Raw genomic sequence first — 57542 nt, forward strand, 5'->3', positions numbered from 1 at the left:
GGCGGGCGCGGGGCGCGGGGGGGGGGGGGGGGGGGCCCCCCCCCCCCCCCCCCGGCCGGCCGGGGGGCCCCCCCCCCCCCCCCCCCCCCCCCCCCCCCCCCCCCCGCCGCGGCTGCCTGTTCTCTCAGGTCGGCACGCGGCACGCGCACGCGGCGAGCCACCCCACTACAACTCCAACAATCGATGCACGCACAACCACCGCGCAAGGACGGCGCCGTACCCGCTGAAGCGGCCGACACACTCGCCCCCGACAGCTCGTTCTCCGACAACACCGAACAAGGCTTGCCGATTCCGCAGCGCTATTGGGCGATGCTGGTCATCGCACTCGCCCTCACGCTCGCGGTGCTCGACAGCGCGATTGCCAACGTGGCGCTGCCGACTATCGCGCGCAACCTGCACGCCAGCGCGGCCGGCTCGATCTGGGTCGTCAACGCCTATCAGTTGGCAATCACGATCTCACTGCTGCCGCTCGCCTCGCTCGGCGACCGCATCGGCTACCGGCGTATCTATCTCTCCGGGCTGATCCTGTTCACGGTGGCGTCGTTCGGTTGCGCCTTGTCGACTTCGCTGCCGACTCTCGCGCTCGCTCGCGTGATTCAAGGCTTCGGCGCGGCGGGCATCATGAGCGTGAACACGGCGCTGGTGCGCATGATCTATCCGCCCGCGCAGCTCGGGCGTGGCATCTCGATCAACGCAATGGTGGTCGCGGTGTCATCGGCGGTCGGGCCGACCGTCGCTTCCGGCGTGCTCGCCGTCGCCTCGTGGCCGTGGCTGTTCGCCATCAACGTGCCGATCGGCATCGCGGCTATCGTCGGCGGCTTCAAGGCGCTGCCGATGAACCCCGGCCACGAATCGCCCTACGACTACCTCAGCGCGGTGATGAACGCGTTCGTCTTCGGCCTGCTGATTTTTGCGGTCGATGGACTCGGCCACGGCGAGGGATTCGGCTACGTCGCGCTCGAAGCGATCGGCGCGGCGGTGATCGGCTATTTCTTCGTGCGCCGTCAGTTGACGCAGCCCGCGCCCTTGCTGCCGATCGATTTGCTCAGGATTCCCATCTTCGCGCTCTCGATCGGTACCTCGGTCTGTTCGTTCTGCGCGCAGATGCTCGCCTTCGTGTCGCTGCCCTTTATGTTGCAGGAAACGCTGGGGTTGTCGCAGGTCGAAACCGGGCTGCTCATGACACCTTGGCCCGCCGTGATCATCATCGCGGCGCCGATTGCGGGCCTGCTGTCGGACAAGGTGTCGTCGGGATGGCTGGGTGGCGTCGGACTTGTCGCGATGACGGCCGGGCTGTTGCTGCTCGCCACGCTCGGCGCGCATCCGGACGCCATGCAGATCGCGTGGCGCATGGCCTTGTGCGGCGCCGGCTTCGGCATCTTCCAGTCGCCGAACAATCGCACCATACTGTCCGCGGCGCCGCGCGAGCGCAGCGGCGGCGCGAGCGGCATGCTGGGCACCGCGCGCCTGACCGGCCAGACGCTCGGCGCGGCGCTGGTCGCGCTGATCTTCGGCATTGCGCCACAACACGGGCCGATTATCGCGCTCTATGTGGCCGCGTGCTTCTCGGCGGTCGCCGCGGTGATCAGCACGACGCGCGTCATGCAACGGGTCAACGCGCAACCGGCCTGAACGCTCGATTGAAGTGGACGGTCACGCCAACGCAAAAAGGGCGCGCCTCGCATGTCGCGATTCGCGCCCTTCTCTTCCAAACCCGCAAACGCTACTCGGAAGACGTGACCAGCACACGCGGCCGCACTGCAAGCCGCGCGACCGTTGATCCGGCTACGACGACGCGGTCACGTCAGCGAGCTTTACCGCTTTGGCCGTCACCGAAGATGCCGTCGCCACGTTGCGCAGATCGGCAAGGAAGGTATCGCGCCAGACCGACAGATTGTTCTCGCGCATCGGCGCCATCATGTCGGCGTGTCGCGCCTGGCGCTCGGCGAGCGGCATCGAGAGCGCGCGTTCCAGCGCTTCGGCCATCTGCGACAGATCGAACGGGTTGACGACCAGCGCGCCCGGCAATTGTTCGGCGGCGCCGGCGAATTGCGATAGCACCAGCACGCCCGGATCGGCCGGATCCTGCGACGCCACGTATTCCTTCGCGACGAGATTCATGCCGTCGCGCAGCGGCGTCACGTAGCCGACCTGCGATTGACGGAACAGCGCCATCAGCAGATTGCGCTCGTACTTGCGGTTCAGGTATTGGATCGGCGTCCAGTCGAGCTGCGCGAACCGGCCGTTGATGCGGCCCGCCTCGCCCTCGAGCGTCTGACGAATCCGCTGGTAGGTCGTCACGTCCGCGCGTGTCGGCGGCGCGATCTGCACCAGCGATACGCGACCGTGCCACCCCGGTGCGTTGAGCAGCAGCCGCTCGAACGCCTGGAAGCGCTCCACCAGACCCTTCGAATAATCGAGGCGGTCGACGCTCATGATCAGCTTGCGTCCGCGCATGCCGTCGCGCAGGCTGCGCACCGGCTTGCGGTCGGTAAACTGCTCGGCGGCTTTGGCGATCGCGTCCGGATAGATCCCGATCGGATACGCGCCCACTTTCAGGAAGCGGTTGTACGCGTGCACCATGCCGTCCTCGCTCGAGGTGCCGTGCTGGCCGCGCTCGATAAAGTCGACGAACGACTGGCGATCCGCGTCGGTCTGAAAGCCGATCACGTCATAGCTGCACATGGCCTTGACCAGTTCCTCGTGCGGCGGAATCGTGCGCAGCACTTCCGGCACCGGAAACGGAATGTGCAGAAAGAAGCCGATCGGATTCTTCACGCCGAGTTCGCGCAGGCAGCGCGCGAACGGCAGCAGGTGGTAGTCGTGGACCCAGATAATGTCGTCGGGCTTGAGCAACTCCTTGAGCTGCTTCGCGAGCGTCGCGTTGACGCGCTGATAGCCCGCGTATTCCTGCCGGTCGTAGCGCGACAGGTCATTGCGATAGTGGAACGTCGGCCACAGCGTCGCATTGGAAAAACCGCGGTAGTACTGGTCATAGTCGCGCTTGGTGAGGCCCACCGTCGCGTACGTCACATTGCCTTGTTTCTCGATCACCGGAGCGCTCGGCTCGCTCACCGTTTCGCCGCTCCAGCCGAACCAGACCCCGCCGCTTTCCTTCAGCGCGTCCAGCACGCCGATAGCGAGGCCACCCGCTGCGGGACGGCCTTCCTGAGTCGGCGCGACACGATTCGATACCACGATCAGTCTGCTCATTGGTGCTCCACCTAGTTCAGTTGTTTCGTTGCATACGGACATGTGCCGAAAAGGTGCACGCAAGTCGCGTGCCGTTTTTTGAGACGCTGGAAATAAAAATGTATGCAAATGTGACAGACGAGCAGAAACGCGCGGCCCTGTCACGCCGCGAAGAATTTTTTTCTGCTTTGTATGACAAAACCGGAAGGCCTCTTACCGGCCGTCAAATCGGCTCAGGCGTCCTGCTCCGAGCCGAGGTCGCGCTGGTATTCCAGCCCTTCCGAACGCACGCCGCCCTGGTTGTGCTCGCCGTCAGGCGGCGCATCGGGCGCTACACGGTTCTGCCCTGCCGGATCGGGCGACGCCGGCGGGCTGTCTTTGCTGCCGCCCGGCCGGGAATCGCGCTTCGAGTGGCGCGCTGAACGTCGCAGTGCTGGATGTCTCATGATCCACGCCTCCAAGGGAAGCCCGCCGCCAAGTTTGCGGCATTCATACAGTCTAGGGGTCACGACGGTAATTTGCCGGTAAAAGATGCGCCGGCTTTGTAACAAGTACATAAATTCCGTGCGCCGGACTGTGGTGTAACGCACAGAACGAGTCAGAGTTGCATGCGTAGCGGCTGTAACGTCTGACGTTGACTGGCTTGTGGCGTTTGCGTGGGCTGCGGCGGCGGATCGCCGATCGGCGGAGCGACCGGTTCGATGGGTTCGATCGGTTGCGGACTCGGATCGGGGCTTGGAACGGGAACGGTGTCGGGCTCGCCGGGGCTCGGCGGCGCAACCGGAGGCGGTGATGGCGGCTCGATCGGCTCGGGACGGTGAGCGTGCATCGGCAGGGGAAGCGCGGGAGCGGCAGCGTAGTCCGGCATGTTATTTATCCTCGTTTGCGTTCCACCAGATCGCAGCAAGGCCTGTGCCGTTACGGATGCGCCCCCGGCTGGCTGGCGCCTGTCGTGTCAGCGGCGCGGGTGGCGTTAAGCGTCCGCGCCGCCCAGCGCGCGTGATTCGTCGGCGGCGTCGCCGTCGTCACGCGCGTCATTGCCGTACTCGACCAGACGGTTGTACAGCGTCTTCAGGCTGATGCCGAGAATCTCGGCGGCCCGCGTCTTCACGCCGCCGCACTGCTCGAGCGTAGCCACGATCAACTGACGGTCCGCTTCGGCGAGCGATGTGCCGAACGGAATCGTGATCGCCGTGCCGGCCGCGGGCTTCGACAGCGTGATCTGTAGCGGCACCGTCGCCGTGCTGTCCGAATCCGAACCCGACATGATGTGCGCGCGCTGCACATAGTTCTTCAGTTCGCGCACATTGCCCGGCCACGGATAGGACATGAGCATGTCCTTCACGGCCGCGGGGAAATGCTTCTTCGTGCTGTGACGTTCGTTGAGTTCGTCGAGGAACGCCTGAGCCAGCAGCTCCACATCCTTGCCCCGGTCGCGCAACGGCGGCAGGCTGATAGGAAACACGTTCAACCGATGGTACAAGTCGAGCCGCAGCTTGCCTTCCAGCACGGCCTGCTCGGGATCGCGGTTGGTCGCCGCAATCAGGCGCACATCGGTTTCGATTTCCTTGGTCGTGCCGACCCGCATGAACATGCCGGTTTCCAGCACGCGCAACAGTTTCACCTGCAACTCGATCGGCATCTCGGTGATTTCGTCGAGGAACAGCGTGCCGCCGTTCGCTCGCTCGAAATAGCCCTTGTGCTGACGATCGGCGCCGGTAAACGAGCCGCGCTCGTGGCCAAACATTTCCGATTCGATCAGGTTCGGCGAGATCGCGCCGCAGTTCACCGCAAGAAACGCGTGCTTGCGACGCAAGCTCAGTTGATGCAGTGTCTGCGCGGCGACTTCCTTGCCGGTGCCCGACTCGCCCACCAGCATGACCGAGGCCGCCGTCGGCGCGACACGGCCGATCTGGTCGTAGACCTCCTGCATGGCCGGCGAATTGCCGAGCATCAGGCCGAAGCGGCCCATGCGGCGCAATTCGCCGCGCAACGTGCCGATTTCCGCCTTCAGGTCGCCGGCGCGCGGCAGGCGCGAGAGGATCGCCTTCACGCGCTGCATGTTGATCGGCTTCACCAGATAGTCGGTGGCGCCCATCTTCAGCGCGTTGACGGCCGACTCCACCGTGGCATGGCCGGTAATCACGATCACTTCCACGCCTGAGCGTGGATCCAGATCTTCGAACAGATCGACCCCGCTACCGTCGGGCAGCTTCAGGTCCGTAAAGACGACGTCCGGCATCTGCCGGACCAGTTGAATGCGCGCTTCGCGCAAATCGCCCGCGGTGGCGGTGGTCAGGCCGTCTTCCCCGATGATGGCGGAAAGCGCCTCGCGGGTACCAGCATCGTCATCGACAATCAGTACATGTGGCATCGCGTCTCGAAAGCCTGCAAGCGTGGGGATGGGAAAACATGCAAACGCGCATGCTGAAAAGCGTGCCGTCGACCTGGCGCTGCGCCGTTGGCGCGGGCTCTAATGTGAGCACCCACCAACTTTAAGGCAACGCACCAGCCGACGACTTGATTCAATCTTGCAACAATACAAGGGCAAACCCACCCGCCCAAAGCGTCATTGTTGTTTATTTGCCTATTATAAGGCTTTATCGAGACAAATTAGCAAGCTGTACGGGGCGCCGCCCCGTCAGCGCGGTGCGTCGGCGATGCCGTGCAGGCGAGCCCGCTCAACTGCGCGGGAACGGCCATGCGCCGCCATTGCCATTCGGATAAACGGAGCCGTTGGCGCCATGCTCGCTCGGGTTCGCGTCGCCCGCCGTGGTCGCCTGATTGGCGGTCGGCGCAGCCGGCGCCGCGACCGTGCCGCCCTCGTTTTCCCAACGGCTCAATTCGCGCGCCACAGGAACTTGTGCCGCGCGGTCGCGCTGCTGTACGTAGCGCACAGCCAGAAAACCGCCGAGCGCCATCAGTGCGCCGAAGATGCCGATTTTGGGTCGTGCCATCGTGAACTCCTTGTCGTCATGAAGCGGATTGGTGCTCGAAAGCGTCTCAGCGCGCAGTCAGCACGCCGAGCAGAAAGCCGACGCCCACGGCAATCCCGATCGAACGCCACGGGTTGTGCCGCACGTAGCGTTCGGTATTGACGGTGGCCGCGCGGTAACGCCGCTGCGCGTTCTGCTGCGCATCGCCGAGTGCCGATTGCAGGGTTTCGACATGCGTGCCGAGTTTGTCGCGCAGCGCGCCGACGCCCTCCCCCGGCACGTTGGCGGCGAGCCGCAGCATTTCTTCCGAGTCCTTCAGCAGCACTCGCAGATCCTCGACAATCTTCTGGCCGCCGAGTGCAATCTGTTGCGTGGTGTCAGTCATCATTCACTCCTGGTCTGAGTTCGGCGTTCGCGTGTGCGTTCCGGCGCGTGCGCATATCGCTGCAAATTGGCGAGTGGCGATCGCCACCGTCGCGCAACATGCCGATATGCAAGGCCATCGCGCCAAAAAAAGCACACGCGTGTCGGGTGAAAGTCGCAAACGCCGTGCCCGGTAAGTTTGCCCGGCGCGGCCCAAGCAAACACCAAGCCAGGCAGTTTCGACCGACCGTGCATAAATGTATTTTTTAGGCCCTCACATCGTTTGCCGAAAACGGTGTCAAAGTGGTTAAATCAATCTTTGAGAGATAGCGGCATCGCTGGTTTATCTCATTCCCAGGCCTGCGCGCCGTAACAACGAACTCATTTGCACAGGACCCCCGTTTATGGCGTCAATCGACCTGGCCTCGCCCACCGTCTCCGCTGGCGGCAATGCTTCGGCACTGGCGAAGCAGCGCGTCGCGGACGGCATCGTGGGACTGAAATCGTACGGGCTGCTGTATGGCTCGTCGCCGGTGATGCTGGATCTGTACCAGCAGATCGAACGCGTCGCCGGCACCGACGCGACCGCGCTGATCATCGGCGAATCCGGCACCGGCAAGGAACTGATTGCCCGCACGATTCACGATCAAAGCAGCCGCAAAAACGCACCGTTCGTCGCCGTGAATTGCGGCGCGATTCCCGACGAACTCATCGAAGCCGAACTGTTCGGCCATGAGAAGGGCAGTTTCACCGGCGCGGTCCAGGGCCGTATCGGCTACTTCGAACATGCGAACGGCGGCACCCTGTTCCTCGACGAAATCACCGAAATGGCGCCAGTGCGCCAGGTGAAGCTGCTGCGCGCGCTGGAAACCGGCACCTTCTACCGGGTCGGCGGCAATGACCTGATCAGCGGCAACGTGCGCGTGATCGCCGCGACCAATCGCGACCCCGCCATCGCAGTCAAAGAAAACGGACTGCGTGAAGACCTCATGTACCGGCTCGCGGTTTTCCCGCTGCGCGCGCCGCCGCTGCGCGAGCGCGAGAGCGATCGCGAACTGCTTGCGCAGCACTTCCTCGCGCTGCTGAATCAGCAGGAAGGTACGGGCAAAAGCTTCAGCAAACGGTCGATCGAAACACTGCGCACCTGGTCGTGGCCAGGCAACGTGCGCGAGTTGAAGAACGCGGTGTATCGCGCGTTCATTCTCGCGGAGAAGATCGTGGAGTTGCCGCATCCGCATCTCGCGTCGCGCGTGAAAAAACCCATGACGCAGGGCGACGCGATGAGCGTATGGATCGGCACGCCGCTCGCCGACGCGCAAAAGCAGATCATTCTCGGCACGCTCAAATATTGCGGCGGCGACAAACGACGCGCGGCCAAAGCTCTCGGCGTGAGTCTCAAGACCTTGTACAACCGCTTGAGCGCATACGGCGACGAAGGGGCGGAAGACGAGCCCGAGCAATAACGTCACGACGCGGCACTCAGGTGGCGACGCCGCGTGAGTGCTTGCGACGGCGCCTGAATGTCCGGGCACATGCGTGCTTCGGCGTCTGACCACCAGTTGCAAAAAGCCTGTGCTGCGCGACTTGAACGACCAACCAAATCCCTTCGCACCACCAATCAAAATCGGCCACTGCCCAACAGAAACCGATTTGTCTCGCACCATCTTTTGCAATTGCTTGCATTTTCCCTCTGCCAATTACAAATAGCATCCTGCAAAATGCGGCACACGCATTGCTAGGTGGGAAACGCGTGTTACTCGTTCGCACAGTTGATATCGAGCGCGAACGAAAGGCACTTGCAGGAGCAGAGACAGGGAAATGCAAAAAAGTATGGTGTGGGCTGAATGGGCAAAACGAACAACCGGGCGTGGACGTCCCAATGCAACGGCGCTCGTTGCTCTCGCTGTGGCGATCTCGTCGGCGTTGAGCGGCTGTAGCTCGCTCTATTCGGAAGGCGCCACTGCCGGCGCCGGTATCGCAGGCGCCGCGCTCGCGGCGAAGGTCACCAACAACGCGGCTGTCGCGACCGGTATCGGTCTCGGCGCGGTGGCCGCGGCGCGTGCCGGGGTGCAATACTCGGAGCGCGTGGTCCACAAGAATACGCAGGACGGTATCGCTAAAATTGCCGGTCCGCTGGACGTCGGCGCAATCGCGCCGTGGAGCGTGACCCATTCGATGCCGATCGAAGACGACGAGCACGGCCGCGTCACCGTCAGCCGCACCATCAGCGCGGGCGCGCTCGACTGCAAGGAAATCGTCTTCTCCGTCGATCAGACGGCGACCAAGAACGTGCCGGCGAGCAGCGCGTTTTACGTGGCGTCGATCTGCCGTGACGGCGACAACTGGAAGTGGGCGTCGGCCGAACCCGCCACCGAACGTTGGGGCGCGTTGCAATGACGGCGCGTCCGTATACGGCTGGCCTCACGGTGCGCCGGCCTCGCCTCGCTGCCTGGTCCGGCAACCGGTTGCGGCTCGTGCTGGCCGGCGCGCTTTGCGTCGGCGCAAGTGTACTGACAAGCGGCTGCTCGTCGGTGGGCGCGGCGAGCGGCGCGGCGGCGGCCGTCGCGTCCGGGCTGGTCACGTCCAATCCGGCAGTCGGCATCGGCATCGGAATTGCCGTGCAGGCGGCCACCGACGAAGCCGTCGGCCGCTACATGCGCACCATGCACACCGATCAGCAGAACATGATCGCCGCGTTGGCGGGCGCCATGCCGGTCGGCGAGACTCGCCCCTGGTCGGTCAAGCACACGCTGCCGATCGAGAACGGCCACGGCCAGGTGCGCGTGACGCGCGCGTTCGGTTCGGCCCTCGCGCTCTGCAAGGAATTCGTGTTCTCGGTGCAGGACGGCGATGGCCCGAACGCGCATGAGGACTGGTACACGGCGAGTGCGTGTCAGCAGGACAAAGGCTGGAAGTGGGCGTCCGCGGAACCGGCCGTCGCACGCTGGGGCAGTCTGCAATAAAGGCGCGGAAATGAAAAAACGGCAGGGTCTCCCCTGCCGTTTTCGCTTTGAGCCGGCTTCGCGCGTCTTGAACGACTTAAACGCGCAACTCGAAGGCGCTTAAGACTCCACGTCTTCCAAACTGAAGATTTCGGTCTGGTCGTTGTACGAGAAGATCTCGCCATAACGGCCCCAGTTGATGACCGCGTCGAGCGTTTCTTCCGCGGCGCTGTCCGACAGAAAATCCTCCAGCTCCTGCTCGAAGCGCACGCGCGGCGCGCGATGCCCCGGCCGTTCGTTGAGCACCTTCTTGATTCGCGCGGCGAGCGGCACGTGCCGCAACAGATGCTCGGCGAACATCATCTTGCGTTCCTGGGTGCCGAACTCGGAGAACACGCGCGCCGGCGGCGTCAGGAAAATGTCGCCTTCGCGTATGTCGGCGAAACCGAGGTGCTGCAGCACTTCGGCGACCGGGAACAGATCGTCCACCTCCAGATGCAGCGAACGGGCGATTTCCGGCATGTCGGCGCGGCCGTGGTACGGCGCCGCGGCCAGCGTTTCGATCAGACCGGCCATCAGGTTGGTCGACACGTGCGGCAGCCAGCTATGCAGCTCGAGACCCTTCTTGGTCTTTTCGTCGGTCTGACGCGCGGTCATCTTCGCGTAGATATCGTCCACCAGCCGGCGGAAAGCCGGATCGAGACGATTACGCGGATGCTTGAACGGCACCTTGATCTCGGCGATCACACGGCCCGGATTCGACGACAACACCAGAATGCGGTCGCACATGAACACCGCTTCCTCGATGTTGTGCGTGACGATCAGCACGGCCTTGATCGGCATGCGGCCTTGCGTCCACAGATCGAGCAGGTCGGTACGCAGCGTTTCGGCGGTCAGCACGTCGAGCGCGGAGAACGGCTCGTCCATGAGCAGCAGCGTGGGATCGACCACCAGCGCGCGTGCAAAGCCGACGCGCTGGCGCATGCCGCCCGACAACTCGCGCGGATAGGCGTTTTCGAAACCGTCCAGACCGATCAGGTCGATCGCCGCCAGCGCGCGCGTGCGCCGCTCGCTCGCGCCGACGCCTTGCGCTTCGAGACCCGCTTCCACGTTTTGCAGCACGGTCAGCCACGGAAACAGCGCGAAGGTCTGGAACACCATCGCGACGCCCTTGGCGGGACCGTCGAGCGGCTTGCCCATGTAGGTGACTTCACCGTCGGTCGGCTCGATCAGACCGGCGATGATGCGCAACAGCGTCGACTTGCCCGAGCCCGAACGTCCAAGCAGTCCGACGATCTCGCCTTCGCGCAGCGACAGATTCGCGTCGTCGAGGACGAGCAGTTCGCCCTGCGACTTGTTGAACCCGCGGCACACGTCCTTGACGAGCAGGATCTCTTCGCCGAGGCGTGGCGGCTTCGGCGGGGTCTGGATCGGCGCGGCGGTCATAGCAGCTTTAGGATTTTGCATCGCGTTTTGCCTTTATTACTCAATCGAGCCGGAGCTTGGCTTCGGCGTAGGCGTACATCGGACGCCACAGCAGGCGGTTGAACAGGGTCACGAACAGGGACATCACGGCAATGCCCACGATGATCTTCGGATAGTCGCCCGCGGCGGTGGACTGCGCAATGTAAGCGCCCAAACCGTGCGCGGCCACTTTGGTGTCGCCCCACTGCACGAATTCCGCGACGATGCTCGCATTCCACGCGCCGCCCGACGCGGTGATCGCGCCCGTGACGTAGTACGGGAAAATGCCCGGCAGAATCGCCTGACGCCACCATTGCCAGCCGCGGATGTGGAAGTTCTTGGCCGCCTCGCGATAGTCATTCGGATACGACGTCGCGCCGGCGATCACGTTGAACAGGATATACCACTGGGTGCCGAGCACGATCAGCGGCGACAGCCAGATGTCCGGGTTCAGATGGAAGCGCACGATCGCGATCACGAACACCGGGAACAGCAGATTGGCCGGGAACGCGGCGAGAAACTGCGCGAGCGGCTGGATCTTTTCGGCGAGCGCCGGGCGCAAGCCGATCAGCACACCCACCGGCACCCAGATCACCGAGGCGATCGCGATCAGCACCACCACCCGCAGCAGCGTGATCAGCCCGAGCACGAACACGTGCCAGACTTCATCCAGCGACACACCGGTGCGCACATAGATCACGACGCGATACACCACATAGACGGTCGTCAGCAGCACCAGCGTCGCCCACACGATATCGCCGACGCGCGAACTCTTCTGCTTCTGCGGAATCTGGAAGCGCGGCCCCTGGAACGCCGGCAGCCGCAACGGCACGCGCGCGGCCTTGGCGAACATCCAGCCGAGCGGCACCAGCAGCCGGTGGATCAGGCGGGTGCGGCGGATCAGATCGAGCAGCCACGATTCCGGCGCGTCGCCCGAACTGGTGGTTTCCATGCGGAACTTGTCGGCCCACGCGACAAGCGGACGGAACAGGAACTGGTCGTAGGCGAGAATCACGACCGTCATCGCGAGGATCACCCAGCCGATCGCGTGCAGGTTCTTGTCCGAGATCGCCTGCGCGAGATAGGCGCCGATTCCCGGCAGCGTGATCGTTCTGTTGCCGACCGTGATTGCCTCGGAGGCGACCACGAAGAACCAGCCGCCCGACATCGACATCATCATGTTCCAGATGAGGCCCGGCATCGAGAACGGCACTTCCAGCTTCCAGAAGCGCTGCCATGAAGTCAGGTGAAAACCGCGCGAGACTTCGTCCAGATCGCGCGGCACGGTTCGCAGCGACTGATAGAAGCTGAACGTCATGTTCCACGCCTGGCTCGTGAAGATCGCGAAGATCGCCGCGAGCTCGGCACCGAGTACGCGCCCCGGGAACAGGGCTAAAAAGAAGGTGACCGTAAACGAAATGTAGCCCAGCACCGGCACCGACTGCAGGATGTCGAGAATCGGCACCAGCACGAGCCCGGCGCGGCGGCTCTTGGCCGCCAGCGTGCCGTACACGAGTGTGAAGGTCAGCGAGGCGACCATGGCCGCGAGCATGCGCAGCGTGGTGCGCATTGCATATTCAGGCAGGTTCGCCGGGTCGAGCGAGATGACTTGAGTCTTGAGCGTCGACATGGGCGCCAAGGTCTCGTGAAAGCCGATCGCCGCCATGGCGATCACACAGATGATCAGCGGGAAGGCGACGAAGTCCCAGCGGTTGGGCAGCACCCGCCATGCCGAAGCATTGGCGGTGCGCTTCAGGTTGAAGCTGAAGTCCATCAGATGCCCTCCCCGTCGAACCATGCGCTCAAGAACAGCAAGGAGGCCGCGGCTTCGGCGCGGCGGTCTGAAGATCGGTCCGGAAAGCGGAAATCAGGCATGGCAAAACGCGTGTGCGCGGTAAATCGTTAGCGTTGGAGACACGTGAACCGGTGACGAATGTGTCCGTGGACGAACCCGCCCAGGACCACAACCGTCAAGCCAGACTCCTGTCGCCGCAGGCGCCGCCCGTAAGGGCTGGCGAGCTTTCCTTGTTTTGGACGGCACGACACTACACCATCCTATGTTTCAGGCACAACCTTTCGCGGCAAATAGCAATAAATAGCGGAAAACCTCAGATTGCCGCCCTCGCGCCAGCGAGCACTGTTCGCGACTCAGACTATTTATCGTGGCGCGCCGACCACATCTTCGGCCCTCGTGGCGGCTGCCGCGATAGCCCAGAAGCCCACCCGAAAAATCCGAACAACCATCAAGAATCCGGCCGGGCTGCCGTTAATAACCTAATGGACGCGGCAGTCGCACTTCGCATTCCCGCAATAACGGTGGCGTCTGGCCCCATGACGGTTAAAATCAGGAGACGACGCCTGTTATCGGTTTATCCCGGGCCACAGCGACGGCGTATTGCCGACCGCTTCCACAGGGGCGAAACAGCGCAAGCGCGCTGCCACGAAAGAGCCAGTTGCATGTCACAAGACGGATCAGAGAGTCGATGAACAGGACAACCTTGCGCCAGGCAACCGGGCCGGTCAGCTTCATGCTGATCGTCCTGGTTTGCTGGTTCGTGGCCGGCATGGTTGCGGACCGGATGGTACAGCAAGAGCTGGACGCAGCCCTGCGTGCGCAGCGGCAAATGTCCGCGTCGATCGTGGACAACATGGCGGAAGTGATCGCCAGCGACCTTGCGATGTCTCGCGCCATCCCCGCAACCATGGCCGAGATGGACGTGGTCCAGCGCGCTCTGGTGCAATCCCAGAATTATGCCGTGAACGGCGAAGCGACGGAACCCGTCCTGCGCGCCGCGTTGCTGAAAGACAAGCAGATGAGCGCCGTGAGCAACTTCCTGCACGACGCGCAAGGCTTCTCCGGGCTCGACCAGATCTGGCTCGTCAACGCCAACGGCGTCTGCGTCGCCTCGAGCAACTCCATCAACAATCCGCTCGCGGCCGAGCGCTCCTTCGTCGGCACCGACATGCGCGTGCGCGGCTACCTGACGAACGCGCTGCTCGGCGCGTTCTCCGAAGCCTATGGCGTCGGCCGCGCGAGCGGCGAGCCCGGCATCTTCATCGCCGCGCCGGCATACGCGGACGGTCTGCTGGTCGGCGTGGTCGTCGCCAAGGTCGGGATCGCCCGGCTGCGCCACTGGGTCGCGCACGCCGGGACCTTCGTCGCCGACGACAACGGCGTCATCATCATGGCGCACAACAGCGAGCTCGAAGGCCGCGCGCTGCCGAACTCACGCGTCACGCAAATGACGCCCGCTGAGCGCAAGGTCATCTACCTGCGCGACGCGATTCCCGACATCCATATCAGCGTGGATTCGCAAGTGCGCGAACAGGCGCCGTGGGTGCCGTCAGCCGTGGCCGGGCAACTGTTCGGCATGTCCGACCGGCCTATGCCGTCGCTCTATCAGACGCGCGGCGGCCTGAACTCGGGGCTGTCGGCGCATCTGGTCGATCCGCTCGTGGCCTGGCCGGAACTGCTGCGCAATCACAAGCGCGATCATTTGCTGGTGTTTCTGACGCTGGCCGGTACAGTCGCGCTGGCGTGGGTGATCACGGTGTCGTATGTGCGCGAGCGTCGCCACCATCGCGCCACGCGCGATCTCGCTGAACAACTGCAATCCGCCAACACGCTGCTGTCGGCCGAGGCGCGCCACGACGCGCTGACCGGCGCGCTGTCGCGGCGCTACTTTCTCGACCTGCTGCGCCATGAGATCGAACGCGCGCATGCCGGCCACGAACCGCTGTGCATGGCGATCGCCGACCTCGACCACTTCAAGCAGATCAACGACCGCTTCGGCCACGCCGCCGGCGATCGCGCGCTCGAACATTTCGTCGACACCTGCCGCGCCGAGCTGCGCGGCGCCGACGCGATCGGCCGGCTCGGCGGCGAAGAGTTCGGCCTGCTGCTGCCGGCCACGGATCTGGCCGGCGGCCACGAAGTCGTCGAACGCTTGCGGCTGCGTCTGAAAGCGGTCCCTTCGCCGAAGCTGCCCGCTTCGGTGGGCTTGAGCGTGAGCATCGGCATCACCGAACTCTCGCCCGACGATCTGCCCGAGCGAATCATGAGCCGCGCCGACATGGCGCTCTACGCGGCGAAATCGGGCGGCCGCGACCGCACCGAAGCCTTGCCGCCCGACGACACCGCACCGCCCACCCGCACGGTGGCCAACGTGTGGTGATGCGCTCGGCAGACGCCAGACACCGGCGTCTCAATCAGCACGCAAGCTGATGCAAGGCAAGACCCGCCCTCGGGCATCCCCTAACGAAGCAGGTATGATCGACCCTGATATCGAGGTTGCCGCTACCGCTTTAACGGGAGATTCGCATGAAGGGAAATTTGGTGATCGTGTGTCGCGATCAGGATGCTGACGCGTTCGACCATCTGCTGGCTGAATACGGCGCGTTCCAGACGCGCCTGTCGTCCACCGCGTGGTATCTGAAACTGGAGGTGGCGCCGGAACTGATTCAGGAAGAGATCCTGGCGCGTCTCGGCAAATACACCACGCACTATATTTTCGAAGCCGAAACGGTGACGTGGAATACGGTGGATAGCGACGCGGCGAATGCGCTGAATACGTTGTTCTCGGACTAGCGCGCCGGTTTCCGGCCGCACCTCCGAACCTTGCGTTCGGATCCCGAGGGCACGGCGCGGGCCGGGAAGCCAACACCGCGCACTGCACGACTTACCAGGCGCTTTCCGACGCCGCTGCGACCCGCGGCAGCACTTCAAACGGAAAACTCATCAAGACTCGCAAACCACGGCCACCGTGGTTGCCGATCTCCCACTCCCCGCCCGCACGCCTTACCAGCCGCTCGACAATGGCGAGCCCGAGACCGCTATGGCCGTTGCCGCCGCGCGCCGGATCGAGCCGCACGAAAGGCCGGCTGGCGTTGATCAGGTCCTGGGCCGCGATACCGCTGCCGCTGTCGCTCACCGACAAGGTGAAGCCCTGCGAGGTACGCGCCGTGGCGACGACGATCGGCGGCGCACCGTAGGCATGCGCGTTGTCGAGCAGGTTCGACAGAATCCGGTCGAGCGTGGCGGCGGGCAACAGGAACGCCGGCCCCGCATTGAGTTCCGTCTGCACGGTGGCCACACCGGAGGCTACCGCGCGATAGCTGCGCACCACCCGCTCGCACTGCGCGTCCACTTCCACCGCTTCGCTGCGATCGGCGCCGTCGTGCGCGAACACCAGAAACTGTTCGACGATATGCGTCATGGAATCGACGTCGCGCACCACGCCGTCGCGCATCTTCACTTCGTCCATCATTTCGGCGCGCAGCCGCAAACGCGCGAGCGGCGTTTTCAGATCGTGCGCGACGCCCGCCAGCATCACGGCGCGGTCGTTTTCCGTGCGCGCCACTTCCTGGACCATCTGATTAAAACCGTGCGTGAGTTGCCGCAATTCGCGCGGCCCGCGCTCCGGCACCGGCGGCACCGGCAAGCCGCGGCCGAAGCGCGCCACCGCCTGGGCGAGCGAGCGCAACGGCTGCTGCAGCGCCCACGCGGCGAACAGCGCCGCCATCACCGCGAACGAGAAAATGATGGCAAGCCACAGCACCGTGCGGTCGAGCGAGCGCGGCGTGCGCAACGGCTGCACCGGTACGACGATCCAGCTTCGGTCGGAGGTGGCGCGCACCCATAGCGTGGGCGGACGACCCGGCAGGCCGACGCGCACCTGCGTGCCGGACGGCATGCGGTCGCGCACGTCTTCGACGAAGCGTTCGAGCGGCGGCGGCATGTCCACGGCCTCCGGCGGCACTTCAGGGCTCGCCGGGTCGACCAGTTTGACGCGCGACGGCAATGGCTGATCCGGCGTTCGGGCGACGTGCTGACGCACCGCGTCGACGAGGAAGGTCGCTTCCTCGACCGCGTAGCGCGTTTGCAGTTGACTGCGCTCTAGGCGCATGAGCGCGTACCACGCGAAATGCGACAGCAGCAGCACCGCGACGACTAGCAGCGCTAGCCGCCCGAACAGCGAATCAATGGGCCGGCGCATGCTGTTCGCCGTCGGGCACGAACACGTAGCCGCGGCCGCGCACAGTCTGAATGAAGCGCGGTGTGGACGGATCGGTTTCGAGAATGCGGCGCAGACGCCAGACCTGCACGTCGATGCCGCGGTCGGTGCCGTCGTATTCCGGACCGTGCAGCAGTTCGAGCAAGCGCTCGCGCGTGAGCGTGCGCATGGGGTGATTGACGAAAATCTTCAGCAACGCGAATTCGCTGCCCGATAACGTGAGCGGCTTGTCTTCCAGATGCAGCGTGCGCGACTGGAAGTCCAGCGTGAAGCGGCCGAAATTGAACGGCTCGCGCTGCTCCGGCGCCGCCGCCGACGGCAGCGTGCGGCGGCGGCGCAGCACCGCCTGTACGCGCGCGAGCAACTCGCGCGGATTGAACGGCTTGCCGAGGTAGTCGTCCGCGCCGAGTTCCAGCCCGACGATGCGGTCGACGTCGTCCGCCCGCGCCGTGAGCATGATCACGGGGATGTCGTCGCCCGACGCGCGCAGCTTGCGCAGCGCCGTGAGCCCGTCGACCCCCGGCATCATCAGGTCGAGCACGATCAGATCCGGGCGCTCGCGTTCGAGCCTGCGCTCGAGCGAGCCCGCGTCGTGCAGCACCGAAACCTCGATGCCCTGGCGGGCCAGATAGTCGCGGAGCAGATCGCGCAATTCGACGTCGTCGTCGACAACAAGTATTTGAGTAGCCATGGGATGAAGTTTAACGCGCAGCAGGATGGGTTTTCGATTTCAAACCGGCCCCAAGGGTTACCGGGTGTTACGGTGAAAGGTGTGCGTAATCCCCCGTAACAGCCGCATCCTGCCACGTAACACAGCGAACTGCGCAGTTCTCTACGCTGTGTCTTACCGAATGCAGGCCGTCCACTTTAACCGGTTGCATCGTCGGCTATTCCATTACAGGGAGTCTCACATGTCTACCAAAAAGATGTCGCGCGTTCTCGCCGTTGCCGCCACTGCTCTCGCCATCGGCGCGGGCGCTGCCTATGCCGCACAACCCGCCGAACACGGCGGCCCCGGCGGCTGGCACGGCCACTTCATGAAGCAATTGACCCAGCTCCACGATCAGTTGAAGCTGAACGCGGATCAGGAAAAGCAGTGGCAAGCCGCGCTCGACACCATGAAGCAGAACCACGAGGCCATGCGCGCCAATCATGAACAGATCAAGAACCAGTTCAAGGCTGCGCAGCAACAGCCGATCCTGGATTTGAACGCCATGGCGGCCGCGCACCAGCAAGTCGAGCAGAAAGACGCGCAACTGCGTCAGCAAACCTCGGATGCCTGGCTCAAGTTCTACAACGGCCTGAACGACCAGCAGAAGACCACCGTCAGCACGGAGCTCAAACAGCGCTTTGCGAAGATGGAGTCGCGTCATGAAAAGATGCACGAGCGCTGGGAGCATCGCAAGGGCGCGGCATCGGCGCCGGCGGCCAATCAGTAAGCGGCCCGGTATCGATGCACAGGCGGCCCGCGCGGCCGTCTGCGTTGCTGGATGCAAAAACGCCACGGAGGTTGGCCTTCCGTGGCGTTTTTTTTGACTACGCGATGCGGCGCGGTGCGTGCGTGCGGACCGTCGCGATGCATGCGTGAGGCTTGCTCGTTGCGCCTTCAACTATTCCTTCAGTGAAAACGCAGCCGAACGAGCACGGCTTAGCCGTTGAGCTGCCCCAGATCGAACAGCAGCACTTCAGCGTTCTCGCCCTTCTCCAGCGTCACCGTATCCGTGTCGCTGAGCTTGGCGGCGTCGCCCGCATGGAGCGTCTCGCCGTTCACCGTCAGCGCGCCGCGCGCCACGTGCACATAGGCGAGCCGTCCTTTGGGCAGCGCGAACGTGGCCGATTCCGCGCCGTCGATCAACGCCGCGTAAATCGACGCATCCGCGTGGATCGTCACCGAACCGTCGCGGCCGTCGGGCGACGCGACCACGCGCAGGCGGCCGCGCTTGTCGGCGGCGTCGAAGCGCTTTTCCTCGTAGCTGGGCTGATCGCCCGCGCGTTGCGGAATTACCCAGATCTGCAGCAGGTGCGCAGATTCGTCCTGCGACGCGTTGAACTCGCTGTGCTGCACGCCCGTGCCGGCGCTCATGCGCTGCACGTCGCCGGGACGGATCGTCGAGCCGTTGCCCATGCTGTCGCGGTGAGCCAGCGCGCCTTCGAGCACATACGTGACGATTTCCATGTCGCGATGGCCGTGCGTGCCGAAGCCCTCACCGCCGGCGATACGGTCTTCGTTGATGACCCGCAGCGGGCCGAAATGCACGTGCTGGGGGTCGCGATAGTCGGCAAACGAGAAGCTGTGATACGAGTCGAGCCAGCCGTGGTTGGCGTGACCGCGTTCTTCGGAGCGGCGAATCTCGAACATGGAAGTACTCCTGGTGAGTAAATAGCGATGCCGAGAATGTATGGGCATGGCCTGCACTAAACAATCGGCGCGGGTGCACCGGATCGTTCCATAAATCCGTGCAATCGGGCGTTGGCGCGGTCCGGCGCTGGTCCGGGCGATGTTCCGGCCGCGCGTGCAAGACCGCGGCTGCGATTCCGGCCTCGGCATAGGTACGACAAACGCCCCGCACATGAGTCGCGCATCCGCCGCAAGCGCGACCGGCCTCGCACGGCCTGGAAAGAACGCACCAGCGTCGCGCCCGCACAACGTCCGCGCGCGCCAGTTTGCCGCCGCCGGCGTCCCGGACTGGCGCCTCGTCCCTGTTCGGGTAAAATACCGCGCTTTTCGAGATTGCGTGCGTGCCGAAGGCGCACCGGCGAGCCCGGCATGGCGGGCCGCGGTGGGTCGGCTGCAGTTTTCAGACCCGCGCCGGACTGCCTCGATGCATCGGATGCACGCGCCGCGCTCCGCAGCAGAAACCCGAGCGGCGCGACAATTTTGACCGCCTAGAATAGCGACGGCCGGCCACGAGCCGGCGGTCGTCGAGATCGAAGCACCACGACGATCAGTTTGACCCAGGAGAAACATGAAGAAGTTCGCACTCTGCGTGGCGCTTGCGGTCATGGCCACCGGCGCGCTGGCGAAAGAGTGGAAAACCGTGCGAATCGGGGTGGACGCCAGCTATCCGCCGTTCGAATCCAAGGCGCCCAACGGTCAGGTGGTCGGCTTCGACGCCGATCTGACCCGCGCACTGTGCGCGAAGATGAACGTGAAATGCGTGTGGGTCGAGCAGGATCTCGACGGCATCATTCCGGCGTTGAAGGGCAAGAAGTACGACGCGATCGTGTCGTCGCTGACCATCACGGACAAGCGCCGCGAGCAGATCGACTTCTCCGACAAGCTGTTCGACGCCCCCGCCCGCATGATTGCCAAGGCAGGCTCGCCGCTGCTGCCCACGGCTGATTCGCTGAAGGGCAAACGCGTCGGCGTCGAACAGGGTTCGACTCAGGAAGCCTACGCCAAAGTCTGGTGGGAGCCCAAAGGCGTGACCGTGGTGCCTTATCAGAATCAGGATCAGGTGTACGCCGACCTCGCTTCGGGGCGTCTGGACGCCGCCTTGCAGGACGAAGTGCAGGCCGATGCCGGTTTCCTGAAGACGCCGCGCGGCAAAGGCTTCGGCTGGGCGGGCCCGGAAGTGAAGGACCCGAAGACGATCGGCGAAGGCACGGCCATCGGCCTGCGCAAGGACGACGCCGAGCTGAAGGCGATGTTCAACCAGGCGCTGGCGCAGGTTCACCAGGACGGCACGTTCAGGAAGCTCGAGAAGCAGTACTTCGACTTCGACATCTATCCCGGGCATTGAGCCGGGCATCGAGTCTGGACACTGAACCCGGGCACAGAATGCAGCACCCACGAAACTCGGGGCTCGCCCGCATGGGCTTTCACGAGGCTTCGTAATACAGTCGGCAGTAGATTCACAAGCAGTTTCACAACGAGAGTCGAAAAGCGCGCTGCAAGACCGGCAACGGCCATGCAGTCATGATTTGCACAGCGGTGCGCTGTGCGCCGCAGGTCACAGCGAGCCTCAGGCTCGCGGCAAACGCGGCGCAGAGTTGGCCGCGTCTTTCGCGGTGTGTCGCAAACACATCGTCAAGGACCCCATATGTTCCTTCAAGGCTACGGCCCGCTGCTCCTCAACGGCACCTGGCAGACCGTCAAACTGGCGGTGTTGTCGCTGGCGTTCGCTTTCGTGCTGGGCCTGCTCGGCGCGGCGGCGAAACTGTCGAAAAACCGTTTCTCCTACGGCGTCGGCACGGTCTACACCACGCTCGTGCGCGGCGTGCCCGACCTGGTGCTGATGCTTCTGCTCTTCTATAGCATCCAGATCTGGCTGAACAACCTGACCGATCTGCTCGGCTGGGACCAGATCGACATCGATCCCTTCGTGGCCGGCGTCGCGGTGCTCGGCTTCATTTACGGCGCGTACTTCACCGAGACCTTCCGCGGCGCGTTTCTCGCGGTGCCGCGCGGCCAGCTCGAAGCCGGCGCGGCTTACGGCATGACGGGCTGGCAGGTGTTCACCCGCGTGATGTTCCCGCAGATGATGCGCTTCGCGCTGCCCGGCATCGGCAACAACTGGCAGGTGATGGTGAAGGCCACCGCGCTGGTGTCGATCATCGGTCTCGCCGACGTGGTCAAGGCTTCGCAGGACGCGGGCAAAGGCACGCTGCGGTTCTTCTTCTTCACCCTGTTCGCAGGGGCGATCTATCTCGTCATCACCACAGTGTCCAACTTCGTGCTGATGTACCTCGAAAAGCGTTACTCGACCGGCGTGCGAAAGGCGGATCTATGATCGAGATCATTCAGGAATACTGGCGCAACTATCTCTACACCGACGGCTATCGCATCACCGGCGTCGCGATCACGCTGTGGCTGCTGGTGGTGTCGATCGGGCTCGGCTTCTGCCTGTCGATTCCGTTCGCGGTTGCGCGCGTGTCGAAGAGGAAGTGGCTCTCCCGCCTCGTGTGGCTGTATACGTACATCTTCCGCGGCACGCCGCTGTACGTGCAACTGCTGCTCTGCTACACCGGCTTGTACAGCCTCGAAGTCATTCGCAATCACGAGCTCACCAATGCGTTCTTCCGCGACGGCATGCATTGCACGCTGCTCGCTTTCACGCTGAACACCTGCGCGTACACCACCGAGATTTTCGCCGGCGCGATCAAGGCGACGCCATACGGCGAGATCGAAGCGGCACGCGCGTACGGCATGTCGTCGTTCACGCTGTACCGGCGCGTGATTCTGCCGTCGGCATTGCGCCGCGCGCTGCCCTACTACAGCAATGAAGTGATCCTGATGCTGCATGCGACCACCGTCGCGTTTACCGCGACCGTGCCGGACATTCTCAAGATCGCGCGCGATGTGAACTCCGCGACGTATCAGTCGTTCAATGCATTCGGCATCGCAGCCCTGCTCTATCTGTGCATTTCTTTCGCGCTCGTGTGGCTGTTCCGCCGCGCCGAGCGCCGCTGGCTCGCTTACCTGCGGCCGCAAGGCAAGTAACCCGGGGCACCGCGCCCTCCGCAAGTAAGCATGCCCAAGGATCCTGATGACCACCAAGAAGCAAAAGCTCTTCGTCGATGAGCTTCACAAACAGTACGGCGACAACGAAGTTCTCAAGGGCGTGTCGCTCAAGGCCAACGCCGGCGATGTGATCAGCGTGATCGGCTCGTCCGGTTCGGGCAAGAGCACGATGCTCCGCTGTATCAACTTTCTCGAGCAGCCGAACGCCGGGCGCATCTTCGTCGACGGTGAGGAAGTGCGCACGCAGATTGGCAAGAACGGCGCGTTGCGCGTGTCGGACCCGAAGCAGTTGCAGCGCGTGCGGACCAGGCTGTCGATGGTGTTCCAGCACTTCAACCTGTGGTCGCACATGAACGTGCTCGAAAATATCATCGAGGCGCCCGTCAACGTGCTGGGTCTGAAGCGCAAGGAAGCCGAAGATCGCGCGCGTGAGTATCTGGAAAAGGTGGGGCTCGCGCCGCGCCTGGAGAAGCAATATCCGTCACATCTTTCAGGCGGGCAGCAGCAGCGTGTCGCGATCGCGCGTGCGCTGGCCATGCATCCGGATGTGATGCTGTTCGACGAACCGACTTCCGCGCTCGACCCCGAACTGGTCGGCGAAGTGCTCAAGGTCATGCAGACGCTCGCCGAAGAAGGCCGCACGATGATCGTCGTCACGCATGAAATGGCGTTTGCGCGCAACGTGTCGAATCACGTGATGTTTCTGCATCAAGGCCGGGTGGAAGAAGAAGGCCATCCCGACGAAGTATTCAGGAACACGAAGAGCGACCGGCTCAAGCAGTTCCTGTCCGGAAGCCTCAAATAATAAACTCAACAAAACCCCGGATTCAGCCCGCTATTTGGGTTGTAGTCAAAGTAGCATTACAAGGCGCTTACTAGCGCCTTTTTTGTTTCGCTCACCTGTGCATTCCGGCGATTTCCGCCGCGAAAACCGCGCCCCGCAAGCCTCGAACTCCCGCCTTTTCGCCCTACTCTGCCGCATTTAAAGCGTCAATAGTGGCAATCCTTAACGTTGCCCGCGCCGATCCGTGATTCCCTTGTCGCATAAGGGTTTTCGCGTTTTTCGAAGGCCTTGTAACGGGTCGTCGCGCACATTCGTATTGCAATTTGGAGACATCGATCGAGGCAGGTACTAATTTCTTCTCCCAGTTCAGGGTATTTTTGATAAATTAGTAACCAAAGTAGCAAAACAAAGTTCATTAAAAGTAGTTTCACTTCAAAGCACAGAGGAGAACCGGTCGGCGAGGGATCGGCATGGCGACCAGATAGCCCCAAGGCTACACGTCACGGCAGGAGACCCAATCCACCCGCTAGTCTCCCTGGTACCGATTTCTGTTCGGCGCAAATCGCGGCCGAGCACCATTCGCAGTACTGGGTTTCACTTTTTGACAGGGTATGGAGGAGAAGATGAAGAAAGCTTTGCTCGCCGCTGCGCTGATGACAGCCGGTGTTGTTGCGCACGCCCAAAGCAGCGTGACGCTGTACGGCCGCCTTGACGCCGGTATCGAATACATGACGGGCGTTCCGCAAGGCTCGAACGCAGCTGGCCAGGCAACTGGCAGCACGAACCGCTGGCGCGCAGAAAGCGGCGACTGGGGTACCAGTCTGTGGGGCTTGAAGGGCGTTGAGGACATCGGTGGCGGCAACAAGGTCCTGTTCCAGTTGGAAGGCTCCTTCAACACCATGACGGGTGCAGGTCCTGGCGGCGGCGGTCTCTTCAATCGTTGGGCAACTGTCGGCTTGTCGAACGACCAGTACGGTACGTTCACGATGGGCCGCATGCTGTACATCTCGAACGGCGTGTGGGACTTCGACCCGTTCGGTCAATCGAACTGGTCGTCGGCATCGCTGGTGCGTGGCCGCAACTGGCCGCAATCGAGCAACAACTTCGCATACCAGTCGCCGAAGATCGCCGGCTTTGACTTCTACGGTCAATACGCGCTGTCGAACGCAACGAGCTGGAACGGCAACGGCACGACCCCGCAAGGTCGCGAAGCTGGCGCGCAGGTTACCTACACGAGCTCGCTGTTCCAGATTCGCGGTATTTACGACGAAATCCGCAATCCGGCTAACGGCGTGCTGTACGGCCCGAACCCGAGCGCGGTCAATACGGCCAATATCGGCAACGGCGTATTCGCGGCATCGCGTGAATACTCGGCTCTCGTGAACGTCTTCCTCGGCCAGTTCAAGGTTCAGGCTGCTTACCAGGCTGTCCGTTCGGCAGGTGCGCAGAACGTTCTGCCGGGCCAGCCGACCACTCTGGATCACGAATGGGGCGGTGTGACGTGGCAAGCAACGCCGGCTGCAGCGCTGATCGCGGCGGTCTACCACGTGAACGGCAACAATGGCGCAGGCAACGCGACGATCTACACGATCGGCGGCTCGTACAACCTGTCCAAGCGCACGCTGCTGGACATCCAGATCGCAACGACGCAAAACAGCAAGACGGCTAACTACGGCCTGAATGCTAACAACGCCGGTACGGCAACCAGCACGGACAACCCGCTGCCGGGTCACAGCCAGTCGGGCGTGTACGCAGGTATTCAACACTCGTTCTAATCGAACGGTGTTCCCCGAAGGGACTTCCTTCGGGGTGTAATCAAGAGTTCTTCAAGAGAATCTTTTTCACGCTGCTGCGAGAGGCGCGTATCGGTGCGATGTCCGAAAGGGTATCGCACCGTTTTTTATTTGAGCGCACGGTTTTGCCACCACTCGAACGCACCGGCGCGGTGCACTCATGGTTGTGCGGCTGACTGCAGCTGGCAAATCCCGACGCTTGACACCTGCTTTGAGGCGACGAACTCTGGTGCTTCAAACCGCTGCTTCGTTTTCTTCGCCCGTACGAATGCGGATCACGCGCTCGACGTCCGCGACGAAAATCTTGCCGTCGCCGATCTTGCCGGTGCGCGCCGCGCCGATGATCGCGTCGATCACCTGGTCGCACTGATTGTCGGCCACCACCACTTCGATCTTCACTTTCGGCAGAAAGTCGACCACATACTCTGCACCACGATAGAGCTCGGTATGGCCTTTCTGACGGCCGAAGCCTTTGACCTCGGTCACGGTCAGCCCGGTGAGGCCGACTTCGGCGAGCGCCTCGCGCACTTCGTCAAGTTTGAACGGTTTGATGACTGCAGTGATGCGCTTCATGGCGAACCTCGTCTCGTGTCTGGAAGAGTGAAAGGGAAATGGATGTTTTTATTCTACGCCGCGCCGGATGCGTTGCGGCAATCCGGCACGCGCTTCGGGTTAGTCCGCAGTCATTCGCCGCGGCTCACTCCACCGGTTCGGTGTAGCGCGACGTGATCGGATAACGCCAGTCGCGCCCGAACGCGCGATGCGTGACGCGAATGCCGATCGGCGCCTGACGCCGCTTGTATTCGTTGATCTTGATGAGGCGCGTGACGCGTTTGACGTCTTCGACCGCATAGCCCGCCGCGATGATTTCGGCGAGCGAGCGGTCCTCTTCCATGTACATGCGCATGATCGCATCGAGGACTTCGTACTCCGGCAAGCTGTCCTGATCGGTCTGGTTCTCGCGCAGTTCCGCCGACGGCGCGCGCGTCAGAATCCGCTCGGGAATGACGTCCCGCTTGTCGAAAGTGGTAGCCTGGTTGCGGTAGTGGCACAGGCGGTAGACGAGCGTCTTCGCAATGTCCTTGATGACCGCGAAGCCGCCGGCCATGTCGCCGTACAGGGTGCAGTAGCCCACCGCCATTTCGCTCTTGTTGCCGGTGGTCAGCACGATCGAGCCGAACTTGTTCGAGAGCGCCATCAGCAGGGTGCCGCGAATGCGCGCCTGAATGTTTTCTTCGGTGGCGTCTTCGGCGCGGCCCGCGAACTCCTGCGCGAGCGAGCCGCGGAACGCGTCGAACATCGGCGCGATCGCGATTTCGTCGTAGCGCACGCCGACGCGGCGCGCCATCTCGGCGGCGTCGGTGGTGGAAATGTCCGCGGTGTAGCGCGACGGCATCATCACCGCGCGCACCCGGTCCGCGCCGAGCGCATCGCACGCGACGGCCAGCACCAGCGCCGAATCCACGCCACCGGACAGGCCGATCAGCGCGCCCGGGAAACCGTTCTTGTTGATATAGTCGCGCACGCCCATCACGAGCGCGGCATAGACCTGCGCCTCGATCGACAGCTCCGGCGCGATCGGCGCGGGCAGCGGCTTGCCGTCTTCGAATTCGACGATCGCGGTCGCTTCCTCGAACTGCGCCATCTTCGCGACCAGTTCGCCTTGCGCGTCGAGGACGAACGAGCCGCCGTCGAACACCAGCTCGTCCTGCGCGCCGACCATGTTCACATAGACCATCGGCAATCCGGTCTCGCGAATCCGTGCGCGCAGAATGTCGAAGCGCACCGCTTCCTTGTTCAGGTGATACGGCGAACCGTTCGGAATCAGCACCACTTGCGCGCCCGCCGCCTTCGCCATTTGCGCAGCCGACGCATGCCATGCGTCCTCGCAGATCACCACGCCGTACTTCACGCCGTCCAGCTCGAACACGAACGGCTGCGGGTCGGACGCGAAGTAGCGCTTCTCGTCGAACACCTCGGTGTTGGGCAAATCCTGCTTGCGATAGGTGCCGCGCACTTCTCCGTCGACGATCAGCGAGGCCGCGTTGAAGGTATCGACCGGCGGCACGCCGCGCTCGATCGGCGCGTTTGCATTACCATGGCCGTGCGCCGCGCTGTGCGCAACATCACGTAGGGGATGGCCGACGATCACATGCAGGCCGGCGAACGGCTTCAGTTGGAGAGCGAGGTCGGCCAACGCCGCCGCACTCGCGGCATAGAACGCGGGACGCAGCAGCAGATCTTCGGGCGGGTAGCCGGACAGCGCGAGTTCAGGCGCGATCAGCAGCTTCGCACCATCGTTGTGCGCGGTGCGCGCGGCAGCGACGATCTTCGCGACGTTGCCGGCGAAGTCGCCGACGGTGACATTGATTTGAGCAAGAGCGATTCGGGTCTTCATGGCAGGATCGACAGGCAAGCCGACGTGGCTTGCGAGTACCGCGGCTGGTTAGCTCGACGGAATGGACAAATCGGATAAACGAACGGCATCGCGCTCAGAGCGCCGCGCCGCTCATTGGGAACAGTCACACAGATTGAACCAGGAACGCTTTGATTATCGCACGGGCATTCTGGCGTCGCCCTCCGAGGTGGACGCCGCCGAATGGAATGCCCTTCTCGCGCAGCAGTCGCAGCCCACGCCGTTTCTGCGGCATGAGTTCTTGAGCGCCTTGCATGCGACCCGCTGCGCGGTCGCGGATAGCGGCTGGGCGCCGCAATTCGTCACGCTGACCGACCCGCGCACGGACAAGCTCGTGGCCGCCGCGCCCGTGTATCTGAAAGGGCACTCGTACGGCGAGTACGTGTTCGACTGGGCCTGGGCCGACGCCTACAAGCGCAACGGTTTGCCGTATTACCCGAAGCTGTTGTGCGCGGTGCCGTTCACGCCGGTGCAAGGCAACCGGTTGCTGTCGGCGGATACGCATGCGCTCAGGCATCTGGCGGCTACGCTGATGGCGTTCGCCGAACAGGCCGACGTGTCTTCGCTGCACGTGCTGTTTCCCACCGAAACGGAAGCGGACGCGCTCACCGAAATGGGCATGATGCAACGCGAAGGCGTGCAGTTTCATTGGCTGAACGACGGCTATCGCGACTTCGACGATTTCCTCTCCACGCTCGAACAGAAGAAGCGCAAGAACATTCGCGCCGAGCGCCGTAAAGTGCACGAGGCCGGCGTGACGATGCGCCGGATTCGCGGCGAGGACATCCAGGACGCGGACTGGCGTTTCTTCAGCAAGTGCTATCGGCAGACGTATCGCGAGCACTTTTCGAGTCCGTATCTGAACCTCGATTTCTTCCGCATGATCGGCGCGTCGATGCCGGAGAACCTGCTGCTCGTGATCGCCGAATACGAAGGCAAGCCGATCGCGAGTTCGCTCGTGGTGTATCAGCGCGACGCGAAAACCGGCGGCACACTGTATGGCCGCTATTGGGGCGCGCTGGAACACGTGCCGTGCCTGCACTTCGAAACGGCGTACTACCAGCCGCTCGAATTCTGCATCGAGGAAAAGCTCGGCGCGTTCGAAGGCGGCGCCCAAGGCGAGCACAAGATGGCCCGCGGCTTCCTGCCCACGGTAACGCGTTCGGCGCACTGGCTCGCGCATCCCGCTTTCGCCGATGCGGTCGGCCACTTTCTCGACAACGAAAAGAACAGCATCCACGCGTATGTGGACGAGCTGCGCGAACACAATCCGTTCAAAGGCTGAAGCGCATTCATGGCTTGGTTTCTCTATCTGCTCGAATGCTCGGACGGCAGCGTCTACACAGGCATCGCCGTCGATGTGCAGGCGCGCTTCGACAAACACGTGAGTGGCGAGGGCGCGCGTTATACGCGTTCGCGCAAGCCGGTGCAGGTGCTGGCGTCGTTCGAATTGACGGATCGGTCAAGCGCGTCACGCGCGGAGTATTGGGTCAAGCGGCTGTCGCCGTCCGAAAAGCGTGCGCTTGCGGCGGGCATGCGTACGCTCGAATCGGTGATGCCTTTGCCTGAGCCCGAAGCGATTGCCGACGACGAGCAAGCTCAAGAAGAGCAAACCAGCAAGTCCTGATGCTTGAGCTTCGTGCCGACTTGCACCGCCTTGGCTATCCCCTCGCCTCGCGCATCCGCTCGTTGAGCAGCCGATGCATCAGCGCAAGCTCGCCCACCGCATCGGCTTCCAGTGAGGTCAGCCCGTCTCGCGCGGGAAGCGCGAGACGCACCGGCCGCAAATTTCGACTCAACGCGGTGTCGATGTCCGCGCTCACGGTCGCGACCCACGCGCCGAGTTCATCGTGCATATCGCGCCGGTTCGTACTCAGGCGCAGTTGCGTCGCGGTGCCGGCCATTCTTCGCAACACGCTCAGCACCGTCAGCGTGACGGTATCGACCATCGAGTCCTCGAGTTTTTCAAGGCGCATCCGGCCAATGGCTTCCTCCGCGTTATTGCTGCCCAGACCGGCAGCGCGGCGCAAGCGCTCCATGTCCTTCTCGCTGCGGCGAGGCGATTCCAGCGCGGCCCTCAGATAGGCGAGATTGGCGCGCACCGCCTCGGCCAGATACGCGCGATAGTCGATCTTTTCGCGCGTCGGCCAGAGATAGAACGTGGCCAGCAGCGCCAACACGCAGCCGAGCACGTTGTTGCCGAGCCGCGTGAGCGCATAGGCGAATTCGCTCGCGCCCGGCGTCGCGAAGTCGGCCACCAGCACGAAGGTCGGCGTAAGGAACAGCACGAAGAGGCTGTAGCTGACGGGACGCAGCGCCATGGTCGCCATCACCAGCGGAAACACCGCGAGCGAAATGCCGAGCGGCGAATGGATCGCGTAACCGATACCCGCCGCCAGCACGCCGCCGACGATGCTGCCCGCCGCCCGCTCAATACTGCGCGGCCAGGTCGCGGCAATCGACGGTTGCAAGATCAGCAGCGTCGCCATGGTGGCCCAGTAGCCGAACGGCAGACCGAGCGCACGGATCACGAGAAAGCCCGTGGTGGTCGTCACGCCGACGCGCGCCGCATGCCGCAAGCCAACAGATTCGACCGACAGGTTGGCCTTGAGCGTCGACCAGGTTCGCGTGAAGCGCCGCGCGGCGCTGTCGCGCCAGCCTTCGGGCTGCGCATGCACCGGCGTGAAGTCGACCAGTTCGAAATCGGACTTCAGCTTCACGGGTTCCATCAAGGCGGTTTCGAGCCGCCGCGCAAAACGCCGCAAGCGAAGTTGCAGATCGGCGAGACGCGCCCACTGCGCGTCGTTGGCGGCCGCGCCGATGCCGCGCAGCACGTCGCCCATGACTGTCAGCAGGCGGGCCGCGCGTTTCGCGCGCCATGCGTCGTCGGGGACTCGTTCACATGCACCGGAGACGGCGATCAGGTACGCGAACAACGCTTCGCCGTCAGTCAGCAAGCCGAGCAGCGTGTCGTAGGTTTCACGGCCGCCCGTTCTCGACGCGGGCACGCGCGCCAGCACTTTGCGCGAGCGCTCCAGCGCGGCGCGGGCATCGGCGCGAAATTTCGCGGCATGCGTGGCCCACTCGCCGCGTGCCGCGCGCCGCTCGAGCAGGCGGGCGCTGTCCAGTGCGATATCGGCGAGACGCAGGTACACGGCGCGCAGCGTCGAGCGGCTCGTGCCGAACGGATGAATGCGCCAGACCGTCAGGCTCAGCGCCACGGCAAACAGACATCCGACCAGATAGATGCCGAGAAACGCCATGCCTTGCCGAACACTGTGCATCGGCCGGTCGACCATCACGACGCATGCGGTCGCCGCGAGAATCGTCACCTGCGAAGTGGCCGCGCCCCAGATCCTGCCGAACGCGCCGAGTGTCGTAAATACCAGCACCGCGAGCGCGGCGAACACGGCTCCAGCGCCGGAAGCGTAAGCCGTCAGGCCACCGCACAGCGTGGACAGCACCGCGAAGCCCATCATCGACGCAAAGCGGGCGCGGTTCGAGCCGGCCGCGTCGGCGAGGCAGGTCCAGAAGGCTCCGATCGCGGCCCACGCGAAGGCCGGTTCGTGCAGCACGTTGCCGAGCGCGAGCATGGCCGTCGACGCGCACGCCGCCCTCAAACCTTCGGACAGACTGGCTTCGCTCGTCGAAAACGACACCATCCATACCGGCCGCTTGCGGTAGATCGCGCTGACGACGGCATACAGCCAGTTCGACCAGCGTTGCGAAGACGACGGGTTGGACTTGCGATTCAGCATCCGAACGGTGTGCTCCAAGGAAACGCGGATTGGCGCTGCGTCAGCGCATCGTGCTAGCCAGCGGCAGGCAGGCGCATGCAGACGCATGCACGCGACCAATCATAAGGGTTTACGCCTAGATATAAAAATGGCTTCGGTTCATCCTCTCGATGCACTGTGGCTATGCATCCACACTCAAGACCAGGCGGCGCGCGACGGCCTCGTGTTTCGACAGTCCATGAAATAACCGCGCGGCCTTTGCTGGCTCGCGCGGTTTTTTGTCTGTCCGGAACGCCGCCAAAGTCTTTCCGGTGCAGCGGTACCCGACCCTCTCTTACGGCGAAGCCGATGCCATGGGGTCCGGTCTCAACCCTGCACTCAGCGGTTTCGTAGCATTGGCCTTCGCTTTGGCGGTCAAAATCGTTCCAATGTCAGTTTTAGCCTTCGCAGCCGTTAGTCTTCATAGCGCCGTACCGACAAACGGTACGTAATGGTCCGCGGCACTCCTGCTTTGAAGACCATTCCGGTGCGGCCGGCGAGCGGATGATTGGCAGGCGGAATCGCCACCCGGCTGAGGTCAAAGAAGCTGTTGGCCGGTTCCACCCCTACGGCGAAGTGTCGCCCGGACCAGGGTTCGTGTGTACGCCCACCGTTGCTAATCCAAAGCAACGCATCGGGAAGCTCTTCCGCATTCCAGTCGAGAGATACATCGGCGTGCTGCTCCGGGTACCGCAACACAAACGGTGGCTTACATTCTGCGATTTGCAACAACTCTTCGGTTGTTTCGGGCAACGGCAGGCGGGTCACGTCCATCAGCCCTTGCGTGGTCGGAATTTCCTTCAAGGTCGAGATGGTACTGTTCGGCAGAATTCGCGAGACGCCGGGCTCTAGTGGAACGGGGTAGCTGTAGATGGCCTGATACTCGCAAGCGAGGATTTCAACGCCTCCCACTGGAACAGCAAAAGTTGGATGAAGGGCGAACGGCAAATTCACGTCACGACGGGCATGGACGGTAAGTGAGACGACCAGCGCGGGTGCGTCAGGCTCCACTTCAATCTTGCGCTCAAGCCTCTCAATCTCGCTGTCAGAGGGGTAGGCGATTTGAAGCGTGAGCATGCGGTCGCTTTGCTCCACCAGTTGCCACATGTGATTCGCGCCATACCCGTGAACCCAGTCATCATCGGCATCACGAATCCGGAAATCGGGCGGCAAGCCCGTAGGTACGTCGACCATTCCGAACGGAAGGCAAGGCCATTCCCCGCGCAACGCGCGCATAAGGCCAGGTCGGTGTACATCATCCTCCCAGGGAGCAACGTGCACCGGAGAGACAGAACGTCCGCCTCCAAGGTCAAAGCGCACCGGCGCAAGCATTCCACCAAGTGCTTGAACCTCTGCCTCGCCGTGTGCCCATTTCAACGTCCAGCGCTTGATTGATTCCATCGCGAAGTTCTATCAATGTTCAGCCGGAAATCCAAAGATACTCGAGGAAGGCAACACATGGTGCATCGCCTCGTGGGGTGCTAGAACCCCTGAATGTGCCTTACGATGACCACTGGAATTGAACATCGGCTCGCTCTCTAGTTAAATCAATCAAGGTCGCGTTCACTTCGTCAGTTTTCTGAACCCATTGTTCTGCTGCAGCCTGGTCCCGGCCGAAACCAATATGCCGAGTAACAAGACGCTGCCGTCGCACGTCCGGGTCGACGTTGATATACCAGACTTCGTCGAGCAATGGTCGCGCAGCTTTCCAATGGCCGTGCTCGAGAAGAAGGTAATTCCCTTCCGTGATTACAAGCGGCATATCAGGCGCCACAGGGATTGCGCCGGCGATGGGTTCTTCAATTTCCCGGCGAAATGTGGGAGCGTAGATTGTTTCGTCGTGACGCTGCTCACGCAAGCGCCTCAGAAGTGCAATATACCCCGCACTGTCAAACGTATCTTCCGCACCTTTGCGGGATGCGCGACCGAGCCGGGAGAGTTCAACATTCGCAAGATGAAACCCGTCCATCGGCACAACCACTGCCTTTCCGGGAAAAGCATCAAGGATTGCTTGCGCCAGTGTTGATTTGCCTGCACCCGGCGCACCAACCAAACCGAGGATGTAGCGCCGCCCGTCAGAAACTAACTGGTGGAGGCGACCGAGGTAGCGGTCTTCAATCGTCGACATAATCCAGGGTACTCCAAAAAAGTGGCGGTCGGCGAGAACTCTTCTTATCCTCGCCGAAGCCCCGTTGCCGAGCCATTGTCGCGACACTTACTTCATCCGGTAGGCGCCTAGTGGTGCGTTTTTGCTTTTGCGGCGGCGTTGATGCCACCAGCGATGAACTCCCGCGCATGTTTGGCCAGGTCCATACCGTCGTCCCACAAGTTGCGCCAGATTGCCAACGCATTGGACAGCTGCTCGTTGACGACCGTCGACGAGAAGCTCTCAAAAGTTACGACGCCCTTGTAGTCAATCATGGCGAGTGCGTGGAAGAACTGAGAGAAATCGATCGTCCCCGACCCGAGGTACCCGCGATTGCTTTCCCCGATATGAACGTAGCCAAGACGCTTGCCACATTGCAGAACCGGCTGCATAAAATCGGATTCCTCAATGTTCATGTGATACGTATCGAGGTGAACGACAACATTGGGCGCATCGACCTCGTCAATCATGGCAAGCGCCTGCGAAGCGGTGTTCAGCAAATTGCTCTCGTAGCGATTTACCACTTCAAGCCCAAGCGTCACGTTCTTCTTCAACGCGAAATCAGCAATGCGCTTGAGCGAATCAATCGCATTACGACGGCCTTGCTTGGTAACCGGTGCATTGTATTTCCCCATCGCACCATAAAGAATCCCGCCGAAGTAGCCTCCACCCAGCTCTGCCGTGACGCTGATACCTTCCTCCAGCATCGAAACCCCGCGTGCGACCGTAGCAGAGTCCTCACTGGACACGTCCGCACCAAAGGTGAGACCGCGCGAGCAACCGATATCCAACTCATGCTCTTGCAGCAAATCCCGCGTGAGCGCCAGGTCCATGACCTTCGGACCATGCAAGGACAGTTCAGCCAGGTCGAAACCAGCAGCTTTGGTCTGGCTCAAGACTTTGCGAGTCGATTCGGGGGTGAGGTCGCCAGCCCATACCAGTGCGTGCACGCCAAGCTTATTCATTGTGTAACTCCTTCAGATGCGGTCACGCGCCTGCGGACCAAAGTTTTCGAAATGCCCTTCGCCCATGCCCAACGGAAGAGCATCACAGCAAGCAAGAACACGCCCCACAGCGCAGTCGCCAGGTGTTGGTTGGCACCGAGCAAATTGAGGCCAGAAGCGATAACCTGCAGAATCACAAGTGCAATCACGACCGGTACCACGCGACCAAAGCCGCCGAATGGGTCCACGCGACCAAGGAAACACGCAAGCACGGAAATGAGCAGAAAGGCCTCGCCATGGCCAACGCGAACCGAGTTGAACTGGGCGGCCATCACCACGCCAGCGACGCCGCACATCAATCCCGATAGCATGTAAATTCGAGTGACGGCGCGTGTCGTCGCGATGCCGGAATATCGCGTTGCTTCCAGATTTGAACCAATCATGCGTGTGGCGAAGCCTAGCCGCGACCGTGTCATGACAACGTGCCAAAGTAACGCGCAGCCGAGAAAAATCAGGAGGGGAATCGGTACGCCGAGGAAGACCCCGTTGCCCATTTCGCGCACAAACGGCGGGAACCCGGAGATGTCGCCGCCACGAGTGAGGAACTCCCCCAATCCGCGCAAGAAAATCATCATCGACAAGGACACGAGGATGGGGCTTGCTCCCGTACGCGCAATGACGGCGCCCATCACCCAACCGGCGGCGGCGCCTGTGGCCAACGCGGCAGCGATGCCGAGGATGATGGCTAAAGCGCCGGCGTCCGCTCCGCCGTACGTACGAAGCACCCACGCCATGGCCAACCCCGAAATGTTCGCGGTGAAAGTCACCGAGAGATTGAAGCCGCCGGAAATCAAAGGCATCAGCATGGCCAGCGTAAAGAACCCGAGCTCCGGCAACTGGAACGCTACCGACACGAATGTGCTCGCCGAGAAAAAGCGGTCAGATGCGAAGCTCAGGACAGCGACGACCAGGATGAGAAACCCAAGCAACCCGGCGACGTCTGCCGGTACGAGCGGCGCGCGTTGAGATGAGGACATTTTCATGACGAGGCCTTTACGCTTTGTGACGTGAATCGCGCTCCGACGAGCTTGGCGAAGCCGCCGCTCGACAAGGTAATGGCGATGAGGATGATGGCTCCGATGATCATCTTGAACGCGTACGGCGAGATGCCGAGCAAGTTCAGGCCGTTGGCGGTGATGGCGGTCAGGAGGATGCCGAGGATGGCGCCGAGAATCGTGCCGCGGCCGCCGCCTAACCTTGCACCACCGAGCACTACGGCAGCAAGCACATCCAATTCGCGGCCGTAAAATGCATTCGGAACGACTTCCTGCACGTAGTGGGCTTGCATGAGTCCGGCAATGCCGGCCATCATGCCGAGCCATCCAAAGGCGATGTAATGCATCGCACCTATGTTGACCCCCACGCGGCGCGCCGCCTCGGGGTTGTCGCCCATTGCGTAGAGCTGTCGACCGGTTGTCGTGCGCCGCAGCAGAAACCATGTTGCTATGACCATGACGACCATCACGGCCACAGGCAGTGCGAGATTCGCATTGCCACTCGCGGTGTTGAAATGGATGAGGGAAACTCTGTCCGTCCACCAGTCCGGCAGGTCGTAGATAGAGACCCCGCCCGTGAGAAACATCAACCCGCCGAAGAACACATTGAACGTGGCAATCGTCACCACAATTGAAACAATGCGAAATCTGTAGATAATCGTGGCGTTGATTGAGCCAAGCAGAAATCCGAAAAACGCGGACACGATGAAGCCGAGAGCCCAGTTACCACCACCGAGTCGCATCACGGTCAACGCAGTGAGGTACTGAACCACCGATGCACCGACGGCGAATGAGATATCAATGCCACCAGCAATCAAGACGACCAATAGCCCGACTGCGAAAATGATGTTGACGGAACTCTGGTTGAGCAGGTCGAACAGATTGGGAAGAGTAAGGAATGTCGAGGTTGAAAGGCTGAGGCCAATCACCATGATGGCGATTACGAGAATCAGGAGGGCCTCGATCGAACCGATTCCGAGTTTGCGAAAATCAGGCATGGACGTCTCGCTCGATTTGTTCCATCGTTGTCATTCCCGGCACGTACTCTTTAACAATGCGGCCGTCGCGCATATGCAGAATTCGGTCGGAGTTGAAGTAGACCTCCGGAATTTCGTCCGATATCAGCAAGATGGCCATACCCTCAGCAGCGAGCTTGTGAATGATGGCGAAGATGCCGGCACGGGCGCCGACATCGACGCCGACGGTGGGCGAATCCAGAATAAGGAGCTTCGGGTTTGTGGCCAGCCACTTGGCGAGCACGATGCGCTGCTGGTTGCCGCCCGACAGCGTGGAGACCGCATCGTCCGGCTTTCCAATCTTCACGGCCAGTTGTTGAATCCAGTCTTGAATCAGCGCGTTTCTTTTTTTGGCAGCAATGAGATGGGTGCCATCCAGAAGGTTGTCCAACACCGCCGCGACCGTGTTGTCTCCGATTGATTGCGGCTGGACAAGGCCGAGTTGGAGTCGGTCTTCAGACACGTAGGCTATCCCTGCCTGGATAGCATCACGATTTGTGCGCAGCGAAATGTCTTTTCCGTCGAGCTGGATGAAACCCGCACCTGGGCGCGTCATTCCGAAAAGCGACAATGCAACTTCCGTTCTTCCTGCGCCAAGGCGTCCCGTCATGCCAAGAATCTCGCCTCGTCGCACTTTGAACGACACGTCATGGTATTGACGGGCTCGCGATAACCCCTGTACCTCCAGCACAACCGGCGCTTTCGTCAGGTCTGTCGTGCGTACTTCATAGTCGAAAGTTCGGCCCGTCATCAATTCCGTGAGGCGGGTTTGCGTCATCCCTTCGGTGGGAAAGGTGCCGACGTACTGTCCATCGCGGAAAACGGTCACGCGAGTGCAGACGTCCAGCACTTCAGCGAGCCGATGGCTGACGAACACCACGGCAATTCCGTCCGCAGAAAGTCGCCGGACAATTTTCAGCAGAGCTTCGGTCTCAGCATGGCTGAGCGAGGCAGTCGGCTCGTCCATGAAGACAAGACGTGCGTCGCGAACAAGCGCTCTGGCGATGGCCACGACTTGGCGCTGGGCAATTGATAGCGAGCGAACAGAACGGTTGAGGTCGATGGATACTCCGAGCCGCTCGAGAATCCGGCGGGCCGCCTCCTTCATCTTTCCGTATCTAACGACACGCGGACGAGACCCCAAGTTCTGCTCGAAAGCGATGTTTTCCGCGACGGTCATTTCGGGGAAAAGCGCCAGGTCTTGCCAGATGACCTGAATACCGAGGTCACGGGCCCTGGCCGGGTCGAGCCCTTCGATTGACTCACCGTCCATGAGCATCACTGCGCCAGGCTCCGGCTGATAGACCCCACTGATAATCTTGATGATGGTGCTCTTGCCGCAGCCATTCTCGCCCGCAAGGCAGAGAACTTCTCCGGGCATGACGTCGAACTTCACGGCCCGCAGCGCCTTAACGCCACCGAAGATTTTGGAAATGTTCTCGAGCTTGAGCAGTGGCATGCAGTCGCCGTCGAGCGCGCCCGATGCCATGTGCGCATCACCTCGTTGAGAACGGTGGACGTTGATGGAAGCTGGTTGACTCATGGAAACGCTCCGATGGTACTTGCACGCGACTGGCTGGCGACCAGATGTGTCGTACCGTTAACTTCCGGGTGAGCAGCGCTACAGCCGCGCTCACCCGTTCCCTAAAAGGATTGCGGTCAGAGGCCCATCTTTGCGAGGTCGTCGACGGTTTTCGCGTTGAGGTCGACAAGTTGGTCGACAATCAGGTTGTGACCGTCGGGATGAACAACACCCAGACCCGGAATATTCGTGCCGTCCTTAATCGGCTGCCCCTTTACGAGCATCGTGCCCAGCGTCACAAACACTTCGCCGGCGACTTCCGGATTCCACATGTACCCGCCGCTCAACACGCCATCGTGGACGAGCTTTCGGCCCTGTCCAGGCGAGAACGGCCCGAGAACCAGGACCTTTCCTTTCGCCTGCTGCTCCGCGACGGCGCGAGCCGCCCCAATCGGGCCCTGACTGCCGAACGCAAGGATGCCCTTCAAGTTAGGATGAGCGCGCATCAGGTCAAGCGCGGTTTTGCGCGACGCGTCCACGTCTTCAGCGACGCCGTAGCGATCGCCGACGAGGGTCATCCCGGGATAGTTGGCCTTGATGTAGGCGATTGCCGCATCCGCCCAGGCGTTATGGAGCGGCACTGTCAGCGAACCGACGAAAACGGCGTATTCGCCCTTCCCGCCCAGCGCCTCGCCAAGGCGTTTTCCGTAAGCTTCGCCGAAACCTTTGGACGAGGCCAGTTCAAAGTCCCAGTCCACGTTCTGCTGCTTCGGTGACTCGTGGGTGATGACCTTGATACCGGCGGCTCTGGCGCGCTGAAGAACGGGTTCCAGAACCTGTGCGTCGTTCGGCACGACGCCGATGACGTCTACGTGCTGCGCAATCAAGTCCTCGATTGCTCGTACCTGGAGCGCAGGGTCAGCGCTCGTCGGCCCGACCATGAATGCCTTGACGCCGAGTTGGTCGGCGCGCTTCTTGATGCCCGCTTCCATGGCGTTGAACCATGGAATGCCGCCAATCTTCACAACGACACCAATTACAGGCTTGTCAGGCGAGGCCGATGCAAAACTCGTCGTCAAGGCGAGCGCGACTGCGCCGGCGCCCAAAGTGCGGATGATGTTCTTGAACATGTCTCCTCCGGTAGACGCCTGGGCACGCAGACGCCCTAAATGAGTGATTAAAGGCCCGACTTCGCATCTTGCTAAAGATGCTAAATCCATTTAGCAGTTCGGGTGGGTGTATGCTGAATCTATTTAGCACTTCGGTCGAGCCGGAAAAACCCTGGTATTGGGTACTGTCGGGAAACGGCTACCTTTTCGGGACATAACGGCGCAATGCCCTCGGAGCAACTTGATGGCAAGCAGCAACCCCGGACGCAAGTCCACGATTTATGACGTCGCAAAGGCGACAGGTTCTTCGACGGCTACGGTCAGCATGGTGCTGAACGGCAGTTGGGTCCGCTATCGAATCAAAGAGGAGACTGCGAACCGAATACTCGAAAGCGCGCGTCAGCTTGGGTATAACGTCAACATGAAAGCTCGAGGACTGCGGCTGTCGCGCTCGGGTCTGGTGGGTATGGTTCTTCCCCATTATCGGAACCGTTTTTTTGCGGGGCTCGCCGAGACCTTCGAAGAGCAGGCTCGTAGTCGCGGACTTTGCCCAATAGTCGTGGGCACTCAGCGCGACCCCGCAGTCGAGGTGAGCGTTACCGAAACACTCCTTTCGCAGCGGGTTGAACTGCTATTTATCGCCGGCGTGCGTAACCCGACACCATTGAACGAGCTCTGTTCGGCCGCGGGCGTCCCTTCCATCAATCTGGACCTGCCAGGTGACGGTGCGCCGTCGGTCGTATCCGATAACCGCAAAGGCGCTCAAGCTATTACGGACGTGCTGATTGACAAGCTGCTAGCACGCGGCGCGGCGCCAGACGAGTTGGTCTTGCTAGGAGGTGTCGCGGATGAATATGCGACTGAGATGCGTATCGCAGGATTCAGAGACGCTTTCGAAGCTCGTCAAATGACGCCTGCGGCAGATGCAATCGACTGCTGTGGATATAACGCCGCTGCTGCCAAACGCGCACTCACGATTCGCTGTGAAAAGCTTGGGCGACTTCCGGCCGGTTTGCTGATGAATTCGATTACCGCGTTTGAAGGGGTGGTTCAGTTCACGTCAACGTTGCCGCCTGACGCGTGGAAGTCTGCGGTTGTTGGCTGCTTCGACTGGGACCCATTCGCGGCAAATCTACCTTTCGACGTGACCATGTTGCGGCAGGACGTGCAAACAATCATTTCTGAAGCGTTCAAGCTGGCCGAAAACTATGATTCGACGGACCGGTCTCTGATTCTCGTGCCAACGGGTCTGGGCAAAAAGTTTGAAGAAGCCGACCAAACGAAGGAGTTTGACCGATAACTTCGGTCTGGAAGTAGTGGCGGTCTTTACAACGAGCTGACCATTTTCCATGGCCATCACGGGCGCGTAATGCTCAGGATAGATGCGTGAGTCCCGCGCCTTACGCGCGGCGCACTGAATGTCCTCCAGTTCGCCGCGCTTCCAGGCGATTTTGTCGGTAGCGATTCGCTGACTTTCGGTTGCAGTCTTGGTCACTTTTACCTGGAGTGACCGGTCGGCGTCCGTTAGCCGTTTACGCTGCTTAAACAGGACATTATGCGAAACGACACGAGCGCTACAGGCGTGCAGTGTCGACGAGATTTTGTGTGAACTTTAGCCAGCGTCAGGCTGCCAAACATCATGTGGCGGCTCGGACAATTGCGTATGACAAGCGTATTGCTGGTAGACGATGATGAGGAGACGTTGGCTGCATGGAGCGCCAGTTGTGCCGCTGATGGATTTGAGGTTAGGGGCGCGCGCGACGGCCAATCAGCATTGGCAATGTTCGTCGAATTTCCTGTGGACATTGTGGTTGCCGACTGGCGTATGCCGGTGATGTCGGGAAGCGAACTCTGTCACCAACTGCGCACTCTTCCCGGACTAGCCGATGTTGTCTTCGTACTGGTTTCAGGAGAGCCTAGTCCACCCGCCTTCGTCAGCTACGACGGTTTCCTTCGCAAGCCCGTAGATGGGCAAATTTTACTGGCTACCATGCGACGGCTGCTGACAGAGCACGCAACGCATCGAGAGCACCGGCGCGGCGGGACGAAGGAATGAAGCGAACGTCTGCTTTTGTGCATGATATACGGCGTCACTCGCGTAGATTGACGCTATCGTGTCGAGGTCTTCCTTCGCCACGGCGGTCATCCATGCGTCGTACCGGGATAGGAGATGTTTTCGGATGTCCTGCTCCGTCGTGGCTTCATTCCTTCAAGATTCTCGGCGACCATGTTTAGGGAATGGGTCGAAGGCGATTGGCAAAGTCCCACAGGCGATGCATTGGATTCGTCCTTTGGGCCGCCTCTTGGGAGTGCAGTAGGCGGCAGGGACTATCGAAGCCCCTGCCGCGCGATCAACTGCGTGGGCCGCGTTGTTGCTGGTCCTTCTCCTGCGATTCGAACAGCGCCTTGAAATTGCCTTCGCCAAATCCATCTTCTCCGCGGCGTTCAATAATTTCGAAGAAGACCGGGCCAATCTGGCGCTTCGTGAAGCGTTGGAGCAGAATCTTCTGCGGACCCTTACCGTCGACCAGGATGCCACGCTCAGCCAGACGCCTGATGTCGAGGCCGTGCCCCGGAAGACGTCTATCGATTCCGTCATAATAGTTCTGCGATGGCGCCGCCATAAACTCGACGCCGGCGGCACCGAGCTTTTGAATGGTGTCTTCGATGTCGGACGTCAGCAGCGCGATGTGTTGAATCCCTTCGCCACCGTAGTCACGGATGAATTCATCGTTCTGGTTGAGCACACCAGGTTGGTCATGGGCGGCAGCTGCCACCGGAATCGACACGCGGCCGCACGGGCTCACCATTGAGCGCGCGCGCATTCCGGACATGTGCCCCTTGACTTCGAGATACTGCTTCTCCGCAAAGCCGAACGTGTCGCGGTAGAAGTTGGCCCACAAATCGAGGTTCTTGGGGTGGACAATATTCGACGTATGATCGACGGCCAGGATATTGGCGTCACCTTCCTGCGTGTTTCGGACTTCAACCGGAAGCGAGAAGATTTCGCGGAAGTCGCTGTCAACAAAGTACACGAGACTGTCTCCGATACCGAGAATCGTCGGCGTGTCGAGGACAAACGCTCCTTCCTTTTCGGCAGAGGCGCTAACCGCACCGCCGGCCACTGCTTGCTCGCGTGCAGCCTGTGCGTCGTTGACGCGAATGCCAATCGCCCTCACCGACGCACCATGCCAGGACTCGAACGCGTTCGGATTCCCATTAACGATAAACGCGGCCGCGCCTTGCGTCATCAGGAGCATGCCGCTCCTGGACTTACCGCGAAGACAGAAGCCAAGTTGCTCGAAGAGATCGACGAGCTCCATCGGTCGGGATGAGACGAATTCTACGAGGGCGAATCCGTCAGTTTTTACTCGCGTACTCATGATATTAGGTGGCATTCCAAAGTATGGGCCACGCGCGGAAATAGGCATCGCCGCAAAGGGAGTCGACTGGTATTCCATGAAGTCACCAGCAAAGAGAACCTTCTGCTCCGGCGTGAAAATTACTTGCGGGTCGCAGCGACGACCTTGATTTCGACGATAAGCTCAGGGCGAGCCAGCGCGGCGATGCCGAGAATGGTCCATGCCGGGAAGTCGGAGCGGATGTATTGCTCTTTTACCTCGCGGAAGGTGGCGAGTTGGGAGCCAACATCGACGTGATAGGAAACAAGCTCGACGACATCCGTGAAATCGAGGTCCATATGCTTGAGCACGGCTTCGATGCGCTTGAATGCGACGTCGACTTGCTCCTTCGGGTCCTCCGGAATCGACCCGTCGGCGCGCAGCCCGATTTGCCCAGCGATGAACACCAGCCCGTTGGCCGTCACGGCCGGCGAATACTGGAACAGGTCGAAAATGCGATTGCTTCCGAAGGTTGCGTCATCGTCAGGAAGACGCAGGCGCTCGATTTTGCTCATGGCAGTCCTTCAATCAACTGGAGTAGTACAGGGAAATTGATTCCAACGTGACCACTTTAAGTGACCGACCAGGCTGCAGTCTGTATAGCGAGTTACCAAATCAGCCGAGAAGTTTGGACGAATCGAGCACCCAGATGCGACGCTGCCGGAGTTCAATCGCGCCGAGCGTCGTCAACCGCTTCAATGCGCGTGTGACAGTGACGCGGGTCGCGCCCGTCATTGCGGCGATTTGCTCGTGCGTCAGAGGGATGGATATCAGCGTCCCGTTCTCGCGCTTCTCGCCGTACAGGTCTGCCAGCCGCCCCAGTAGTTCCCCGATTCTCATCTCCGGCTTCGGAAGTGCAAGGTATTGAATGCGGGAGGCCAGGATCCGCTGCTTGAGCGCAACAATGCGCATGAGGGAGATGGCAAGTTCCGGGCAGGACGGAATGACGCCTGTGATAACCCTGATGTCGAACTCAATCAGTTCCGAATCCTCAGCTGCGATGGCTGTCGCAATGCGCGGAAAACCGTCCATTGCGGGGGACTCGCCAAACATCGCCCATGGTCCCATCATTTCAAGCATGAACTCGGCGCCATCGCTTTGAAAAATCGAGACCTGAATACGGCCTGAAAGCAGAAAGTAAAAGGTAAAGCCGAGTTCGCCCTGACGATAAATCATGCTGCCCTTCTCGACCTTTATCTTCCGACCGAGATGGGCCGCGCGAATCCACACGCCCGCAGTAGCGTCGTCCATATGCCATGTCTCGGTGGTCGCCGCGGCGCTCTTGCTCAAGCCTGCCCCCTTTCATGTAGGCGTGCCGACGCGCGTATTGTGGCACGAACGTAAGACCGGTTCGATTGCGGGTTCGGTTGCCTGGTCACGAAGACGCTTGATAAGCGCAAGCACTTCCTTCATCTGGCGCACAGAGATAGCAGTAGTCGGTTCTACACTTCGTCTCTTATACGTGGCGCGTCGGCGCACATATCCGGGACCGGCAGTGTTGCCCTGGCTGCGGCGGACAGGGTGTTGGTTGCAAATCCAGCGAGGTCCCGCCAATCTGCAGGGTGGTCTACGCTCGCGAGAAAGTCATCCAATGCTGCTCGGGAAAGCGACACGCTTGCATTGTTCTCAAGCGGGTGAAACAGAAACGTTGACTCCCGGGCCAGCCCTGAGTCGATGACAAGTCGAACACACCTGGCATCATCATTGACCAACGCGAGGGGGCTCAGAGAGCCAGTCCGTATTCCCAGCAATTCGAAGAGCTTGTCTGCGGACGCGAACGAAAGCCGTTTGCTACCCAGAGCTTCGGCGACCGCGGACAGGTCAAGCGATTTGGTGGCGGTCGTCACTACGAGAAAGTACCGGCCCTTCTTATCTTGGAGGAGCAGGTTTTTACAGCGTGCTCCTTCCAGCGAAAGCGTCAGCATTTCAGACTCGGCCATATTGAGCACCGAATCATGCTCCTCGCAGAAAAATGGTATCTCCCTTTGTTCCAGGAGATTCAGTAGCTCGTCTTTTCCTAGCATGCTGTCGTCTATCTTTAACCAAAAGCGAGCGGACCCGCAACGGCTCCAGGCCGGCTCGCTCGCAGCGAACGCTTACGCGTCAAACACAGGATACGACGCCTTGCGAATTGCCGCGAAGGTGTCTTCCTTGGAAAGCAGTCCGGACTCGTCCAGAATCGAGACCAGAGAGCGGCCTTCGACCACGGATTGGCGCGCAAGCTTGCTTACACGAGCGTAGCCAATCTTCGGAACCAGTGCCGTGGCAACCGCCATGGATTCCATCAAGTGTTGCTCGTTGCGCGCAATATCGGCCTTGATGTCCTTGACGCACTTCTGCGAGAAGCGCTGAATGCCGTTTGTGAGCAGCGCAATGCTGTCGAAAACGCGCGACGCGACCACGGGCTCGAAATGGTTGATTTCCAGTTCGCCGTACTGCACTGCCTGCGCAACTGCAACGTCATTTCCAACAACCGCGAAGCTCAGCTGAATCATCGCCATCGGCAGGACAGGATTCACCTTACCCGGCATGATGGATGACCCGGCCTGCGCTTCCGGCAGCTTCAGCTCTCCAAGGCCGCCAACAGGACCCGACGACAGGACCGTCAGGTCGGATGCGATTTTCGCGAGAGAAACAGCACACGTGCGAAGTTCAGCCGAAACGCGTGAGAACACATCCATGTTCTGCATTGCATCGAACGGATTCGTTGGCGCGTGATAGTCGACTCCGGTGATGTCGCGAAGGTGCGCGTACACAGCGGCACGGTAACCGGCGGGCGCGCCGAAGCCGGTTCCAATTGCGGTGCCACCCAAAGGAAGTGTTCGGAGCTTATGCCGGACCGCAATGAGCTCCTCTGCCAAACGCTGTGTCAGAGACGCGTAGCCTCCGAACAGTTGACCCAGACGCATGGGCTGGGCGTCCTGCAGGCAAGTCCTGCCGAGATGCAGTATGTCAGCGAACTCGGTGGTTTTGCTATCAAACAGGGCAGCAAGTTGCGTGAGCTCTTCGATCAATGGGTCGAGCATTGCGTACGTCGCAATTTCCAACGCCGCCGGATAGACATCGTTCGTAGATTGGGACAGGTTGACGTGGTCATTCGGATGAATCACTTCATAGTTTCCGGCAGCGTGACCCAAAAGCTGCTGGGCGCGATTGGCGATGACCTCGTTGAAGTTCATGTTGGTGGATGTCCCGCCCGACCCCTCCATCAGGTCGACCACGAACGAAGCGTCAAAGTGCCCCTCGATGACTTCCTGGCACGCTTTGACGATGGCCTCGCATTGCTCTTTGGTCAGGACCGCGTTATCGCAGTTGGCCAGAGCCGCAGCCCACTTGACCTGGGCGAAAGCGTCTCGGAACTGCGCGTAGTGGGCGATGTTCAGAGACGAAACCGTGAGGTTGTCAACTCCGCGAACCGTGTTGACTCCATACAGCTTGTCGCCTGGAATGGTGACTTCACCGACATAGTCACGTTCGACTCGCTGTTCACCTTGAGTAAGCTTATTCATAAGAATTCCTTTCGCCAACGGTAATAAGTTTCTCTATTTCTCCGCCTAAGGCTTTCAGCCTCGGCAAGAATGACGTTTCAATGACCTCGCGCGCGGTATCGCACGCGTCATCAAAAAATGCGTTGTATTCGTCCCTGCGCGCCACCAGGTAAAGAGAACGCTCGAGACCCAACTTTTCAACCACATGGATAGCGACGTTGCCTGCATGCGTCACCCCCTGAAGATGGCACATTGGGGACGTGATGGCCCATCCAATTCCTTCCGCAACCATCGAGGTCAACGCATCGGCGTTGTCCAGTTCAAGCCGGTTCGGAAGCCGCACTTCAATTCGTCGCAAATATCGCTCAATCTGCATCCCAACCTGTGAAGTGCGATTGAATCGAACAATGGGCAAGCTGTTGCCAAGCGCTCGTACATCCTCGACGGTTCGCACGGGTCTCCTGAGTGCCTTCGGCGTTATGACGAAGTAGCACTCCGAAAAAAGTCGATACCGAACCACGTCATTCGCATCCATTAACGGGTCGCTCGTGACAATCAGGTCGAGGTCACGCCGCAGAAGCGCTTCTCCCTGCTGGGGACTCAACCCGGTACGTATCGACAGCTGCGAAACTTTTCCCAGCAAGTTCTTTGTAAATACTGAGCCGCAAGTAGACGCAAACGAGTCGACCAGCCCGATACGCAAGTCCGGCTTGATGCCTCGTCCGGCTTCTACGACCTGCGCCTTCAGATTCGCAATCTCTTCGCTTAAAACGGCGCCTCGATTTCGAAGTGCGATGCCAAAGGGTGTTAGCGCCAGCGGCCTAGTCGTGCGGTTGACAAGGACGACGCCCAATTCTTCCTCGAGTTGCCGAATGATTTGCGACACGCCTGATTGAGATATACCCAGCCTGGCTGCCGCCGACGACATGCTTCCCTCTTCGGCGACGGCGACAAAGACCTGTACTGCATGCATATCGATGGGTTTGATTGGCGACATGGCGCGTCCTGATAAGAGCGTACTGTCCTGTGTTCGCGTGTCCGGACCGCCATTCTCTATGGGCAATCAGAACCGTGTTTTGCTGCGTCTCAACGCTGAGGTGGCGATGGATACGTCATGTCGCTCCTCAGCTATCGGTTGGTCTTCGCCCGCAGCATCGGACTTTACGTCCGAGAGGTTTTCCCCACCCGTCTCCGGAGCCAGCACATGGCAGAAGACTCCGCCGATAAGCAGCACCGCAACACAGACACCTAACGCAGCGTGAATGCCAACGTGCTGCACTGCGAGCGGCAGCAGGAATGTGCTGATGGCAGAACCGAAACGGCTTGAGGCGACGGCGAAGCCGACGCCGGATGCTCGAAGGTGGGTCGGGAAGAGTTCGGGCGGATAGACGAATTCGAGGTTTGCCGCGGCTGACAGAATGCATGCGAAGAGCCCGAACGCCAGCATCGTGCCGATGGGTCCAAAGCTGGCGTACGCGAGCACAGCCAAGGCAAGCGCCGCAAAGTAGAAGGTCCCGATGAGGAACATGCGACGGGAGAGCTTATCGATGAGCAGCAGGCCAATCACTGCGCCGGCAAAGAGCAGGATGTTGTAGACGAGACCGCCCACGAACTTGTCTTTTACTTGCAGCGCCTCAAGAACCTTCGGTGAAAAGGTGCCCAACGCAAAGTAAGGAATGACTTGGCACGTGTAGAAGACGCAGCCAACGATAGTGTTCTTGCGCCAACGCGGTGAGAACAGTTCCGACCAGGCGCCGCGTGATTGTTGAGGCGCCACGGTCTGCTTCGAAAGCATGACTTCTGGACCGAACTTGCGATGGATGATGGCAAGCGCTTCATCGCCGCGACCACGCTTCATCAGCCACATCGGCGATTCGGGCACGATGAGCCGGAACGGAAGAATCAGCAGGGCCGGAACTCCGCTTGCCGCCAGCATGAGGCGCCATGCGTCAGGGCCGATATCCCGCATCGCGAAGCCGGCCAGGTAGGCACCGACGTACCCGGCGGCCCACGCCGCCGCGAGCACGCTAAGCAGACGTCCACGATAGCGACGAGGCGAATATTCCGTCACAAGGGATTTGCTTACCACGTAGTCGGCGCCGAGAATGAACCCGAGCACGAGGCGCAAGACCAGCAACTGCTCGGGCGACGTCACGAAATACTGGGCAGCGGAGACCACCGCGAAGAGCAGCATGTCGAACGCAAAAATCGTCCGACGGCCGTATTTGTCCGCAATCGGGCCCGCCAGCATGCTGCCAAAGAAGAGCCCTGCAAGCGACGCCGCCCCAAGCAGTCCCATCCATAGGGCATCGAGATGAAGCGGACCGGCAGCCATGCTGACGGCAATTCCGATAATTCCCAAGACGAAACCATCACTGAATTGCCCGCCCGTTCCGCTGAAGGCAACTCCCACGTGGAAGGGGCGAAGCGGCAAGTCCTCCAGCAATATGTGTTTGTTCACAATCGTCTCCTGTCTCTCGTTCTGGTGCTCAAGTGAAGAGCACCTTGGAAACCAGTTTATGGTGACGAATTCAGAAAAACAGCATGTTACGACCTAGTATCACTAATTCTAATACTGCCCCGCAGCGGCGTTGAATTTGGGCTAACCCGAAGAAGCGGCCCCAAAAAAACGGCTTTCGCGGACGACAAAAGGCGGCCGGAGAACCGCCCCGCCCTGGATACGCGACACGACTCCACTATCCTTCGCAGCCCTCGACGCAATACTTGAAGCGTAGGTTGCTAAAGGAGCATGACAATCTTCCCGTAGTTATCCTTAGCGAGTCGCATCGATCGGATGTTTGAGAGCAAAGAGGATGAGCGGTCGTCCCGCCCGATTCTGCGTGGCGCCGGCGGTGGCCGTCCCTTGTGTGAGAAAGGCGCCGTAGACTGCAAGCAGTAGCAGCCAGCACACGAATGATTATCAAGGATGTCATATAGACGGCATTCAACGATCGCATCTTGCGGTCAACATAGACGCGCCCTACTCTGAATCCGGCTGAACATAAAGCTTCGGGTCGGCCGCAATTCTGCAATGTCATCTGGAGCACCCTCCCATCCTTCGCAGTTCGTAATGGAGCAAATATGGACGACAAGATGATTGCAGCGATTGTGACTCGGAAGTGGCCACTCGCCCAGGGTTATCACGCAGTCGAATTGCAGATAAAGCACCGGTTGGAACTACCGTCGTTCGAAGATGGAGCGATAGTCGACCTCGCTCGAGGCAATGGAAGCCGAGCCGTGCGGTCGCACCCGCTATGGCACGCTCCTTCACGACGTGACGCGTTTTTACTGGGAATCCGGCAAGAGGACGATAGCGAGACGGCACGAGCAAGTTCAGAATTCCCGTGGAACCGAGGAGACGAAATTTACGTAGGCGTTCCGCGAGACACTGCCGTTGTCATAGACCAAAGCGCGCGCTACATCCTGTTCTCGGCTGGCGTTGGAGTCAAAGCGATCGCAGGTGTGGCAAGGCATATCGCATCAGTGGCGGGATGTTGCCTGGAAATTCACAATTTCGCTCGAACACCCGAGCGAGCTGTCTTCCGGACGGATCTGGACGAACTTCGCGACCATGCTCAGGTTAACCACCGAATCGGTCTAAGCGAGGCGCAGATTGCGAACGCTACGGCTCACGCATTGAGCCCCACCCACGCGAACTCACAAGTAATCTGCAGCGGACCACCGGCGTTCATGAAGCTTATCGAATGCCAGGCGCTTCAGTGGGTCTACCCCTCGAACATGCATAAAATCGTGCTTGGCGACAGAGTATTCGGAAAGTGATATTGCGGCGCGATCGCTTCCACGATACGAGCTCTATCACTGAGCCCGCCACAACGATGCATCAGTCATCGTCATCGTCATGGTGGTGCTTGTACCAACCACGATGCCGGCCATTGTCATGCCAACGCCGCTCCTCCCGGTATTCGTCCTGATATCCGTAGCCATAGGCCGGTACTGGCGCGTAGGCGACGGGCGGCGATTGGTAGACGACCGGAGGCGGTTGATAGACAACCGAAGGCGGTGCCGCGTAGACTGGGCCGGGCACGCCAAGAAAGACGCCGATGTCCGCGTGAGCCAGTGCCGAGCTGGATGCACATCCCAGGGAAACTCCCAGCGCGGTTAAAACCAATACGCGTTTCATTGTGCTCTTCCATTCAGATTATGCGGACCGCCTGAAAGGGTCCGGCACAACATCGTAGACGGCGCGGAAAGTGCTCGGTGAAACCGAGTAGTCTCTCCGGTAACCGTTTGTAATACGCGGTATGGCTCACTGGCGGGGCCGTGCCAAATTTCTGACCGGTCCGGCGCTATCGCGAGGCGGCGACGCTCTTCGTTTGCGGATTGTCGTCGCGGCGAGCACGCCAAGAATGATGGGAATGGGCTTGCGATATCGCAGTAAGAAAACACCCAACGGATAAGCTGGTCTTACCATCGAAAGAGCATGGGTCAGGCCGCCGCCTGCGAAGGTCGCGCTTCAACGGTGACATGCGACAGCCCCTTGAAGCGCTCGAGTACTGCATGATAGAAACGCGAATCTCGTTGGGGTTCACCTGTTGCCACCGACACCACCGCACTCATGTGACCTGGACCCACGCGCCATACGTGCAGGTCGACGACCTTGTCGCCACGGTCCTCAATAGCATGACGCACGTTCTCTGCCATACGTCGATCGGAGTTCATGTCGAGCAGGATTGCGCCCGTGTCTCGCATCAAGCCGTATGACCAGTTTGCAATCACCAGCGCACCAATCACGCCCGCCAGGGGGTCCATCCACAGCCAGCCGAACGCGCGCGCCAGCACCAGACCGATGATGGCCAGCACCGAGACCGCCGCATCAGCCATGACATGAATGTAGGCTGACCGGATGTTGTGATCACGGGTCGCAGCCTCATGCGCGTCGTGGCCGTGCTCATGCTCTTCGAACTCGACTTCGTGTTTGCCATCCGGCATTCGCACGATGGCCTTGAAAGCATGCGGCTCGGGAATGTCTTGCTTCGATTCCAGATAGCCGCCACGATCCGCCAGCGCGAATACCTGTTGCGTCCCATCGGGCCGTACCGTCGTAACGGACACCGCTGAAGCGTCCAGTCGTGAACCCTCCGTCGCCGGTGTAATGCGGAAAACGGGTGGCACCCCATCTTCGAAGATGGAAACGGCAAACACACCGGACGGCGCAAAAATCTTTCGCACCTCGTTTTCATGAGCGTGGTCGTCGTGACCATGCTCATGACCATGACCATGGCTATGGCCGTGGTCACCGCCGCTCAGCAGCCACACGCTTGCCAGGTTGACTAGCAGGCCGACCACCGCGATAGGAATCGCTTCGCCGAAGTGAATGGGTACCGGCGACAGAAAACGCGACATCGCCTCGTAGCCAATCAGCACTGCAATCATCGCAAGCACGATGGCGCTCGTGAACCCTGCAAGGTCACCGAGCTTGCCGGTACCGAACACGAAGCGGGAGTCGGTGGCGTGCTTGCGCGCGTAGGTGTACGCCAGCGCTGCAATCAGCATTGCTCCAGCATGCGTCGACATATGCAGGCCGTCGGCGACAAGCGCAAGCGAGCCGAACATACTGCCGCCAACGATTTCAACGAGCATCATCGCGCTGCACAGCGCAATCACAGCCCATGTCTTTCGTTCGTTCTTTTCATGACCGGCACCCAGAAAGATATGGTCATGTCCTGCGCCGAATGCGGCGTCTTTGAAATCATTCATTTCGAAACCTACTTGAAATAGCTGTGAACAACCTCGATGAGCTGTTCAGTCGCACTGCCGGCCAGCTCTTCGCCGTCGTTCGCATCGACAAGGTGGTTCCTGATGTGGTCCTCCAGCACCACGGCAAGCAGGCCGTTCATCGCTCCACGACAACTCGTAATCCGCTGCAGGACATCCGAACAACCATGCTCTTCCTCAAGCGCCCGTTCGATGGCCTCAACCTGCCCCTTGATACGGCGAACCCTGTTGAGAAGTCTTTGCTTTTCTTGAACCGTATGACTCATCGTGCTCTCCCGATACCCCCATGGGGTATATTGTGGTTTGCAGTCTACCATAGGGGGTAGGGGTATTGTTTCGTTCGTGGCAGCCGGGTGCCGCAGGCGTCTCGCCAAGGGCACTGCTCGTGGTCGCAGCCTGCGGTAAAAGGCTATTTGATCTTCTATTGGCGTGCGGCAGCGTAAGCAGCATCGGCGACTGGTGCTGGTAAAAAGCGCCTCAAAAAACGAACAGTCTCAGCGCGAGGCCGATTACACCGCATGTCAGCACGACCGGTATTACCCCGACCTTGAACCGGAACAGCGCGATACCGGCAGCCACACCTATAAGCAGCGAGGGCCATTCGAATCCACCATGCATGCCATGCGGCCACAACACGTGAAGGGCGAAGAACACGGCAAGGTTCACGATGACGCCAACCACAGCGGAAGTGATGGCTGTCAACGGCGCAGTAAATTTCAGATTACCGTGGGTCGTTTCGATGAAGGGACCGCCGAGCAGAATGAACAGGAAAGACGGCAGGAACGTAAAGAACGTTACGACGACGGACGCGACGACAGCAGAGGCCATTATTGCGTCCGGTCCGAACACTGCCTTGGTCCAGCCACCAACGAAACCAACGAAGGAAACCACCATGATGAGAGGTCCAGGCGTAGTCTCGCCGAGCGCCAGGCCATCTATCATCTGCAGTCCGGTCAACCAGTGGTAGTTATCGACGGCACCCTGGTAGACATAGGGCAACACCGCATACGCGCCCCCGAAGGTCAGCAGGGCGGCCTTCGTGAAGAACCAGGCCATTTGCGTGAGTGTTCCCGTCCAGCCGTACACAAGCGAAAGTACCGCGATGGCCGCGAGCCATATAAGCATGAAGGCAGCAAGCACGACAGTGAATCGCTTCCATGTGAAGAGCGCGTGTCGGGGAGTGGGTGTGTCGTCGTCAAGGAGTGCGGGACCGAACGCCTTGTCACCGCCCTTGTGCCCTCCACCAACAACGAATCCGGATGGAGCGTACTTGCCTCCAAAGTGACCGACGATCCCGGCGACCAGAACGATGAGAGGAAACGGGACATTGGCAACGAAGATAGCGACGAACGCGGCCGCCGCAATCGACCACAGCCACGCATTCTTCAGTGCGCGAGAGCCGATCCTGTACGCGGCGAAAACGACAATCGCCGTGACCGCCGGCTTGATGCCGTAAAGCACGCCTGCCACAGCCGGAACACTGCCGAAAGCCATGTAGACCCAGGATAGTCCTATCAGGATGAAAAGCGACGGCAGGACGAAGAGGCCTCCTGCAATCACGCCACCCCACGTGCGATGCATCAGCCAACCGATGTAGGTGGCGAGTTGCTGCGCCTCTGGTCCGGGAAGTACCATGCAATAGTTCAATGCATGCAGGAATCGCTTCTCGGAAATCCAGCGTTTTCGTTCGACCAGGTCCTGGTGCATGATGGCAATCTGCCCGGCCGGACCTCCGAAGCTGATAAAGCCTAGCTTGAGCCAGTACCAAAGCGCCTGGCCAATGGTGACCGACTCGACCGCCTGAATGCGCTGATTGCTCATTTCGTTGTCCGGCACCGGTTGACTTTGTTGCACTTGAAACTCCGAATGCTTCAGCTTGCGATTGAATGTTCAGCGGTGTGCCGATACCTCGGCGGCGTTACCCCAGACCGGTGGTCCAAATCGCGCGAGCGGTGCGGCTACGACGCCGGGTTTCCCATAGCGATTGGCAACGGATACTGAACGGAGAAAACTACTACGGAATCGTTCAGAAGTCCGTTCACCTCCGTCGCGTGGCTGCGCTCTTTTCCACCGCAGCGAAATGCGCGAGCAGCGAGTCAAGCATTTGGCTCATTTCGTTCAGCAGTTCGTCCTCGCTCAGCCCGCGTCATCACCGCCTCAAATCCCGCCTCGGGACGCACGTCGTGACGATAGACGTCGAGACACACCGCGCCTACTTTCCACTCAAAAACTTTGGCGGGCAGGCGATGCCGCGAATCTTACAGCCGAGGCTTTAGAAAGGCTCACGCGGCGCGTGCGGCCCTGGCGACCTTGCACCTACAACGTGGGCAGCCGCTCGAAGTTGTCAAAGCGGGCAAACGGTGGCGGAATTTCGGTTACCTCGAGCTCATCGACGAGCGCTGCCGACATGCCCTCACCGAGCCAGGCGCACATGACCGCCAACTGCTCCGGCGAACCCTGCAGCATCACCTCCACCGAGCCGTCCATACGGTTGCGGACCCAGCCGGTGACGCCCAGTTGTCTCGACCGTCGTACACAGGCCTCCCGATAACCCACACCCTGCACCTGGCCACGGACCCGAACCAATCGGGTCTCCAAGAGCTCATCTTTATCTTCAGATTCCATGGGTGCATCCGTCTCATGAATTTTGACTCTGCTGCTACTCCGTGAATTTACACCTTGTTTCAAGCCGTTCGCCCCAACGCCGATGACCGTTCGCCCGAGTTGCCGAACGGATGTTCAAGTCGACGTGGCGCAACACGGCACCCCGAAGCGGGTTAACATCGTCGGCGGCCGGCCTCCACCCGCGATTTACAAGGTGTCGTTTATCACTTTTTTACTTGTTGCCGAGTTTCAAGGCCGCCTAGAATCTCTAGGAATATCAAACAGAGGACAGATGCCGTGGACAATCGATGTCGTCGATTTCCTAACAGTTTCGCTGCCTGAGCGACAGGACCTCCGCGCCCGTTTTTTCCAAGCCGCCGTTTTGCCAGCAGGCAGACCTTGCGCGCCGTGGTGACTCTCTCTGTGCACCTCAATTAGCGCCATATGGCCGCAGCGATTGCGTGCGTCCGCATGGCACTGCGTCGTGACGCGTCAACTCTCGCCGCTGCGTTCGTTAGCACCTTTTCGAATCACTGGCGTGGGCAGACGCGTGCCCCCTCACTAAGACACGAGAAGCCTATGCATGCAGACAACGCCGCACTTGCAGCGGAATACCAGCAGTACCTTGGCGAGGCCGAAAAATGGTTCCGTCACGCGAAGGAAGTGACACACGCCGGGGTTGACACCAAGAGCGCCCGGGGAGTCGCGACGGGGTACACCGGCGAGCCGTATGGCCCACTGGCAGTGTTCAACGAATGGGCCGACCGGCAGTTCGCGAAGCAACTCGCGCCGGGATACTTTGACGCCGCGAATCTGAGCGACCGTGCCGCGTTCGACGTTTGGCAGGCTGAAATGGTGCGAGATATTCGCGCCCATTGGTCAAAGAAGCGCGTGTTTGGAACGCGCGGCAAGACCCATCAAATCGAATTCCCACCCCTGCCGTTTTTGCAAGCTTCGCGGCTGGCCAACAGTTTCATCAAGGCGTTGCGCGTCAAATGCAATAAGCGGCCGCACGTACTCGAGGCAATATTTGCCAACGGACACGTGGTGCTGAACGCGCCGACGTTGGCCGTGCTCCGCGACCTGCACACGACACTTCCGGAGTACAACTTGCTGCAAAGCGAGGCCGAAGTCCAGCTAAGCTATCGCTCGATTCAACAGCGCGCGCGAGACTTCTGTGCGGAATATGGCGGCTCTCCACTACTGCTCGATGTCTTCGCTCGTAACAAGCGGGCGGACCTTGAAGGCAAGGACCTGGATTCCCGCTCTTCTCTGGTTGGCCGGTCGCGAAGTCAGGTCCAGCTCGTAACCTCTTGAAGAATGGCGGCGTTTGTTTCGGTGAGGGTCCTACTCTGTTTAACCGGGCGGTCTGTGACCCCGAAGCCGGAAGCTGGTGTAGAGGCGCGCGCACCTTGTGGCACTGGACAAGAATGAAAGCAGCGCGGCAACGGACGAAAAATGCTTCTTCGTCGAGCCGGAGTCACCGCCCAGGAACACAGTGGCGGTCAGGTTCGCGTTGCACAGAAAAAAGGCGCGAGAAGCCGATTGCTCAGCGTCACGCGCCAACCTGGTACCACTACTGCAATCGGTCTATCGAACGAGGAACCCGTATGTCAACGGGTCTCGTTCATCCACTATCCAGTTGGCAAAGCCGCATACGAAAGCGTTGCCTTCGACTTCCGGAATGACGGCCTTGAAGTCACCCACGGTCGTTTCGCTCAGGACACGTCCTCTAAAAACGGTACCGATAATGGACTCGTTCACCAGCGTATCGTCTTTCCCTAGTTCCCCACGCAGATAGAGCTGCGCAACACGTCCACCGGTTCCAGAACCCGTGGGCGAACGGTCAACCTCGCGGTCCGCGAAAACGCAACAGTTGGCTTGCGTGGAGCCCGCATGGCGCAGTGCGTTAGCAATGATCGTCCCGTAGATGTGGTTGATTTCAGGGATATCCGGGTGTTCGACTGGAAACGCCTCATTAGCGGTCGTCTTGACCTCTGCACCGAAACGGATGAGCTCTTCCACAGAAGACTCACGTACTTCGAGACCATGTGGCTGGCCGTCTGTATAGAAATAGAACGCACCACCGAAGGCGATGTCGCCCGTCACCGGGCCGAACGACGGCGTCTGAACCGTGACGTCCTTTTTCCAGATGAACGACGGCACGTTCACGAAGCGGACATTACCTGCGTGCTCGCCGTCCCATTCGACGAACGCTTCGATGAAACCACACGGTGCATCGATACCGATGCGTGTCACTGGTACCTCACGTTGCACCCAGCCCAGTTCGACCGCTGCTGTCGACAGCGCGATGACACCATGACCGCAGTGGTCGCTGTAACCCTCGTTGTGCAGGAAGATGATGCCGAAATCCGCGTTCGGGCTAACCGGTTCCGTCAGGTAACCACCGTACATATCTGCATGACCGCGAGGCTCGAACATCAGGGCCTTGCGAATTTCGTCGGCGTTCTCCTTCAGCCACGCGCGTCGCTTGACGATGGTATCGCCAGGAAGACGCGGCAGACCGCTAGTAACGATGCGAAATGCTTCACCGCCGGTGTGGACTTCAACAGTCGAGATAGTGCGTGTGATTTTCATGTTTGCTTCAGTGAAATCGGTGGGTATCCTGCTTCTATACGCGTACGGGACGGGCAAGCGATTTAAATCGGCGCCGCTTACGCGCCGGCGCCAACTTGACTGGCGTTTGCACCGAGCGCTTTACGTGCCACGCGGCACGCGGCCAGGTCCCACGCAGCGCAGCCAACGCTCTTGAACAGAGTCGGCGCACTCGGCTTTAGCTCCGCTCAGGACTCGCGATGTGTCCTGCGCCATATTCAATGATGGTCTCCCGAAGAACGCGCACCAGCGAGGGATAGTCCAGCAGTGCAGCTGTTGCATTGGCGTCGAAATTTCGAGTGCTGAGAGAGGTCATGTTCGGGTTTGTCTTTGGAGGGGCGGGTCCGGCCATGCGCGAAAGGCATGCGCCAATTGAGTGCTAGTCAGTGCAGACGGTGCGCGCGACCGATGCCGCGCGCCAGCCGTTCACTCTGCGACTGGTTCGAGCAGTCGGCCGGCTTCCTTCATACACACTCCAGCCTTGATGACCACGGGAATGTGTTCGCCCTGCCCCAGCAGAAGGGAAATGTCCTCGATCGGGTCACCGTCGACCACGATGAGGTCAGCCACGGCTCCGACAGCGACCGTTCCCCGCACGCCAGCTTCACCCGTGATTTCGGCGGCAACGCACGTTGCCGACCGGATGGCCTCGACGTTGCCGACGATTTCTGCCCGCACGGCAAACTCGTCGGACTGGAAGGCGTGCAGCTCGCCCAGCATGTCCGAGCCGAACCCGACCTTCACGCCTTCTCGCGCCATCA

Annotated in this window: 52 protein-coding genes and 1 pseudogene (1 of these 53 running past the window's edge); 17 read left to right on the plus strand and 36 right to left on the minus strand. The window is 60.9% G+C overall.

Going from position 1 to position 57542, the window contains the following annotated elements; all coding sequences use genetic code 11:
* Positions 1-183 precede the first annotated feature (183 nt).
* On the plus strand, positions 184-1632 hold the full coding sequence (locus P0D80_RS30240) for an MFS transporter (protein ID WP_408289308.1): 1449 nt from the start codon (positions 184-186) through the stop codon (positions 1630-1632).
* A gap of 153 nt (positions 1633-1785) precedes the next feature.
* Here P0D80_RS30240 and otsA read toward each other — a convergent pair whose 3' ends face one another.
* From otsA to P0D80_RS30270, 6 genes are all read right to left on the minus strand, one after another.
* Positions 1786-3213 carry an alpha,alpha-trehalose-phosphate synthase (UDP-forming) gene (otsA, locus tag P0D80_RS30245; protein ID WP_132375514.1) on the minus strand — a complete coding sequence of 476 codons (1428 nt, stop codon included), beginning with the start codon at positions 3211-3213 and terminating at the stop codon, positions 1786-1788.
* Positions 3214-3425: 212 nt separating this feature from the next.
* Positions 3426-3638 (minus strand): hypothetical protein, encoded by a 213-nt coding sequence (locus P0D80_RS30250; RefSeq protein ID WP_132375516.1) that lies wholly within the window; start codon positions 3636-3638, stop codon positions 3426-3428.
* A gap of 152 nt (positions 3639-3790) precedes the next feature.
* The gene (locus P0D80_RS30255) at positions 3791-4060 is read right to left on the minus strand and encodes a hypothetical protein (RefSeq protein WP_132375517.1); all 270 of its coding nucleotides are present in this window, start codon (positions 4058-4060) and stop codon (positions 3791-3793) included.
* A 105-nt stretch (positions 4061-4165) separates the two neighbouring features.
* A complete protein-coding gene (locus P0D80_RS30260) occupies positions 4166-5566 on the minus strand; it encodes a sigma-54-dependent transcriptional regulator (protein WP_132375519.1) in 1401 nt (466 codons plus the stop codon).
* A 307-nt stretch (positions 5567-5873) separates the two neighbouring features.
* Positions 5874-6149 (minus strand): hypothetical protein, encoded by a 276-nt coding sequence (locus P0D80_RS30265; RefSeq protein WP_408289313.1) that lies wholly within the window; start codon positions 6147-6149, stop codon positions 5874-5876.
* 46 nt (positions 6150-6195) lie between these two features.
* Positions 6196-6513 carry an ElaB/YgaM/YqjD family protein gene (locus P0D80_RS30270; protein WP_408289316.1) on the minus strand — a complete coding sequence of 106 codons (318 nt, stop codon included), beginning with the start codon at positions 6511-6513 and terminating at the stop codon, positions 6196-6198.
* A gap of 382 nt (positions 6514-6895) precedes the next feature.
* Here P0D80_RS30270 and P0D80_RS30275 point away from each other — a divergent pair, with 382 nt between their 5' ends.
* The 3 genes from P0D80_RS30275 to P0D80_RS30285 all read left to right on the plus strand — a co-directional run bounded on the left by P0D80_RS30275 (position 6896) and on the right by P0D80_RS30285 (position 9454).
* The gene (locus P0D80_RS30275) at positions 6896-7954 is read left to right on the plus strand and encodes a sigma-54 interaction domain-containing protein (protein ID WP_408289319.1); all 1059 of its coding nucleotides are present in this window, start codon (positions 6896-6898) and stop codon (positions 7952-7954) included.
* A 355-nt stretch (positions 7955-8309) separates the two neighbouring features.
* Positions 8310-8888, plus strand: coding sequence for a hypothetical protein (locus P0D80_RS30280; RefSeq protein WP_408180378.1), 579 nt, complete (start codon positions 8310-8312; stop codon positions 8886-8888).
* Positions 8885-9454 carry a hypothetical protein gene (locus P0D80_RS30285; protein ID WP_408289322.1) on the plus strand — a complete coding sequence of 190 codons (570 nt, stop codon included), beginning with the start codon at positions 8885-8887 and terminating at the stop codon, positions 9452-9454. The genes P0D80_RS30280 and P0D80_RS30285 overlap by 4 nt, the downstream gene beginning before the upstream one ends.
* A 99-nt stretch (positions 9455-9553) precedes the next feature.
* Here the strand turns inward: P0D80_RS30285 and P0D80_RS30290 are convergent, their stop codons facing one another.
* Both P0D80_RS30290 and P0D80_RS30295 read right to left on the minus strand, forming a co-directional pair.
* The gene (locus P0D80_RS30290; protein WP_408180376.1) at positions 9554-10900 is read right to left on the minus strand and encodes an ABC transporter ATP-binding protein; all 1347 of its coding nucleotides are present in this window, start codon (positions 10898-10900) and stop codon (positions 9554-9556) included.
* A gap of 19 nt (positions 10901-10919) precedes the next feature.
* Entirely contained in the window at positions 10920-12671 is a 1752-nt protein-coding gene (locus tag P0D80_RS30295) for an ABC transporter permease (protein WP_408180375.1), read from the minus strand.
* 709 nt (positions 12672-13380) lie between these two features.
* Between P0D80_RS30295 and P0D80_RS30300 the strand changes: the two genes are divergently transcribed.
* Both P0D80_RS30300 and P0D80_RS30305 read left to right on the plus strand, forming a co-directional pair.
* Complete coding sequence (locus tag P0D80_RS30300) at positions 13381-15072, plus strand: sensor domain-containing diguanylate cyclase (protein ID WP_408180374.1); 1692 nt, start codon at positions 13381-13383, stop codon at positions 15070-15072.
* Positions 15073-15218: 146 nt separating this feature from the next.
* Complete coding sequence (locus tag P0D80_RS30305) at positions 15219-15485, plus strand: double-stranded DNA-specific endonuclease (protein ID WP_038458190.1); 267 nt, start codon at positions 15219-15221, stop codon at positions 15483-15485.
* 91 nt (positions 15486-15576) lie between these two features.
* Here P0D80_RS30305 and P0D80_RS30310 read toward each other — a convergent pair whose 3' ends face one another.
* On the minus strand, positions 15577-16893 hold the full coding sequence (locus tag P0D80_RS30310; RefSeq protein WP_408180373.1) for an ATP-binding protein: 1317 nt from the start codon (positions 16891-16893) through the stop codon (positions 15577-15579).
* Positions 16877-17602 carry a response regulator gene (locus tag P0D80_RS30315; protein ID WP_012432166.1) on the minus strand — a complete coding sequence of 242 codons (726 nt, stop codon included), beginning with the start codon at positions 17600-17602 and terminating at the stop codon, positions 16877-16879. The genes P0D80_RS30310 and P0D80_RS30315 overlap by 17 nt, the downstream gene beginning before the upstream one ends.
* A gap of 220 nt (positions 17603-17822) precedes the next feature.
* On the opposite strand from P0D80_RS30315, the gene P0D80_RS30320 reads away from it, so the two are divergent.
* Positions 17823-18350 (plus strand): Spy/CpxP family protein refolding chaperone, encoded by a 528-nt coding sequence (locus tag P0D80_RS30320; protein WP_408289327.1) that lies wholly within the window; start codon positions 17823-17825, stop codon positions 18348-18350.
* 209 nt (positions 18351-18559) lie between these two features.
* Here P0D80_RS30320 and P0D80_RS30325 read toward each other — a convergent pair whose 3' ends face one another.
* Positions 18560-19270 carry a pirin family protein gene (locus P0D80_RS30325; protein ID WP_408289330.1) on the minus strand — a complete coding sequence of 237 codons (711 nt, stop codon included), beginning with the start codon at positions 19268-19270 and terminating at the stop codon, positions 18560-18562.
* A 607-nt stretch (positions 19271-19877) separates the two neighbouring features.
* On the opposite strand from P0D80_RS30325, the gene P0D80_RS30330 reads away from it, so the two are divergent.
* The 5 genes from P0D80_RS30330 (at position 19878) to P0D80_RS30350 (ending at position 24934) form a co-directional block, all read left to right on the plus strand.
* Positions 19878-20654 (plus strand): ABC transporter substrate-binding protein, encoded by a 777-nt coding sequence (locus tag P0D80_RS30330; RefSeq protein WP_408289333.1) that lies wholly within the window; start codon positions 19878-19880, stop codon positions 20652-20654.
* Positions 20655-20954: 300 nt separating this feature from the next.
* Complete coding sequence (locus P0D80_RS30335; protein WP_012432163.1) at positions 20955-21644, plus strand: ABC transporter permease; 690 nt, start codon at positions 20955-20957, stop codon at positions 21642-21644.
* Positions 21641-22354 carry an ABC transporter permease gene (locus tag P0D80_RS30340; RefSeq protein ID WP_408180370.1) on the plus strand — a complete coding sequence of 238 codons (714 nt, stop codon included), beginning with the start codon at positions 21641-21643 and terminating at the stop codon, positions 22352-22354. The genes P0D80_RS30335 and P0D80_RS30340 overlap by 4 nt, the downstream gene beginning before the upstream one ends.
* 46 nt (positions 22355-22400) lie before the next feature.
* Positions 22401-23180 carry an ABC transporter ATP-binding protein gene (locus tag P0D80_RS30345; protein ID WP_342960076.1) on the plus strand — a complete coding sequence of 260 codons (780 nt, stop codon included), beginning with the start codon at positions 22401-22403 and terminating at the stop codon, positions 23178-23180.
* A gap of 602 nt (positions 23181-23782) precedes the next feature.
* Positions 23783-24934 (plus strand): porin, encoded by a 1152-nt coding sequence (locus P0D80_RS30350; RefSeq protein ID WP_408289337.1) that lies wholly within the window; start codon positions 23783-23785, stop codon positions 24932-24934.
* A 252-nt stretch (positions 24935-25186) separates the two neighbouring features.
* Here the strand turns inward: P0D80_RS30350 and glnK are convergent, their stop codons facing one another.
* Positions 25187-25525, minus strand: a complete 339-nt coding sequence (gene glnK, locus P0D80_RS30355) for a P-II family nitrogen regulator (protein WP_006048444.1) — start codon at positions 25523-25525, stop codon at positions 25187-25189.
* A 124-nt stretch (positions 25526-25649) separates the two neighbouring features.
* Positions 25650-27350 (minus strand): NAD+ synthase, encoded by a 1701-nt coding sequence (locus P0D80_RS30360; RefSeq protein ID WP_408289340.1) that lies wholly within the window; start codon positions 27348-27350, stop codon positions 25650-25652.
* A gap of 133 nt (positions 27351-27483) precedes the next feature.
* On the opposite strand from P0D80_RS30360, the gene P0D80_RS30365 reads away from it, so the two are divergent.
* The gene (locus tag P0D80_RS30365; protein ID WP_132375543.1) at positions 27484-28653 is read left to right on the plus strand and encodes a GNAT family N-acetyltransferase; all 1170 of its coding nucleotides are present in this window, start codon (positions 27484-27486) and stop codon (positions 28651-28653) included.
* A gap of 9 nt (positions 28654-28662) precedes the next feature.
* Positions 28663-28995, plus strand: coding sequence for a GIY-YIG nuclease family protein (locus tag P0D80_RS30370; RefSeq protein ID WP_408289344.1), 333 nt, complete (start codon positions 28663-28665; stop codon positions 28993-28995).
* A gap of 34 nt (positions 28996-29029) precedes the next feature.
* On the opposite strand, the gene P0D80_RS30375 is transcribed toward P0D80_RS30370, so the two are convergent.
* The 8 genes from P0D80_RS30375 to P0D80_RS30410 form a co-directional block, all read right to left on the minus strand.
* On the minus strand, positions 29030-31126 hold the full coding sequence (locus P0D80_RS30375) for an FUSC family protein (RefSeq protein ID WP_408180366.1): 2097 nt from the start codon (positions 31124-31126) through the stop codon (positions 29030-29032).
* Positions 31127-31558: 432 nt separating this feature from the next.
* Positions 31559-32545: a hypothetical protein gene (locus P0D80_RS30380; protein ID WP_408289348.1), complete on the minus strand. Its 987-nt coding sequence runs from the start codon at positions 32543-32545 to the stop codon at positions 31559-31561.
* A gap of 100 nt (positions 32546-32645) precedes the next feature.
* Positions 32646-33272 carry a nucleoside/nucleotide kinase family protein gene (locus P0D80_RS30385; protein ID WP_408289351.1) on the minus strand — a complete coding sequence of 209 codons (627 nt, stop codon included), beginning with the start codon at positions 33270-33272 and terminating at the stop codon, positions 32646-32648.
* Positions 33273-33379: 107 nt separating this feature from the next.
* Positions 33380-34255, minus strand: a complete 876-nt coding sequence (locus P0D80_RS30390) for a sugar phosphate isomerase/epimerase family protein (protein WP_408180363.1) — start codon at positions 34253-34255, stop codon at positions 33380-33382.
* Entirely contained in the window at positions 34252-35277 is a 1026-nt protein-coding gene (locus P0D80_RS30395) for an ABC transporter permease (protein WP_408180362.1), read from the minus strand. The genes P0D80_RS30390 and P0D80_RS30395 overlap by 4 nt, the downstream gene beginning before the upstream one ends.
* Positions 35274-36287, minus strand: a complete 1014-nt coding sequence (locus P0D80_RS30400; RefSeq protein WP_132375557.1) for an ABC transporter permease — start codon at positions 36285-36287, stop codon at positions 35274-35276. The genes P0D80_RS30395 and P0D80_RS30400 overlap by 4 nt, the downstream gene beginning before the upstream one ends.
* On the minus strand, positions 36280-37794 hold the full coding sequence (locus tag P0D80_RS30405; protein ID WP_165923906.1) for a sugar ABC transporter ATP-binding protein: 1515 nt from the start codon (positions 37792-37794) through the stop codon (positions 36280-36282). Before P0D80_RS30405 ends, P0D80_RS30400 begins: the two co-directional genes overlap by 8 nt.
* 170 nt (positions 37795-37964) lie before the next feature.
* Positions 37965-38957 carry a substrate-binding domain-containing protein gene (locus P0D80_RS30410; RefSeq protein WP_132375561.1) on the minus strand — a complete coding sequence of 331 codons (993 nt, stop codon included), beginning with the start codon at positions 38955-38957 and terminating at the stop codon, positions 37965-37967.
* A gap of 223 nt (positions 38958-39180) precedes the next feature.
* Here P0D80_RS30410 and P0D80_RS30415 point away from each other — a divergent pair, with 223 nt between their 5' ends.
* On the plus strand, positions 39181-40236 hold the full coding sequence (locus P0D80_RS30415) for a LacI family DNA-binding transcriptional regulator (RefSeq protein WP_132375563.1): 1056 nt from the start codon (positions 39181-39183) through the stop codon (positions 40234-40236).
* A 363-nt stretch (positions 40237-40599) separates the two neighbouring features.
* A complete protein-coding gene (locus tag P0D80_RS30420) occupies positions 40600-40992 on the plus strand; it encodes a response regulator (protein WP_132375565.1) in 393 nt (130 codons plus the stop codon).
* A 295-nt stretch (positions 40993-41287) separates the two neighbouring features.
* Here the strand turns inward: P0D80_RS30420 and P0D80_RS30425 are convergent, their stop codons facing one another.
* From P0D80_RS30425 to P0D80_RS30480, 12 genes are all read right to left on the minus strand, one after another.
* Complete coding sequence (locus tag P0D80_RS30425; protein ID WP_408289359.1) at positions 41288-42397, minus strand: 4-hydroxyphenylpyruvate dioxygenase family protein; 1110 nt, start codon at positions 42395-42397, stop codon at positions 41288-41290.
* Positions 42398-42438: 41 nt separating this feature from the next.
* Complete coding sequence (locus P0D80_RS30430; RefSeq protein WP_408289362.1) at positions 42439-42852, minus strand: RidA family protein; 414 nt, start codon at positions 42850-42852, stop codon at positions 42439-42441.
* 100 nt (positions 42853-42952) lie between these two features.
* Positions 42953-43627, minus strand: coding sequence for a Crp/Fnr family transcriptional regulator (locus P0D80_RS30435; RefSeq protein WP_132375569.1), 675 nt, complete (start codon positions 43625-43627; stop codon positions 42953-42955).
* Positions 43628-43779: 152 nt separating this feature from the next.
* Positions 43780-44361 (minus strand): prolyl-tRNA synthetase associated domain-containing protein, encoded by a 582-nt coding sequence (locus P0D80_RS30440; RefSeq protein ID WP_408289366.1) that lies wholly within the window; start codon positions 44359-44361, stop codon positions 43780-43782.
* 72 nt (positions 44362-44433) lie between these two features.
* Complete coding sequence (locus P0D80_RS30445) at positions 44434-45846, minus strand: aspartate ammonia-lyase (protein WP_408289369.1); 1413 nt, start codon at positions 45844-45846, stop codon at positions 44434-44436.
* Positions 45839-46822, minus strand: coding sequence for a LysR family transcriptional regulator (locus P0D80_RS30450; protein WP_408289372.1), 984 nt, complete (start codon positions 46820-46822; stop codon positions 45839-45841). The genes P0D80_RS30445 and P0D80_RS30450 overlap by 8 nt, the downstream gene beginning before the upstream one ends.
* Before the next feature lie 66 nt (positions 46823-46888).
* The gene (locus P0D80_RS30455) at positions 46889-48286 is read right to left on the minus strand and encodes an MFS transporter (protein WP_408289375.1); all 1398 of its coding nucleotides are present in this window, start codon (positions 48284-48286) and stop codon (positions 46889-46891) included.
* Between the two features lie 1380 nt (positions 48287-49666).
* On the minus strand, positions 49667-49966 hold the full coding sequence (locus tag P0D80_RS30460) for a hypothetical protein (RefSeq protein ID WP_408289378.1): 300 nt from the start codon (positions 49964-49966) through the stop codon (positions 49667-49669).
* Between the two features lie 305 nt (positions 49967-50271).
* A complete protein-coding gene (gene dmeF / locus P0D80_RS30465) occupies positions 50272-51543 on the minus strand; it encodes a CDF family Co(II)/Ni(II) efflux transporter DmeF (protein WP_408289381.1) in 1272 nt (423 codons plus the stop codon).
* An 8-nt stretch (positions 51544-51551) separates the two neighbouring features.
* Positions 51552-51827, minus strand: a complete 276-nt coding sequence (locus P0D80_RS30470; RefSeq protein ID WP_408180352.1) for a metal/formaldehyde-sensitive transcriptional repressor — start codon at positions 51825-51827, stop codon at positions 51552-51554.
* A gap of 211 nt (positions 51828-52038) precedes the next feature.
* Positions 52039-53382 carry a chromate efflux transporter gene (gene chrA, locus P0D80_RS30475; RefSeq protein ID WP_408180389.1) on the minus strand — a complete coding sequence of 448 codons (1344 nt, stop codon included), beginning with the start codon at positions 53380-53382 and terminating at the stop codon, positions 52039-52041.
* A 495-nt stretch (positions 53383-53877) separates the two neighbouring features.
* A complete protein-coding gene (locus P0D80_RS30480) occupies positions 53878-54186 on the minus strand; it encodes an acylphosphatase (RefSeq protein ID WP_132375587.1) in 309 nt (102 codons plus the stop codon).
* Positions 54187-54744: 558 nt separating this feature from the next.
* On the opposite strand from P0D80_RS30480, the gene P0D80_RS30485 reads away from it, so the two are divergent.
* Complete coding sequence (locus tag P0D80_RS30485) at positions 54745-55482, plus strand: hypothetical protein (RefSeq protein WP_408180351.1); 738 nt, start codon at positions 54745-54747, stop codon at positions 55480-55482.
* Between the two features lie 273 nt (positions 55483-55755).
* On the opposite strand, the gene lhpH is transcribed toward P0D80_RS30485, so the two are convergent.
* The 3 genes and pseudogenes from lhpH to P0D80_RS30500 all read right to left on the minus strand — a co-directional run.
* Positions 55756-56763 (minus strand): trans-3-hydroxy-L-proline dehydratase, encoded by a 1008-nt coding sequence (lhpH, locus tag P0D80_RS30490; RefSeq protein WP_408289387.1) that lies wholly within the window; start codon positions 56761-56763, stop codon positions 55756-55758.
* 77 nt (positions 56764-56840) lie between these two features.
* Positions 56841-56954 (minus strand): annotated as a pseudogene (locus tag P0D80_RS30495) (delta(1)-pyrroline-2-carboxylate reductase family protein); the annotation flags it as partial.
* Between the two features lie 253 nt (positions 56955-57207).
* Positions 57208-57542, minus strand: the end of a protein-coding gene (locus tag P0D80_RS30500) for a metal-dependent hydrolase family protein (RefSeq protein ID WP_408289390.1). Its footprint extends 925 nt past the window's final position; 335 of the gene's 1260 nt are visible here — the last part of the coding sequence; its start codon lies off the right edge, out of view; the stop codon is at positions 57208-57210.

Origin of the sequence: Paraburkholderia sp. RL17-373-BIF-A (genome assembly GCF_046030175.1) — a bacterium.
GTDB lineage: Bacteria > Pseudomonadota > Gammaproteobacteria > Burkholderiales > Burkholderiaceae > Paraburkholderia.

Bases quoted from the DNA above. Each gene is read 5' to 3' on its own strand.
- P0D80_RS30320 (WP_408289327.1), top strand. From the start codon at position 17,823: ATGTCTACCAAAAAGATGTCGCGCGTTCTCGCCGTTGCCGCCACTGCT.
- P0D80_RS30305 (WP_038458190.1), top strand. From the start codon at position 15,219: ATGAAGGGAAATTTGGTGATCGTGTGTCGCGATCAGGATGCTGACGCG.
- P0D80_RS30385 (WP_408289351.1), bottom strand. From the start codon at position 33,272: ATGTCGACGATTGAAGACCGCTACCTCGGTCGCCTCCACCAGTTAGTT.
- P0D80_RS30350 (WP_408289337.1), top strand. From the start codon at position 23,783: ATGAAGAAAGCTTTGCTCGCCGCTGCGCTGATGACAGCCGGTGTTGTT.
- P0D80_RS30370 (WP_408289344.1), top strand. From the start codon at position 28,663: ATGGCTTGGTTTCTCTATCTGCTCGAATGCTCGGACGGCAGCGTCTAC.
- chrA (WP_408180389.1), bottom strand. From the start codon at position 53,382: ATGAGCAATCAGCGCATTCAGGCGGTCGAGTCGGTCACCATTGGCCAG.
- P0D80_RS30345 (WP_342960076.1), top strand. From the start codon at position 22,401: ATGACCACCAAGAAGCAAAAGCTCTTCGTCGATGAGCTTCACAAACAG.
- P0D80_RS30420 (WP_132375565.1), top strand. From the start codon at position 40,600: ATGACAAGCGTATTGCTGGTAGACGATGATGAGGAGACGTTGGCTGCA.
- P0D80_RS30315 (WP_012432166.1), bottom strand. From the start codon at position 17,602: ATGGCTACTCAAATACTTGTTGTCGACGACGACGTCGAATTGCGCGAT.
- P0D80_RS30285 (WP_408289322.1), top strand. From the start codon at position 8,885: ATGACGGCGCGTCCGTATACGGCTGGCCTCACGGTGCGCCGGCCTCGC.
- P0D80_RS30470 (WP_408180352.1), bottom strand. From the start codon at position 51,827: ATGAGTCATACGGTTCAAGAAAAGCAAAGACTTCTCAACAGGGTTCGC.
- P0D80_RS30375 (WP_408180366.1), bottom strand. From the start codon at position 31,126: ATGCTGAATCGCAAGTCCAACCCGTCGTCTTCGCAACGCTGGTCGAAC.
- P0D80_RS30380 (WP_408289348.1), bottom strand. From the start codon at position 32,545: ATGGAATCAATCAAGCGCTGGACGTTGAAATGGGCACACGGCGAGGCA.
- P0D80_RS30485 (WP_408180351.1), top strand. From the start codon at position 54,745: ATGCATGCAGACAACGCCGCACTTGCAGCGGAATACCAGCAGTACCTT.
- P0D80_RS30395 (WP_408180362.1), bottom strand. From the start codon at position 35,277: ATGAAAATGTCCTCATCTCAACGCGCGCCGCTCGTACCGGCAGACGTC.
- P0D80_RS30250 (WP_132375516.1), bottom strand. From the start codon at position 3,638: ATGAGACATCCAGCACTGCGACGTTCAGCGCGCCACTCGAAGCGCGAT.
- dmeF (WP_408289381.1), bottom strand. From the start codon at position 51,543: ATGAATGATTTCAAAGACGCCGCATTCGGCGCAGGACATGACCATATC.
- glnK (WP_006048444.1), bottom strand. From the start codon at position 25,525: ATGAAGCGCATCACTGCAGTCATCAAACCGTTCAAACTTGACGAAGTG.
- P0D80_RS30240 (WP_408289308.1), top strand. From the start codon at position 184: ATGCACGCACAACCACCGCGCAAGGACGGCGCCGTACCCGCTGAAGCG.
- P0D80_RS30325 (WP_408289330.1), bottom strand. From the start codon at position 19,270: ATGTTCGAGATTCGCCGCTCCGAAGAACGCGGTCACGCCAACCACGGC.
- P0D80_RS30330 (WP_408289333.1), top strand. From the start codon at position 19,878: ATGAAGAAGTTCGCACTCTGCGTGGCGCTTGCGGTCATGGCCACCGGC.
- P0D80_RS30425 (WP_408289359.1), bottom strand. From the start codon at position 42,397: ATGGAATACCAGTCGACTCCCTTTGCGGCGATGCCTATTTCCGCGCGT.
- P0D80_RS30265 (WP_408289313.1), bottom strand. From the start codon at position 6,149: ATGGCACGACCCAAAATCGGCATCTTCGGCGCACTGATGGCGCTCGGC.
- P0D80_RS30340 (WP_408180370.1), top strand. From the start codon at position 21,641: ATGATCGAGATCATTCAGGAATACTGGCGCAACTATCTCTACACCGAC.
- P0D80_RS30415 (WP_132375563.1), top strand. From the start codon at position 39,181: ATGGCAAGCAGCAACCCCGGACGCAAGTCCACGATTTATGACGTCGCA.
- P0D80_RS30255 (WP_132375517.1), bottom strand. From the start codon at position 4,060: ATGCCGGACTACGCTGCCGCTCCCGCGCTTCCCCTGCCGATGCACGCT.
- P0D80_RS30280 (WP_408180378.1), top strand. From the start codon at position 8,310: ATGCAAAAAAGTATGGTGTGGGCTGAATGGGCAAAACGAACAACCGGG.
- P0D80_RS30410 (WP_132375561.1), bottom strand. From the start codon at position 38,957: ATGTTCAAGAACATCATCCGCACTTTGGGCGCCGGCGCAGTCGCGCTC.
- P0D80_RS30300 (WP_408180374.1), top strand. From the start codon at position 13,381: ATGAACAGGACAACCTTGCGCCAGGCAACCGGGCCGGTCAGCTTCATG.
- P0D80_RS30260 (WP_132375519.1), bottom strand. From the start codon at position 5,566: ATGCCACATGTACTGATTGTCGATGACGATGCTGGTACCCGCGAGGCG.
- P0D80_RS30405 (WP_165923906.1), bottom strand. From the start codon at position 37,794: ATGGCATCGGGCGCGCTCGACGGCGACTGCATGCCACTGCTCAAGCTC.
- P0D80_RS30360 (WP_408289340.1), bottom strand. From the start codon at position 27,350: ATGAAGACCCGAATCGCTCTTGCTCAAATCAATGTCACCGTCGGCGAC.
- P0D80_RS30480 (WP_132375587.1), bottom strand. From the start codon at position 54,186: ATGGAATCTGAAGATAAAGATGAGCTCTTGGAGACCCGATTGGTTCGG.
- P0D80_RS30445 (WP_408289369.1), bottom strand. From the start codon at position 45,846: ATGAATAAGCTTACTCAAGGTGAACAGCGAGTCGAACGTGACTATGTC.
- P0D80_RS30460 (WP_408289378.1), bottom strand. From the start codon at position 49,966: ATGAAACGCGTATTGGTTTTAACCGCGCTGGGAGTTTCCCTGGGATGT.
- P0D80_RS30275 (WP_408289319.1), top strand. From the start codon at position 6,896: ATGGCGTCAATCGACCTGGCCTCGCCCACCGTCTCCGCTGGCGGCAAT.
- P0D80_RS30335 (WP_012432163.1), top strand. From the start codon at position 20,955: ATGTTCCTTCAAGGCTACGGCCCGCTGCTCCTCAACGGCACCTGGCAG.
- P0D80_RS30290 (WP_408180376.1), bottom strand. From the start codon at position 10,900: ATGCAAAATCCTAAAGCTGCTATGACCGCCGCGCCGATCCAGACCCCG.
- lhpH (WP_408289387.1), bottom strand. From the start codon at position 56,763: ATGAAAATCACACGCACTATCTCGACTGTTGAAGTCCACACCGGCGGT.
- P0D80_RS30400 (WP_132375557.1), bottom strand. From the start codon at position 36,287: ATGCCTGATTTTCGCAAACTCGGAATCGGTTCGATCGAGGCCCTCCTG.
- P0D80_RS30390 (WP_408180363.1), bottom strand. From the start codon at position 34,255: ATGAATAAGCTTGGCGTGCACGCACTGGTATGGGCTGGCGACCTCACC.
- P0D80_RS30310 (WP_408180373.1), bottom strand. From the start codon at position 16,893: ATGCGCCGGCCCATTGATTCGCTGTTCGGGCGGCTAGCGCTGCTAGTC.
- P0D80_RS30440 (WP_408289366.1), bottom strand. From the start codon at position 44,361: ATGCTAGGAAAAGACGAGCTACTGAATCTCCTGGAACAAAGGGAGATA.
- P0D80_RS30270 (WP_408289316.1), bottom strand. From the start codon at position 6,513: ATGACTGACACCACGCAACAGATTGCACTCGGCGGCCAGAAGATTGTC.
- P0D80_RS30295 (WP_408180375.1), bottom strand. From the start codon at position 12,671: ATGGACTTCAGCTTCAACCTGAAGCGCACCGCCAATGCTTCGGCATGG.
- otsA (WP_132375514.1), bottom strand. From the start codon at position 3,213: ATGAGCAGACTGATCGTGGTATCGAATCGTGTCGCGCCGACTCAGGAA.
- P0D80_RS30450 (WP_408289372.1), bottom strand. From the start codon at position 46,822: ATGTCGCCAATCAAACCCATCGATATGCATGCAGTACAGGTCTTTGTC.
- P0D80_RS30430 (WP_408289362.1), bottom strand. From the start codon at position 42,852: ATGAGCAAAATCGAGCGCCTGCGTCTTCCTGACGATGACGCAACCTTC.